Origin of the sequence: Cobetia amphilecti, assembly GCF_032923285.1 — a bacterium.
GTDB classification, from domain to species: domain Bacteria; phylum Pseudomonadota; class Gammaproteobacteria; order Pseudomonadales; family Halomonadaceae; genus Cobetia; species Cobetia amphilecti.
In genome coordinates, this window is record NZ_CP136695.1 from 3,341,587 (window position 1) to 3,399,257 (window position 57,671).

At 62.3% G+C, this 57,671-nt stretch carries 44 protein-coding genes and 5 tRNA genes (2 of these 49 only partly in view); 21 read left to right on the forward strand and 28 right to left on the reverse strand.

Going from position 1 to position 57,671, the window contains the following annotated elements; translation table 11 throughout:
• From R1T44_RS14245 to R1T44_RS14255, 3 genes are all read right to left on the reverse strand, one after another.
• Positions 1-1,144 carry the 5' portion of a TRAP transporter large permease gene (locus R1T44_RS14245; RefSeq protein WP_197738683.1) on the reverse strand. 200 nt of this gene lie to the left of the window's left edge, so only the first 1,144 of its 1,344 coding nucleotides appear in the window; its start codon is at positions 1,142-1,144; the stop codon falls past the left edge of the window.
• Positions 1,141-1,749: a TRAP transporter small permease gene (locus tag R1T44_RS14250; protein WP_284726582.1), complete on the reverse strand. Its 609-nt coding sequence runs from the start codon at positions 1,747-1,749 to the stop codon at positions 1,141-1,143. The genes R1T44_RS14245 and R1T44_RS14250 overlap by 4 nt, the downstream gene beginning before the upstream one ends.
• 161 nt (positions 1,750-1,910) lie before the next feature.
• Positions 1,911-3,002, reverse strand: a complete 1,092-nt coding sequence (locus R1T44_RS14255) for a TRAP transporter substrate-binding protein (RefSeq protein WP_284726583.1) — start codon at positions 3,000-3,002, stop codon at positions 1,911-1,913.
• Positions 3,003-3,489: 487 nt separating this feature from the next.
• Between R1T44_RS14255 and pdxR the strand changes: the two genes are divergently transcribed.
• Positions 3,490-5,109 carry a MocR-like pyridoxine biosynthesis transcription factor PdxR gene (pdxR, locus tag R1T44_RS14260; protein WP_284726584.1) on the forward strand — a complete coding sequence of 540 codons (1,620 nt, stop codon included), beginning with the start codon at positions 3,490-3,492 and terminating at the stop codon, positions 5,107-5,109.
• A 192-nt stretch (positions 5,110-5,301) separates the two neighbouring features.
• Here pdxR and R1T44_RS14265 read toward each other — a convergent pair whose 3' ends face one another.
• From R1T44_RS14265 to thiO, 3 genes are all read right to left on the reverse strand, one after another.
• On the reverse strand, positions 5,302-6,765 hold the full coding sequence (locus R1T44_RS14265; RefSeq protein ID WP_284726585.1) for an NAD(P)/FAD-dependent oxidoreductase: 1,464 nt from the start codon (positions 6,763-6,765) through the stop codon (positions 5,302-5,304).
• A 116-nt stretch (positions 6,766-6,881) separates the two neighbouring features.
• Complete coding sequence (locus R1T44_RS14270; RefSeq protein WP_054555520.1) at positions 6,882-7,268, reverse strand: nuclear transport factor 2 family protein; 387 nt, start codon at positions 7,266-7,268, stop codon at positions 6,882-6,884.
• Between the two features lie 228 nt (positions 7,269-7,496).
• Positions 7,497-8,636, reverse strand: coding sequence for a glycine oxidase ThiO (thiO, locus tag R1T44_RS14275; RefSeq protein ID WP_284726586.1), 1,140 nt, complete (start codon positions 8,634-8,636; stop codon positions 7,497-7,499).
• Between the two features lie 171 nt (positions 8,637-8,807).
• Here thiO and R1T44_RS14280 point away from each other — a divergent pair, with 171 nt between their 5' ends.
• Together R1T44_RS14280 and R1T44_RS14285 are read left to right on the forward strand one after the other, a co-directional pair.
• Positions 8,808-9,923, forward strand: a complete 1,116-nt coding sequence (locus tag R1T44_RS14280) for an AAA family ATPase (protein WP_284726587.1) — start codon at positions 8,808-8,810, stop codon at positions 9,921-9,923.
• Entirely contained in the window at positions 9,920-11,668 is a 1,749-nt protein-coding gene (locus tag R1T44_RS14285; protein ID WP_317292252.1) for a cobaltochelatase CobT-related protein, read from the forward strand. The genes R1T44_RS14280 and R1T44_RS14285 overlap by 4 nt, the downstream gene beginning before the upstream one ends.
• 270 nt (positions 11,669-11,938) lie before the next feature.
• Here R1T44_RS14285 and R1T44_RS14290 read toward each other — a convergent pair whose 3' ends face one another.
• The 4 genes from R1T44_RS14290 to xsc form a co-directional block, all read right to left on the reverse strand.
• The gene (locus tag R1T44_RS14290; protein WP_284726589.1) at positions 11,939-12,709 is read right to left on the reverse strand and encodes a restriction endonuclease; all 771 of its coding nucleotides are present in this window, start codon (positions 12,707-12,709) and stop codon (positions 11,939-11,941) included.
• Between the two features lie 44 nt (positions 12,710-12,753).
• Positions 12,754-13,572, reverse strand: a complete 819-nt coding sequence (locus tag R1T44_RS14295) for a DUF6216 family protein (protein WP_284726590.1) — start codon at positions 13,570-13,572, stop codon at positions 12,754-12,756.
• A 193-nt stretch (positions 13,573-13,765) separates the two neighbouring features.
• A complete protein-coding gene (pta, locus tag R1T44_RS14300) occupies positions 13,766-14,776 on the reverse strand; it encodes a phosphate acetyltransferase (protein ID WP_284726591.1) in 1,011 nt (336 codons plus the stop codon).
• A 164-nt stretch (positions 14,777-14,940) separates the two neighbouring features.
• The gene (gene xsc, locus R1T44_RS14305) at positions 14,941-16,761 is read right to left on the reverse strand and encodes a sulfoacetaldehyde acetyltransferase (RefSeq protein ID WP_317292253.1); all 1,821 of its coding nucleotides are present in this window, start codon (positions 16,759-16,761) and stop codon (positions 14,941-14,943) included.
• A gap of 253 nt (positions 16,762-17,014) precedes the next feature.
• Between xsc and R1T44_RS14310 the strand changes: the two genes are divergently transcribed.
• Positions 17,015-17,866 (forward strand): IclR family transcriptional regulator, encoded by an 852-nt coding sequence (locus R1T44_RS14310; protein WP_084589193.1) that lies wholly within the window; start codon positions 17,015-17,017, stop codon positions 17,864-17,866.
• Positions 17,867-17,987: 121 nt separating this feature from the next.
• A complete protein-coding gene (locus tag R1T44_RS14315) occupies positions 17,988-18,872 on the forward strand; it encodes a DMT family transporter (protein WP_284726592.1) in 885 nt (294 codons plus the stop codon).
• Between the two features lie 153 nt (positions 18,873-19,025).
• On the opposite strand, the gene R1T44_RS14320 is transcribed toward R1T44_RS14315, so the two are convergent.
• The 5 genes from R1T44_RS14320 to R1T44_RS14340 all read right to left on the reverse strand — a co-directional run bounded on the left by R1T44_RS14320 (position 19,026) and on the right by R1T44_RS14340 (position 25,551).
• On the reverse strand, positions 19,026-20,915 hold the full coding sequence (locus tag R1T44_RS14320) for a dihydroxyacetone kinase subunit DhaK (RefSeq protein ID WP_284726593.1): 1,890 nt from the start codon (positions 20,913-20,915) through the stop codon (positions 19,026-19,028).
• A 314-nt stretch (positions 20,916-21,229) separates the two neighbouring features.
• On the reverse strand, positions 21,230-22,432 hold the full coding sequence (locus tag R1T44_RS14325) for a sensor domain-containing diguanylate cyclase (RefSeq protein WP_284726594.1): 1,203 nt from the start codon (positions 22,430-22,432) through the stop codon (positions 21,230-21,232).
• A 457-nt stretch (positions 22,433-22,889) separates the two neighbouring features.
• Positions 22,890-23,594: a glutathione S-transferase gene (locus tag R1T44_RS14330; RefSeq protein ID WP_284726595.1), complete on the reverse strand. Its 705-nt coding sequence runs from the start codon at positions 23,592-23,594 to the stop codon at positions 22,890-22,892.
• Between the two features lie 53 nt (positions 23,595-23,647).
• Entirely contained in the window at positions 23,648-23,935 is a 288-nt protein-coding gene (locus R1T44_RS14335; protein WP_306424366.1) for an HlyU family transcriptional regulator, read from the reverse strand.
• A gap of 350 nt (positions 23,936-24,285) precedes the next feature.
• Entirely contained in the window at positions 24,286-25,551 is a 1,266-nt protein-coding gene (locus R1T44_RS14340; protein ID WP_225348161.1) for an argininosuccinate synthase, read from the reverse strand.
• 267 nt (positions 25,552-25,818) lie between these two features.
• Here R1T44_RS14340 and rnt point away from each other — a divergent pair, with 267 nt between their 5' ends.
• Complete coding sequence (gene rnt / locus R1T44_RS14345; protein WP_054555724.1) at positions 25,819-26,514, forward strand: ribonuclease T; 696 nt, start codon at positions 25,819-25,821, stop codon at positions 26,512-26,514.
• Positions 26,515-26,642: 128 nt separating this feature from the next.
• Here the strand turns inward: rnt and grxD are convergent, their stop codons facing one another.
• Complete coding sequence (gene grxD / locus R1T44_RS14350; RefSeq protein WP_043331357.1) at positions 26,643-26,975, reverse strand: Grx4 family monothiol glutaredoxin; 333 nt, start codon at positions 26,973-26,975, stop codon at positions 26,643-26,645.
• 316 nt (positions 26,976-27,291) lie between these two features.
• On the opposite strand from grxD, the gene argF reads away from it, so the two are divergent.
• Entirely contained in the window at positions 27,292-28,209 is a 918-nt protein-coding gene (gene argF, locus R1T44_RS14355) for an ornithine carbamoyltransferase (protein ID WP_043331358.1), read from the forward strand.
• A gap of 146 nt (positions 28,210-28,355) precedes the next feature.
• A complete protein-coding gene (locus R1T44_RS14360; protein WP_284726596.1) occupies positions 28,356-29,435 on the forward strand; it encodes an ABC transporter ATP-binding protein in 1,080 nt (359 codons plus the stop codon).
• Positions 29,436-29,521: 86 nt separating this feature from the next.
• Here R1T44_RS14360 and R1T44_RS14365 read toward each other — a convergent pair whose 3' ends face one another.
• The 3 genes from R1T44_RS14365 to R1T44_RS14375 all read right to left on the reverse strand — a co-directional run bounded on the left by R1T44_RS14365 (position 29,522) and on the right by R1T44_RS14375 (position 30,882).
• On the reverse strand, positions 29,522-30,394 hold the full coding sequence (locus R1T44_RS14365; protein ID WP_284726597.1) for an AraC family transcriptional regulator: 873 nt from the start codon (positions 30,392-30,394) through the stop codon (positions 29,522-29,524).
• 262 nt (positions 30,395-30,656) lie between these two features.
• Positions 30,657-30,732: transfer RNA gene (locus tag R1T44_RS14370), tRNA-Ala, on the reverse strand.
• A 74-nt stretch (positions 30,733-30,806) separates the two neighbouring features.
• Positions 30,807-30,882: transfer RNA gene (locus R1T44_RS14375), tRNA-Ala, on the reverse strand.
• 300 nt (positions 30,883-31,182) lie between these two features.
• On the opposite strand from R1T44_RS14375, the gene uvrY reads away from it, so the two are divergent.
• The 7 genes from uvrY to R1T44_RS14410 all read left to right on the forward strand — a co-directional run bounded on the left by uvrY (position 31,183) and on the right by R1T44_RS14410 (position 36,716).
• Positions 31,183-31,845 carry a UvrY/SirA/GacA family response regulator transcription factor gene (gene uvrY, locus R1T44_RS14380; protein ID WP_043331360.1) on the forward strand — a complete coding sequence of 221 codons (663 nt, stop codon included), beginning with the start codon at positions 31,183-31,185 and terminating at the stop codon, positions 31,843-31,845.
• A gap of 270 nt (positions 31,846-32,115) precedes the next feature.
• Positions 32,116-34,149, forward strand: a complete 2,034-nt coding sequence (gene uvrC, locus R1T44_RS14385; protein ID WP_283248888.1) for an excinuclease ABC subunit UvrC — start codon at positions 32,116-32,118, stop codon at positions 34,147-34,149.
• Positions 34,150-34,398: 249 nt separating this feature from the next.
• Entirely contained in the window at positions 34,399-34,947 is a 549-nt protein-coding gene (gene pgsA / locus R1T44_RS14390; protein WP_043331361.1) for a CDP-diacylglycerol--glycerol-3-phosphate 3-phosphatidyltransferase, read from the forward strand.
• A gap of 156 nt (positions 34,948-35,103) precedes the next feature.
• Positions 35,104-35,178: transfer RNA gene (locus R1T44_RS14395), tRNA-Gly, on the forward strand.
• Positions 35,179-35,290: 112 nt separating this feature from the next.
• Positions 35,291-35,364: transfer RNA gene (locus R1T44_RS14400), tRNA-Cys, on the forward strand.
• 487 nt (positions 35,365-35,851) lie between these two features.
• Positions 35,852-35,936: transfer RNA gene (locus tag R1T44_RS14405), tRNA-Leu, on the forward strand.
• 327 nt (positions 35,937-36,263) lie between these two features.
• Complete coding sequence (locus tag R1T44_RS14410) at positions 36,264-36,716, forward strand: SpoIIAA family protein (protein ID WP_248377090.1); 453 nt, start codon at positions 36,264-36,266, stop codon at positions 36,714-36,716.
• Between the two features lie 44 nt (positions 36,717-36,760).
• Here R1T44_RS14410 and R1T44_RS14415 read toward each other — a convergent pair whose 3' ends face one another.
• Positions 36,761-38,194 carry a Dol-P-Glc:Glc(2)Man(9)GlcNAc(2)-PP-Dol alpha-1,2-glucosyltransferase gene (locus R1T44_RS14415; RefSeq protein WP_317292254.1) on the reverse strand — a complete coding sequence of 478 codons (1,434 nt, stop codon included), beginning with the start codon at positions 38,192-38,194 and terminating at the stop codon, positions 36,761-36,763.
• A 266-nt stretch (positions 38,195-38,460) separates the two neighbouring features.
• Between R1T44_RS14415 and R1T44_RS14420 the strand changes: the two genes are divergently transcribed.
• On the forward strand, positions 38,461-40,191 hold the full coding sequence (locus R1T44_RS14420; RefSeq protein ID WP_284726599.1) for a proline--tRNA ligase: 1,731 nt from the start codon (positions 38,461-38,463) through the stop codon (positions 40,189-40,191).
• 175 nt (positions 40,192-40,366) lie between these two features.
• Positions 40,367-41,209, forward strand: a complete 843-nt coding sequence (locus tag R1T44_RS14425; RefSeq protein ID WP_284726600.1) for a lytic transglycosylase domain-containing protein — start codon at positions 40,367-40,369, stop codon at positions 41,207-41,209.
• Between the two features lie 122 nt (positions 41,210-41,331).
• Here R1T44_RS14425 and R1T44_RS14430 read toward each other — a convergent pair whose 3' ends face one another.
• The 4 genes from R1T44_RS14430 to yrfG all read right to left on the reverse strand — a co-directional run bounded on the left by R1T44_RS14430 (position 41,332) and on the right by yrfG (position 45,369).
• Positions 41,332-42,891 carry a phosphoenolpyruvate carboxykinase gene (locus R1T44_RS14430; protein WP_043331365.1) on the reverse strand — a complete coding sequence of 520 codons (1,560 nt, stop codon included), beginning with the start codon at positions 42,889-42,891 and terminating at the stop codon, positions 41,332-41,334.
• Positions 42,892-43,200: 309 nt separating this feature from the next.
• On the reverse strand, positions 43,201-44,115 hold the full coding sequence (gene hslO / locus R1T44_RS14435) for an Hsp33 family molecular chaperone HslO (protein ID WP_284726602.1): 915 nt from the start codon (positions 44,113-44,115) through the stop codon (positions 43,201-43,203).
• A gap of 154 nt (positions 44,116-44,269) precedes the next feature.
• Complete coding sequence (locus R1T44_RS14440) at positions 44,270-44,662, reverse strand: RNA-binding S4 domain-containing protein (RefSeq protein ID WP_107336226.1); 393 nt, start codon at positions 44,660-44,662, stop codon at positions 44,270-44,272.
• Complete coding sequence (yrfG, locus tag R1T44_RS14445; RefSeq protein ID WP_082388286.1) at positions 44,659-45,369, reverse strand: GMP/IMP nucleotidase; 711 nt, start codon at positions 45,367-45,369, stop codon at positions 44,659-44,661. Before yrfG ends, R1T44_RS14440 begins: the two co-directional genes overlap by 4 nt.
• A 201-nt stretch (positions 45,370-45,570) precedes the next feature.
• On the opposite strand from yrfG, the gene nudE reads away from it, so the two are divergent.
• Complete coding sequence (gene nudE, locus R1T44_RS14450) at positions 45,571-46,167, forward strand: ADP compounds hydrolase NudE (RefSeq protein ID WP_317292952.1); 597 nt, start codon at positions 45,571-45,573, stop codon at positions 46,165-46,167.
• A gap of 237 nt (positions 46,168-46,404) precedes the next feature.
• On the opposite strand, the gene R1T44_RS14455 is transcribed toward nudE, so the two are convergent.
• Positions 46,405-46,764 carry a hypothetical protein gene (locus R1T44_RS14455; RefSeq protein ID WP_054555534.1) on the reverse strand — a complete coding sequence of 120 codons (360 nt, stop codon included), beginning with the start codon at positions 46,762-46,764 and terminating at the stop codon, positions 46,405-46,407.
• A 648-nt stretch (positions 46,765-47,412) separates the two neighbouring features.
• Here R1T44_RS14455 and R1T44_RS14460 point away from each other — a divergent pair.
• Together R1T44_RS14460 and R1T44_RS14465 are read left to right on the forward strand one after the other, a co-directional pair.
• Positions 47,413-48,990, forward strand: a complete 1,578-nt coding sequence (locus R1T44_RS14460) for a helicase HerA-like domain-containing protein (protein ID WP_317292255.1) — start codon at positions 47,413-47,415, stop codon at positions 48,988-48,990.
• Between the two features lie 848 nt (positions 48,991-49,838).
• Positions 49,839-51,452, forward strand: coding sequence for a sensor domain-containing diguanylate cyclase (locus tag R1T44_RS14465; protein ID WP_284726604.1), 1,614 nt, complete (start codon positions 49,839-49,841; stop codon positions 51,450-51,452).
• Between the two features lie 170 nt (positions 51,453-51,622).
• Here the strand turns inward: R1T44_RS14465 and ilvD are convergent, their stop codons facing one another.
• Positions 51,623-53,467, reverse strand: a complete 1,845-nt coding sequence (gene ilvD / locus R1T44_RS14470; RefSeq protein WP_107336223.1) for a dihydroxy-acid dehydratase — start codon at positions 53,465-53,467, stop codon at positions 51,623-51,625.
• 430 nt (positions 53,468-53,897) lie between these two features.
• Here ilvD and R1T44_RS14475 point away from each other — a divergent pair, with 430 nt between their 5' ends.
• Positions 53,898-54,239, forward strand: a complete 342-nt coding sequence (locus R1T44_RS14475; protein ID WP_043331370.1) for a YegP family protein — start codon at positions 53,898-53,900, stop codon at positions 54,237-54,239.
• A gap of 300 nt (positions 54,240-54,539) precedes the next feature.
• Here R1T44_RS14475 and lon read toward each other — a convergent pair whose 3' ends face one another.
• Both lon and R1T44_RS14485 read right to left on the reverse strand, forming a co-directional pair.
• Positions 54,540-56,990 (reverse strand): endopeptidase La, encoded by a 2,451-nt coding sequence (gene lon, locus R1T44_RS14480; protein ID WP_084589197.1) that lies wholly within the window; start codon positions 56,988-56,990, stop codon positions 54,540-54,542.
• 195 nt (positions 56,991-57,185) lie between these two features.
• Positions 57,186-57,671, reverse strand: partial view of a DUF945 family protein gene (locus R1T44_RS14485; RefSeq protein ID WP_043331371.1) — the 3' portion only. It continues 795 nt past the right edge of the window; the window shows 486 of its 1,281 coding nt (coding positions 796-1,281); the start codon falls outside the window, past its right edge; it ends in the stop codon at positions 57,186-57,188.

The following is a 57,671-nucleotide window of genomic DNA, read 5'->3' on the forward strand; positions in this document are numbered from 1 at the left end:
CCACGATGCCGACGTGCACCGGGTCCATCCCCAGCATGTACATGATCGGCAGCAGCACCGGGGTGAGAATCATGATCGCGGCCAATGTCTCCATGAACATGCCGACGAACAGCAGGAAGAAGATGATCATCGCCCAGATCAGGTAGAGGTTGTCGGTCATCGCCAGCATGCCCTCGGCGATATGGGCCGGCACGCGTTGCTCGACCAGCAGCCGCCCGAAGACCGTCGCCGTGAATAGGATCAGCAGCACGCGACCGGTGATCCAGGTGGTGGTCTCCAGGGTGCGCAGCGTCGGCTTCCACTTGAGTTCCTTGTGCAGGAAGATGCCGACGATCAGGGTGTAGACGATGGCGACGATGGCGGATTCGGTCGGCGTGAAGAGGCCGCTGTAGATGCCGCCCAGGATGATGAAGGGTGCCAGCATCGACCAGACACCCTTCTTCAAGGTGGCGCGAATATGTGGCCACGACCAGCTGTTGGTCAGCCCGCGATAGCCGCGTTTCTTCGAGATCACGTAGTTGATCATCAGCAGGAAGCCGGCGATCACCACGCCGGGCATGACGCCGGCGATGAACAGTTTCGGGATCGACAGGGTCTGGAAGTCACCGTGCATGGCCACCGCTTCAGGCGGCGGCTGCAGGCCCATGCCGGAAATCCCGAAGATCACCATCGGGATCGACGGCGGAATCACCACCCCCAGCCCACCGGAAGAGGCCGTGATCGCCGAGGCATAGCCACGGTCGTAGCCGCGCTTGGCCATCGCCGGAATCATCAGCATGCCGACCGCCGCCGTGGTGGCCGGTCCCGAGCCGGAAATCGCACCGAAGAACATGCAGGCAAATACCGTGGCGGCGGCGAGCCCCCCAGTTACCGGTCCGGCGAAGGCCTCGGCGATATCGACCAGCCGTCGCGAGATGCCGGCGGCCTCCATCAGCGCCCCGGCCAGAATGAAGGCCGGCAAGGCCATCAGCGGGAAGGAACCCACCGAGGTAAAGGCGATCTGCACGAACGCCATCGGGTTTTCATCGATGCTCAGATAGGTCGCCAGCGCCGCGACACCCAGCGAGACGGTGATTGGTGCACCCAGTACCAGCAGCAGGAAGAAGACGCCAAACAGGATGTAGATGATGGTGGAATCGATCATGACTTGCCGCCCTCCTGTCTGTCACTGGGCTGTGCGTCGCTGGCCTGTGGATCACTGGCCTGTGGATCAGTGGCCTGGCCGTCACCGCCCTGCTTCAATTCCTCCATTGCCTGGGAATCCGGGTCCACGATGTCTTCCTTGCGCACGAACTTGAGATAATTGGTCTGGATGATGCGCACCGTCATGGCGGTAAAGGCCAGCGGCAGAATCAGATAGAAGTACTTCATCGGCACACCCAGCGTCTGTGACTTCCAGAACAGATTCATCTTGTTGAACACGAAGTCGTAGCTGTAATAGATGAACACCGCATTGAAGGCGATCCAGATGATATCGGTCAGCACACCGCAGAGGGTTTCCACCCAACGCGGCAGGAATCGAAACTGGAAGGTCACGCGGTTATGCGCCGACATGCGTGTGGCGTAGACAGCGCCCAGATAGGCAAACCACACGAAGGCATAGGTCGCCAACTCGTCTCCCCAGGGAATCGAGTAGCTGAAAAGGTTACGCAGCATGATCTGCGTGAAGAGAATGATGACGAACACCACCAGCAGGAACTGGCAGAGATAGTTCTCGATATTATCCAGAAACTTCAACAATACCCGCATGGATACACATCCCCCGACATCGCCAGCGATGACCACTTGACGCCACGTTTCCCCTGCCAGCGATCACATGTCGACGACATGCTCCTGGCATGCTCATGACAGGTGCCGGCAGGCAGGGGAATCCGGGCGGGCCTTGAAAGCCTCAGCCGTTCAGGAGGTCTTCAGGGCGCGGTGGACGGATCACGTCCGAGGGTCTCGAGCACCTCGACCAGCTTGTCGCGGCCGCCGATGCTGTCATAGAAGTCCGGCCAGATGCTGGAGGCCTTGGCGATCCATTCCTGCTCGTCATTGGCGGGCTGGGTGATGGTCATGCCGTGCTCTTCCACCAGTGATTTCTTGATGGAATCCTCGGTGGCCAGCAGATAGTCGTAGCTGTGCGACGTCGCCTCTTCACCGGCGGCCAGCACCAGTTGCTGATTCTCTTCGCTGAGGCTCTGGAAGGTGCCTTCGCCCATGATCAGCGGTTCCATCGAGAACACGTAACAGCTGTCGGTGACGTGGTTCTGCACCTCATAGAACTTCATGGCATCGATGGTGATGTAGGGATTGTCCTGACCATCGACGACGCCCTGTTGCAGGGCGGTGAAGGTCTCGGACCACGCCAGCGGGTTGGGGTTGACGCCCCAGGACTGGTAGGAGGAGATCATGATCTCGTTCTTGGGCACGCGAATGACCATGCCTTCCAGGTCTTCCGGTGAGGCGACCGCCTGCTTGGAATTGGTCAGACGACGACAGCCGGAATAGGCCCAGCCCAGAATACGGATACCGGAATCACGCAGGGTGTTCTCGCGCAGCTCATCGCCGATCTTGCCTTGCGTCAGCGCCTTGGCATCGTCCGGGCCGTGGATGACATACGGCAAGGTCAGCACGCCGACGGTCGGCGAGAATGGCGTCAGGTTGTTGATCGCCACCACGGACAGGTCAACGAGGCCCATGCTGGCGTTGTTGACGGTATCCTGCTCGCTGCCCAGCTGGCCGTTGGGGAACAGGTCCACCTTGATGTCGCCGCCGGATTTCTCTTCCACCAGGCTTGCGAAGGTCTTGCCCAGTTCATACTGGGTGCCGCCGGCGGCATCGCCGAGGGCCATCTTCCAGGTCGCGGCATTGGCGCCAGCGGCCATGCCCAGACTCGCGGCAGTCACCGCGATGGCCAGCGAGGACTTGAAGGCGCTGGCGCGAGATACGCTGGTGCGAGATACGCCAGTGCGAGTCAGCAAGCGGAGGTCTGAAAGGGTCTGTGTCGAGTCGATCATCTTGTCTGTCCCGTCGTTATTGTTGTTGCGGGCTCCTGACGGCTGCGCGTGATAGCGAGCGGGGTACTGCACCTCATATCGTCAATGACTTCGCGTCTGCACCATTATCCTGCAGCGTCTCATGTCATTCACGATTGCCATCACCTGCTCATCTACAGCCCCAGGAAAGGGAGTGTGAAGTCGCGTCGTGCTTGAACTGTGCTTTCGTTGTACCTGCCAGATCACTTTCTCCCCGTGCGCCATTCCTCGATAGAACCAGTCCGTCGGCATCGATGGGGCCAGTCCCGGCTGGCTATTGCTCTCCCGACGGGGGTCTGCCTCAATGAAGCCGTACCGGTGGCTGCCACCTCAGGGCAGGCAGTGTCCCGCGCGCCGCTCACTGACGGCGCACCGCAGGGCAATCAGGTACAGAAAATGCATATAAAACGGGCACTTCCGCTGGAAAGTCCTCGTGACGACACGCTCGCGAAAACAATAGAGAACACGCATGAGCCATCCGCTGTTTCACCTCGATTCCTCGCGCAAGGAAAGCCTGCAATTCCAGATTCGCGAGCAGATTTCCCAGGCGATTCTCGAAGGCCATCTGCCACGTGATGTCGCGCTGCCCTCCAGTCGCAAGCTGGCCCGCGAGCTGAATGTCGCGCGCAATACCGTGATGCTGGCCTATGAGCAGCTGCTGGAAGACGGCTTTCTGATCGCCCGCGAGCGCAGCGGTTACTTCATCAATCCCGAGATTCTCAAGGGTCGCGCCGACACGCCGGTGCGCCTCAATGACATCGAGGCCGACAGCCTCGACTGGGATGAGCGGCTGGCCTTCAAGCCCTCTGAGCAGCGCGCCATCGAGAAGCCCGGCGACTGGCACCAGTACGACTACCCCTTTCTCTATGGCCAGCTGGACCCGGAATTCTTCCCCACCCAGCACTGGCGCGAATGCAGCCGCGACTCGATGAGCGTGCCGTCGATTCGCAGCTGGTCGGTGGACCACCTCAACAATGACGACCCGCTGCTGATCGAGCAGATTCACCAGCGGCTGCTGCCCCGCCGCGGTGTCTGGGCAAGCCCGGAGGAAATCCTGATCACGGTGGGCACGCAGCAGGCGCTGTGGGTCAGCTGCATGCTGCTGCTCAAGCAGGGCCAGCGCTTCGCGATGGAGAACCCCGGCTACGTCGACATGTACAACATCGCCAGCACCTTCACCGATGACATCCAGCTGCTGCCCATCGACGACAAGGGCATGCAGCCGCTGGAATCGCTCAAGGACTGCCGCCTGGTGTATGTCACGCCCAGCCACCAGTCGCCGACAACCATCACCCTGCCGCTGGAGCGCCGCCGCCAGCTGCTGGACATGGCCGAGACCGGCAACTTCCTGATCATCGAGGACGACTACGAGAGCGAGAGCAACTACGCTGACAACCCGACACCCGCGCTCAAGAGCCTCGACCGCCACAAGCGCGTCATCTATGTCGGCAGCCTCTCCAAGACCCTCGCCCCCGGTCTGCGCCTGGGCTACATGGTCGCGCACCCGACCCTGATTCGAGAGGCCCGCGCCCTGCGCCGCCTGATGCTGCGCCATCCGCCGACCAACAATCAGCGTGCGGTGGGGCTGTTCATCGCCCGGGGCTACCACGACAGCCTGATCAATCAGATGCACCAGGTGATGCAGCGTCGCTTCCTGCTGATGCGTGACGCCATCCAGCGCCATCTGCCGATGATGAGCACGCCGGCCACCTACGGCGGCTCCTGCTTCTGGATGCACGGCCCGAAGAGCCTGAATGCCCACCGCCTGGCCGCCCTCGCCCGCGAGCAGAGCATCCTGATCGAGGTCGGTGACCTGCACTTCTTCTGTGATCGCGACAGCCACCGCCACTACTTCCGGCTTGGATTCTCGGCGATTCCGGAATCACGCATCGAGGCCGGCATCCTCAAGCTGGCCGCACTGGTGCCGCTGGCGATGGAGGAGGCGCCGTCGGTTGCTGATGCAGAGACAGAAGCACCGGAGACGGACGCAACGAAGACGGACGCACCGGAAACACAAGCACAGCCGTTACCCCCTCAGCCCGCCCTGCCCACTCCCCACGGCGCATCACGTCGGCAGCGCGCCAGCTAGCCTGACCCTTGCGAGGAGATGAAAGGCGAGACGAGTCGCCGTATCGGCCATGGCGAGGCAAACCCTGCCCCTCCCAAGCAACAACAACCCGCAATGATTATCTTCTGGATAACAAAGATGCTCCCGCACTGATCATGAAATCGATCAATGCGGGAGCATCCGGGTCATCGTGGCGTCAGTGGCGAGTCACACCTACTGCGCCTCATCCTTCATCGCGTACCAGCGATACAGGCAACGCTGGCCGGTGCGGCGGAACGGTGCGAACAGCGGGGATTCGACCTTGTTGAGCACATTGGGATACGGCAGGCGTGACTGGAAGATCGGCAGTACGAGATCCGCCGCGTCCCTGGCGATCCACTGGGCGAGGCGCTTGCCCGCCTGGGCGGAATACATCACGCCGTTGCCGCCATAGCCCATGGCGTAATAGATGCTCTGCTTGGGGTCCGGCTGATGGATGCGCGGCATCATGTCGTGGCTGACATCCACCCAGCCCCACCAGGAGTAATCGACCTCGATGCCGCTCAGCGCGGGGAACTTGCGGTGCATGTCGGCGATCAGCAGCTGCTCGTACTGCGCCTTGGGCGCGTCACGCCCCGAGACGGCACTGCGACTGCCGATCTGCAGGCGGTTGTCCGGCAGCAGGCGATAGTAGTGGCGCAGCATGCGGGTATCGGTGAGCACCTGATGGGTATGGAAGCGGGTCGCCTCGATTTCCTGCGCCGTCAGCGGGCGCGTCACCAGCGAATTGGAGAGCACCGGCATCAGGCGCTTGTCGAGCTCCGGATGCAGCTTGCCGGAGGTGTAGCCGCCAGTCGCCATGCCCACCGAGCGCGCCTTGACCACGCCACCCGGCGTCGTCAGATAGTGCACGCCATCGCGGGTCTCCCAACTCTCCACCGGGCTTGCCGGGTGCACCTTGACGCCCAGGCGGCGCGCCTTGCGCAGATAGCCGAAGGCCAACTTGCCCGGGTGCACGCCGATACCTTCCGGCTCGTGCATCGCGCCGCAGGCCTCTTCATCACCGACCCACTCATTGCGCACCGTGGCGCCATCGATGATGCGGGCATCGTAATTGAAGGTCTCGCGCAACAGGCGCGCTTCCTTCTCCAGCCCCGGCATCATGCGCTCGCGGTGGGCGATATACAGATGGCCGCCCGGCTGCGGATCGCAGTCGATGTCCTTGATCAGTTCCTTGAAATTCTCCATGCCCTCGACGCACTCGCGGTGCAGGCCGTGGGCGGCCTCGAGGCCGTAACGCTCGATCCACTGCGAGCGCTTGAGGCGGCCGGTGGCGCACTGCGCCTGACCGCCATTGCGGGTCGAACAGCCCCAGCTGACCCGATTGGCCTCCAGCACGGTGGCCTTGATGCCGTACTTCTCGGCCAGCACGATGGCGGCGGTCAGCCCCGTGAAGCCGGAGCCGACGATCACCACGTCGGCGTCGATATCGCCCATCACCGGGCCATCGTCTGCCGGCGGCTCACCGGCGGTGGCGACCCAGTAGGTCGGCGCGTAGTCGCGCCCTTCGCCAGGGGTGGCGCTCACCAGCGGGTCGTAGGCCGGGTCATAGGGCCGCGAGGCCTGAGTGGCCGGGCGCTGCTCTGATTCGTTGCCCATGTCCGACGGCCGGGCGCCGTGCTGCACGATAGTTTCCATCTCGAACACCTCCTCTCACCCACGGGACGCACGCCACGACCTGACGCCATGACGTGCCGCCCCCGAGGCAAAGACAGCTTCAGAAACCTCTTCCCTGATCGGTGCGCCGCTGGCGCTCAGACGTTGACGGGCGGACGGTTCTTGCGGAAGGCATTCTTGATCGCGATCTTGCCATCACGCAGCGTGAAGGCGTCGATCATGCGCGCTTCGCTGCGCGCGCCATCGGCGGTGGTGCCGGTGTAGGTGCTGATGACGAAGCCACGCTCGCCATCGGCGAAGATTTCCGCGTCGATCCACTGGGCATCCGGCGCGTTCTGCCAGGCGGCGGAGAGGCCCGCACGCACGGCGTCCTGACCGGCGAAGGTCTTGCCTTCGAGTTCCGGCCCGGCGATGGCGAGGAATTCGCAGTCATCGGTCATCATCGACAGGCAGTCGTCGATGTCGTGACGGTTGAGGGCGTCGCAGAAGGCGGTCAGCAGTTCGATGGTGGCTTGGTGAGTCATGGGTCGGGCTCCGCAGTCTTGTTGTTGGGCTTGTTGTTGAGCTGATGAGCGGCAGCAAGCGCTGCGCCATGACCCGAGACTACGCCGACACTTGCACCGCCCTTTAGCACCAGTTGGCTGCCACCGATTGGGCCAGTTGGCACCAAGGGGGCTGCCCTGGTGCCAACTGGTCCCATCGCGCCGCGCTGATGCTGTACCAAGGCCGACCAAGCGCCGCCCTGGGGAGAGTCAGCCTGCGAGGGCCGTGGGCGCTGCCACACCCGGTGGCATGAAGGCCTCCGCTGACATGAAGCTCTCGCGCCCGAGCAGGATGTCGCTGAGCAGGCGCGTGGCGGCGGGCGCCAGCACCAGGCCATTGCGATAGTGACCGGCATTCACGTAGAGGCCATCAAGCCCCGGCACCGCGCCGATGAAGGGCGTACCATCCGGCGTGCCCGGACGCAGGCCGGCCCAGTGATGCTCCGGCGCCAGCTCACCCAGCGCCGGCAGAATGCTCGCGGCGCTGGCATGCAGCGACTCGCGCGCCTGCGCGGTGGTGGACTTGTCGAAGTCCTGATGCTCCAGGGTCGAGCCGATCAGAATCCGCCCATCGGCGCGCGGAATCACGTAGCGGCCATCGCACAGCACCACCCGCGACAGCAGCGGCGCATCCACACTGCAAAGCCCCGCCGCCACCGGATTGAACACCATCATCTGGCCCTTCACCGGCCGCACCGGCAGTAGCACACCGGCGGCGGCGAGCAACTTGCCACTCCAGGCGCCGCCACACACCACGACGTTGTCTGCGCTGAGGGTCTCATCAACAAGCCGGACGCCCGTGACACGCGATGGCGTGGCAAGCACCAGCTGCGTGACCTCGCACTCTTCACGCACCCGGATACGCGGATGCGCCAGCAGACGCGCACGCAGCGCCTGACCGAGGCGCGGATTGCGGATGCTGCCGAGCGTCGGCATCCATAGCGCCTGCTGATGGCCACTGGCCAGATGCGGCTCGCGCGCGTAGAGCGCCTCACGCTCGATCACCTCCAGCGGCTTGTGCTGGGTGCGCGCCCAGTCCAGCGCCAGCGCCTCATCCTCGACCCGCAGATAGATCAGGCCCTTCTGGCGGTATTCGGGGTCGATGCCGGTGGCGTCCTTGAGCGCCTCGGCAAGCCTGGGGTATTCGCCTTCTGACCAGCGTGACAGTGATGAGATGGCACTCGAATAGCGCCACGGATACAGCGGCGAGACGATGCCGCCACCGGCCCACGATGCCTCGCGTCCGCACTGACCGCGCTCCAGCAGCGTGACCGTCTGGCCGGCCTCGGCCAGCTGCCACGCCATCATCATGCCCATCACGCCGCCACCAATGATCAGGGTATCGCTCATCTGCCTTGCTCCTGCGGGGAATGAATAATCACAAATCTCATATTTCGATACGATTTGCATTATTTTTAGAAACAAAGCTATATTCACAGCATTGCCGCCGCCCGGTTTGCCTGTCTCCCCGCGACAGGTCTGCCGGGCAGCCACCAACAAGAATGACGAGGGAGACACCCCGTGAGCGACGCCACCTTGACGCCTTCCAGCAGTGATGAAAGCTCTGCCAATGATGCAAGCCCTGCCAGCGATGCAGGCCCCGCCGCCTCTGCCGAGCAACCGCTGCCCGCCGGCCAGTTGCAGCCCACTGAGCTGCGCGGCGTGCGCGAGCTGTTCGGCATCGACAGTGACCTCAAGGTGCCGGTATTTGTGGAGCGCGACGCCCACGTGCCGGAAATCGACCACGCCTATCGCTTCAATCCCGACGTCACCCTCGCCATCCTCGCCGGCTTCACCAACAACCGCCGCGTGATGGTTCAGGGCCTGCACGGCACCGGCAAATCGACCCATATCGAGCAGATCGCCGCGCGTCTCAACTGGCCGTGCCTGCGCGTCAATCTCGACGGCCATGTCAGCCGGCTGGATCTGGTCGGCAAGGACGCCATCGTGATTCGCGACGGCGTGCAGGTCACCGAATTCCAGGAAGGCATCGTGCCCTGGTCGCTGACCCGCCCCATCGCGCTGATCTTCGATGAGTACGATGCCGGCCGCCCGGACGTGATGTTCGTCATCCAGCGCATTCTGGAGCGTGACGGCCACTTCACGCTGCTCGATCAGAACCGCGTGATTCGCCCGCATCCGCAATTCCGGCTGTTCGCTACCGCCAATACCGTCGGGCTTGGCAATCAGGATGGGCTCTATCACGGCACCCAGCTGCTCAACCATGCGCAGATCGACCGCTGGAACATCGTCGCCAAGCTGGATTACCTGCCGCGTGAGGAAGAGGTGAAGATCGTGCTGGCGCGTGTGCCCGCCAAGGACAACGAGCGTGGCCGCGCCCTGATTCGCGCGATGGTCGCGGTGGCCGACCTCACCCGCAAGGGCTTCGCCAATGGCGACCTGTCGAGCCTGATGTCGCCGCGCACCGTGATCACCTGGGCGGAGAACTGCGAGATCTTCCGCAACCCGGCGCTGGCCTTCCGTCTCTCCTACCTCAACAAGTGCGATGAGCATGAGCGCCCGCTGGTCGCCGAGTTCTATCAGCGCTGTTTCGTCAAGGAACTGGAGGAATCCGCGGCGCTGATGGAGAGCGACCTGATGGATGAACAGGACAGCGACAAGGGAGCCCGGGCATGAGTGCGGCCCAGCAGGTACGCCGTCGTCAGCAGTATCTCGAGGAGCTTTCTGCGGCGAGTCTCGGGGCACTCAGCGGTCAGGCCGGCTGGGCCTATCGGGGGCGGCGCCTGAGTCGGCATGCTCAGGCGTTGCCATTGCGCACGCCGCATCTGCGCCTTGAGGAAGATGACTGCACGCTCGACAACTATCGCGCGGTCAGCGATGCCATCGCGCTGCGCCTGGTCCACACCGACGAGGCGCTGCATCTGGCGGCGCGTCCGGCGCTGCCGGAAACCCGCCTGATCTATGACCTGCTGGAGCAGCTGCGCGTCGAGGCGCTGGTCGACCCTGACATGCCCGGCGTGAAGGAGAATCTGGCGCGGCGCTTCACCGACTGGTGCCTGGCCTTCTATCACGCGGGCCTGACCGAGACGAGCAGCGGCATCCTCATCTACAGCGTCATCCAGTCGTGCTGGTCGCGCCTGATGGCCTGTGCGGTGATCCACGAGACGGAGGATTACATCGAGACGACGCGCGCCTCCTTCTATCAGGCGCTGGGCGCTGACATGGCGGGGCTGAGACGCACGCGTTTCGATCAGGCGGCCTATCAGCAGCATGCGCTGAACATCAGCCTGTGGTTGGAGCAGGAACTGGCCGCATCACTGGAGGAGCAGGACGGCGAGGAGGATGACGAGTCAGAAGCCAGCCAACGCTTCGCGCTGTTTCTGGAAAACGAGGATGAGGAAGCGAGTCTGCTCGAGGAGCAGGCGGCGTCGCAGCTGCCGAGCCATCGGCGTGGCGCGCCGGAGGAATTGCTGCCCTATCAGGTGTTCACCACGGCCTATGACCGCGAGCTGGAACCGGCCAGGCGCATGCGCGCGGCCCTGCTCGATGAGTATCGTCAGGCGCTGGATACGCGTCTGGCGGAGCAGAAGATCAACGTGCGGCGCCTGGCACGTCAGCTGGCGCGCCATTTCAGCTCGCCGCAGCGTGAGGGCTGGCACTTCGGGGAGGAGGAAGGAATCATCGATGGGCGGCGGCTGAGTCAGGTGATCTCCTCACCGGCCGAGCGGCGGGTCTTCCAGCGCGAGCGCTGGGTGCCCGAGGCCAGTGCGCAGGTCAGTTTCCTGATCGACTGCTCCGGTTCGATGAAGGTGCATGGCGAGGCGGTGGCGATGCTGATCGAGATACTCGCCCGCGCGCTCGACATGGCCGGTGTGCCCACCGAGGTGCTCGGCTTCACCACTGGCGCCTGGAATGGCGGCCGCGCCCTGAAGGACTGGCGACGCGCCGGCAAGCCCGCGCGTCCGGGCCGCCTGAATGAAGTGCAGTATCTGGTCTTCAAGCCCGCCTCACTGGCGTGGCGACGTGCGCGCCGCAACTTCGGCGCCCTGCTCAAGGCCGATCTCTACCGCGAAGGCGTGGATGGCGAAGCCGTGCAATGGGCCTGCTCACGTCTGGCCGATAACACTCCTGCCGACGAAGGCGCGCGCCGTCTGCTGGTCGTCATCTCCGATGGCAGCCCCTGTGACAGCGCCACCAACATGGCCAATGACGAGCACTACCTCGACAGCCACCTCAAGCAGGTTGTCGCGCAACAGACCCGCTCCGGCCGCCAGGCCATCCTCGGCCTCGGCGTCGGGCTGGACCTCAGTGCCTACTACCCCAACCAGCTGATCATCGATCTTGAACGCACCCTCGACAACGCCCTAGCCGATGAAATCGTCTATCACATGGCGCTGGCGTGTCGGCATCAGGGGATGTGAGCTGCTGCGAGCACACGGTGCTCTACCAGCAACGACATCTCACTCCTCAACCACCCGCGTGATCCGGTGATTGCCCAACTGCCCCGCTCTCGCCGCCAGGCCATTCTCGGCCTCGGGCTGGTTCTCTGCGCCGACTACCCTGCCCAGTGGATCATTAACCTCGAAACGCCCCCCCCCCGCGACAATGCCCTCGCCGATGAAATCGTGTATCACATGGCGCTAGGGTTTCGACATCAGGGAATGTGATTGAAATGTAATATTAGCCTAATATTAATCACACATGTAACCTCCAAAAATTTCATTAAATTCATTCTCAGCATCAGTAATAAATTCAAGCAACTTCGCGTGCAAGTCGCGAAAGTTACTGCAATTGATATCCACATAGGGTGAAACAATTAAGTTCATCTTTTCTTTTTGTTCCGATAATGACTTAGGCACTTCCAAAAAACTTGGATAATCATTAGTAAAAAAATCTCTTTTCATCGAAAACACCATAAGAAAACTTATTATCGCTGAATATTTTCCTCGCAGTTTTTGAAATTTAATTTTCTCCTCTAATGATAAGATTTCATACGCATGCCAGCATCTAGTATTTTGTGGCTCAGTATACAAGTGAACTCGATATGCAGCATCACCAACCGTAGGACAAAAATATCTATCCCACCAAGCAGAAAAATACTTTTTCTGAAATTCCTCATACGTCAAACCATGTATATTCGTATTTTTGATATAGCTCTCAGCCCCAGACTGCAGGCCTCTCTTAGTAATCAAGCACCCTATATTAGCTCCTGTTTCGTGCATAACAGTAGTAAAAGCATGCACAATAGCTTGAGGTATTTTGGTGTTCCAATTTTTACATTCGACCACATAGCTAATATTATCAAGACTATCCATATCTATAGCATAAACATCGACCTCAACGGAGCCTCTCGGTGTTCCAATGTTAACCTCAGTGTTAGCTATAAGTCCGACGTCTTGTAATAGCCTACAAACAGAATTTTGTAAATCATGCCAATCAGTAAATTCTTCTCTATCGATCATACCAATACCTTTTTAGCTTCTATTATAATATAAAATATTGTGTTTCATGTATTTTTCATCACGTAGGTCCTTGCTTCTTTCACCTTGATCAACCTAAAAAGCTTATTGATAAAGCCCAAAAAAAGCACAGACGATATCATTGATAAAAATATAAATTTACTTTGATCATCTTTAATTGAATTTATCCTTTTTATTTCAGCGCCATTAGTAAAAGAACCACATACAAAATCAACTTCATATCTATTTAGTTTAGAGTTTATTACCTGTTGCGAGTGCATATAATCATCAAGCTTACAAACTTTCTCACTTATTACCCATTCAGAAGCATTGAAAGAAAATGGGTTAACTCTTATACTCTTTGCTTCATTTTTATTTAACCCGAACCATTTTTGATCATCTGTAAACCTAACTATTGCATAATCTGTAACACCAATGCCAAAAGACAAACAAGAGAAAGCAAGAAAAAACAAAACAGCACTAAAACTCAATATCAATTTAGTAGGCTTCACCTTTCTTATTCTCATATTTTGGAAATCAAAATATCCACTTGTACTACTAACTCTATTTATTTCTAAATTATGCGTTTCAATCCAAGCTTTAAACTTTTTAGCATCATCAATAGATTTTGCACCAATATTAAACAAAGCATTAAATCTTTCGACATCCTGCCTAGTTTTCCAAAAGTTTTGTAGAGAGGTGTCATAAAAGTCATTTCCTCCTGTAATCAATGTATAAAAACGACTTAACAGTCCATAAGACGACCCAGACCTCGTATGAAAATATACGACTGAACAGATCATTAAAAACAATAATGCAGCACTAAAACTGGGCAGCTCCCATAAATTAGAGTAAATCGTTTCCACCTTAACCTCCCCTCACCAGAAATATTAGAAAAACTATAAACATGAATCATTCTAGAATAAAATCAAAAAAAGGGGAATGTGACAGTAAAAAATACTGAAAACAGTATCATACAAAATAGAACGGGTAGAATTCGGCTACCCGACCTATTAATTGCTGATTTGAATTTAGAAAATAAGCTAGGGATCAAACTTACTAGGTACGCTGCTGTGCCTGGACGACAGTGACCGCAATGACATTGAGGATGTCGGCGGTGGAGCAGCCGCGCGAGAGGTCGTTGGCGGGTTTGGCGAGGCCCTGGAGCAGCGGGCCGATGGCTTCAGCACCGCCGATGCGTTCGGCGAGCTTGTAGCCGATATTGCCGGCTTCCAGATTGGGGAACACCAGCACGTTGGAGGTGCCTTTGACACGGGAGGTGGGCAGCTTGCGCTCGGCGATTTCCGCTACGATGGCGGCGTCGAGCTGCACGTCTTCATCGATGGCGATATCCGGGCGTTGCTCGCGTACCCGATGCGCGGCCTGCACCACCTTGTCCACTGAGGCGTGATGCGCGCTGCCATTGGTGGAGAACGACAGCATCGCCACGCGCGGGTCTTCCCCGAGCAGAGCCTGGGCGCTGTCGGCGGCGGCCAGCGCGATCTGCGACAGCTCCTCGGCATCGGGGTCGATCACCAGCCCGCAGTCCGAGAAGATCATCCCGCCCTTCAGGTTGTGGAACGGCTTGCACAGCATCATCAGAAAGAAGCTGGAGACCAGCTTGCTGCCCGGCGCCAGCCCCAGCAGTTGAATGGCGGTGCGCACCACATCGGCAGTGGTGAGCACGGCACCGGCCACCGAGCCATCCGCCAGCCCTTCGCGCACCATCATGTTGGCGAACGTCAGCGGATCATGAATCTTCTCGGCGGCCTGCTCCGCCGTCATGCCCTTGGCCGCGCGATGCGCGTGCAGCGCCTCGGCAAGCCTGGCGGTATGCTCGGAGGTGACGGGGTCGATCAGCTCGAGCCGTGCCAGCGCCTGATCCTCAAGCCCGGCTTCTCTGGCGGTGGCGGCGATGACGATGGGGTCGCCGACCACCATCACCTGCGCCAGGCCCTGCTCCGCCGCGCTCACCGCCGCCTGCACCACCCGCATGTCCTGCCCTTCGCAGAGCACGATGCGACGCGGGTCTGCCTTGGCCCGCGCCAGAATGTTGTTGAGTGCCTTCATGTCTGTCTCCTCGCTGCCCTTGCAGGCAGCCGACACATCCAAAAAGCCCCGGACATCTGAAATGGCCGGGGCAAGGGAGAGTTCCAGTCCTGCTTGCGCGTCGCGCTACACCCGCTTCATCGCGCTGCCATCCATGACCTGCACAGCGCGATCAGCGATGGGCGTTACACGTAATCCTGATACTTCTCGAGCAGACGCACCGGCTTCTTGAGGGCGTCGCGGCGGAACGGGTCGCCCAGTTCGCGAGTACACATCACCTCGATGACGCAGGTCTTGCCTTCGTTCATCTGCATGTCGATGGCCTTCTTGAGGGCCGGGCCCACGTCTTCCAGACGGTCGACGGTGATGCCTTCGGCACCCATGGAGCGCGCGATCTCGGCGAAGCTTTCGTTGTCCAGCTCACCGGCGACGAAGCGACGGTTGTAGAACTCGACCTGGTTCTTCTTCTCGGCGCCCCACTGACGGTTGTGGAAGACGACGGCGGTGACCGGAATGTCGTGACGCACGGCGGTCATGATTTCCATCAGGCTCATGCCCCAGGCGCCGTCACCGGCGTAGGCGATGGCCGGACGTTCCGGCGCGGCAGTCTTGGCACCCATGATGGTCGGCAGCGCATAGCCGCAGTTGCCGAAGCTCATCGGGGCGAAGAAGCTGCGCGGACGATCGAAGCGCAGATAGCTGTGGGCCACGGAATTGATGTTGCCGATGTCGGTGGACACCATGACATCTTCCGGCATGGCCTTTTCCAGCTCGCGCAGTACCTGACGCGGGTGCAGGTATTCGCCGCCGGAGAACGGCTTCTCGTCCTTGGCTTCTTCGATGGCGTCGAGGCTGAAGGCGTCCTTCTCGTGGGTCCAGGTATCCAGCTCGGCTTCCCAGGCGGCCTTCTCTTCACGAATCTGGGTCAGACGCGAATCCTTGGAGGCATCGCATTCCAGATTGCGGCCGGACAGGCGCTCGGTCAGGGCGATGGCTGCTTCACGCGCATCGCCGCAGATGCCGACGGAGATCTTCTTCACCAGGCCCAGCATCTTGTGGTCGGCGTCGATCTGGATGATCTTCGCGTCCTTCGGCCAGTAGTCCATGCCGTGCTGCGGCAGGGTACCGAACGGCCCGAGGCGTGTGCCCAGCGCGATGACGACATCGGCCTGGGAGATCAGCTTCATGCCCGCCTTGGAGCCCTGATAACCGAGCGGACCACACCACAGCGGGTGGCTGGCCGGGAAGGAATCGTTGTGCTGGTAGCTGTTGACCACCGGCGCGCCGAGACGCTCTGCCAGTGCCTTGCACTCCTCGACGCCATCGGCCATCACCACACCGCCACCGGAAACGATGACCGGGAACTTGGCGCTGGCCAGCAGCTCGGCTGCCTCATCCAGGCTCTTGCTGCCACCCGGGCCGCGGTCGACACGTGCCGGCAGCGGAATCTCGCATTCGATCTCGCCGTAGAAGTAGTCACGCGGAATGTTGAGCTGGGTCGGGCCCATCTCGGACATGGCGCGGTCGAAGCAGCGACCGGTGTATTCCGCCATGCGCGACGGGTGCGTCACGTGGCCCTGGTACTTGGTGAATTCCTGGAACATCGGCAGCTGCTTGCATTCCTGGAAGCCGCCCAGGCCGATGCCGGTGGTGCCGGCTTCCGGCGTGACGATGACCACCGGGCTGTGCGCCCAGTAAGCCGCCGCGATGCCGGTGACGCAGTTGGAGATGCCCGGGCCGTTCTGGCCGATGACCATGCCGTGACGGCCGGAGACGCGAGCATAGCCGTCGGCCATGTGGGCAGCGCCCTGCTCGTGCACCACCGGAATGAGGCGAATGCCGGCCGGGGCGAAGATGTCCATCGCATCCATGAAGGCGGAGCCCATGATGCCGAACATGTCGGTGACGCCATTGGCGACCATGGTTTCCACGAAGGCCTCGGAAGGGGTCATCTTCTGCTTGCCCTGCACGACCTTGCGATTGTCTGCGCTGTCTTGAGTGCTCATGGCGTCTCCAACTCTAAATTTTATGTTTATTGATACATTTAGTTCCGATTACCGAAACATGTGACCAAAATTAGCCCTCGCCGCGCGGTCCGTCAAGCCCGATTTCGGAAAATGATCAAAAACACTCCTTTTTTAGAAACTTCTTTCGATGAATGGAGTACTGTTAAAGTAGGCACAGCAACGCAAGGCACTGACGGGCCGAGCGTTTCGGCGCCACACTGCCCCGCGCACGGATTGAAGGAGGGAATAGCCCATGAACAGTGCCACCCAGCCCCAGGCGAGCCTGCCGCGTGACCGCAAGGACGCAGACAGGGACACCGGAAAGGAAGGCAGCAAGATAGAAGGCGATACGCCCGCCCAGCGCCTGCTGGCGCTGCTGGAAGTGATCGCCGCCAAGGACCAGTTCTTCACCCTGCAGGGACTGGTGGAAGAGACCGGTCTGCCCAAGCCGACGCTGCACCGCATGCTGCAACAGCTGGAAGGCAGCGGCATGCTGCAGCGCGAGGCGGACAACCGCCATTACAGCAAGGGCAGCCGCCTGCGCCGTCTGGCGGAGAACCTGCTGCTCAACGACACCGTGCAGGGCGCCCGCCACGGCGTGCTCAACCGGCTGATGGAAGAGGTCGGCGAGAGCTGCAACATCACGGCGCTGTCCGGCAGCGAGGTGCTGTATCTGGACCGCGTCGAGACCCAGGCCCCGCTGCGCTTCTATCTGCACCCCGGTTCCCGGGTGCCGGTGCATTGCTCCGCCAGCGGCAAGCTGTTTCTGGCCCAGATGCCGCCCGCCCAGCGCCGCCGCCTGCTGACCGGCACGCCGCTGAACGCGATGACGCGCAACACCCTGACCGACATCGAGTCCGTCGAGGCCGAGATCGAGCAGGTCCGTCAGCAGGGCTTCGCGCTGGATGACGAGGAATTCCTGCCCGGTCTGGTGTGCATCGCGGTGCTGGCACCCAATCCCGATGGGCCTTCTAACATCGGCGTGGCGATCCAGGCGCCGGTGATGCGCCAGTCGCGCGAGGACATGCTCAAGCATCTGCCGGCACTCGAGCGCGCCGCCCGCGATATCGCCGCCATCCAGCGCGGCGCGATACCCTCCGCCTGAGGCCAGCGGGCTAGATCTGGGGCTGGGAAAGAAGAGCGACAGGTACAAGGTCGTGCTTCCCGTGACGCGCATGAGGGGCTAGCCTAGCGGACTGCCTTTCACACGCCACGTCGAGAACACCATGTCCGCCAGCGATGCCTTGCGTCTTGTCCTGCTGTCCACCCTGTGGGGCATGTCTTTCATCTTCATGCGCGTGGCCGCGCCGGAATTCGGCCCGACCACGCTGATACTGCTGCGCATGGGCATCGGTGCGCTGGTACTCGCCCCGCTGCTGCTGGGCGCGGGACGCCTCAGGATGCTGTGGGAGCACAAGGGCCCGCTTGCGGTGCTGGGGCTGACCAGTCAGGCGCTGCCCTTCTGCCTGCTGGCGCTGGCCACCACCCAGCTGGAGGCCGGTTTCACCTCGCTGATCAATGCCACCACGCCGCTGTTCACCGCGCTGCTGGGCATGGCGCTGTTCGCCACGCCGATCCAGAAGCAGCAGTATCTCGGCCTGGCCATAGCCTTCAGCGGTGTCTATGTGCTGTCGAGTGATCGCCTCGACTTCCAGCTCGGCGGCGACGGCTGGTTCATTCTCGCCTCCCTCGGCGCGACCTTCTGCTACGGCTTCGCCTCCAACTTCTCGCGCCAGCGCCTGAATCACCTGCCGGCGCCGGTACTGGCCGCGGGCAGCTCGCTGATGTCGTCCCTGCTGTTGCTGATTCCGGGCCTGTGGATGTGGCCGACGACCAGCGTCAGCCTGGAAGCCTGGGGCAGCGCCATCGCGCTGGCGGCACTCAGCACCAGCCTCGCCTTCCTGATCTTCTTCCGCCTGCTGGCCAGCGCCGGCGCCACCGCGACCACCTCGGTGACCTTCCTGGTACCGGTCAGCGCGCTGCTGTGGGGCAACATGCTGCTCGATGAGGTGATCGATGCGCGCATCCTCACCGGCATGGGCATCACTCTGCTGGGCACCGCCATCGCCACCCGCCTGATTCGCCTCCCGACACGTCAGAAAGTCGCCTGACCACTTGCCGCATGATGCAAAAAGGCCCGCCCCTGAACACGAGGTTCATGGGGCGGGCCTTTTGCTTTATGGGGCTTTGGTTTTAGAGCTTTTTGGGGCTGGAGAGCTCAGACATCAGTCATTCGGGTCAACCAGCTCAGCCGGTCAATCACATCAGCCCGCCGCTTCCTCGGCAGCATCGGCCAGCGCTTCGAAGACACGCGCCACGGCTTCCGCACCCGGGTCGCTGTTGCCGACCAGATGAGCGGAAGGCACGTAGGCGGAGCGTCCGGCACGTGCCTTGGCCATCTCGGCGGTGGCATCCGCACCCTGACGGGCGGCACGCGCCATCGCGGCCCAGTCGACACGCCCGACACGCCTCTCCTGCTTGCTCTCGACCGGCGAGGCTGACTGATCACCCTGCACCGATGCCTGCAGTGCCTCCAATGCCGGCAGCAGTGCATCCAGCAGGCTGCGATCGCCGCGTGAGGCGCCACCGTAGTGCTGCATGCGGGCGACGCCGTGACTCAGGGCGTCGTGCCAGCGCTGGCCCAGCGGTGCCTGACCATTCGCGTCCGACTGCTCCTTCCAGCGGGTGGCGGCGGCGGTGAACAGCGTCGAGAGCAGCACACCACTGGAGCCGCCCATGCCGTGGGCCAGCTGCTTGCCGATGGTGGTCATCAGCTCACCGGAATCGCCACACGCCAGCTCACAGTCTTCCAGCGCCTCGATCACCGCGCGCGCACCGCTGGCGAAGGTGCTGCCGGTATCGCCATCACCGCTGATGGCATCGAGACGGTCAAGATCCGCCTCACTGGCGAGCAGGATTTCCAGCGCCGCGCGCAGGCGTTGCTCGACCTGCGGATCGCCCGGCAGGCCGGCACGCGATTTCACGCCACGGGCGGCACGCTCCTGGCAGTCGGCCTTGGCCTGGGCACGTCTCGCATCCGAGGCTTCGTCGCTGGCGGTTCTGACGGCGTCCTGACTCGGCGTGAAGTGCGTCAGTGGCGTCACCGGCTGCACGCCCGGCCAGGCCACCGGCGCGCAGCTGGAGCTCAGCGCCTCTTCCAGCAGGCTATCCAGCGGCAGCAGCGTCAGCGAGAAACCGTGCATGTCCAGCGAGGTCATCAGCGGTTGCGGGCCGACCACGGCATGGATGCCCAGCGCCTGCAGCGACGGATGGGTCAGCGCTTCTTCCAGCAGCAGACTGCGCTCCAGCGCCGAGCAACCGCCCAGATCATTGACCAACAGCAGATGCCCGCTGGCCGGCAGGTCGCCGCCGACATCCTTGCGCGAATGACCCTGCACCAGCGCCGTGACCACGGTATCCATGATCGCATGCACGCCGTGGGTGTCCGAGTCGCTGCCGAGCTCGAGCGCCATGGCGCCCGGCTCGCCGTGAATGCCCAGCCCCAGTTCCGGTGCGCGCTGCTCACGCGGCTTGCCGGGATGGCGGCCGACATTGAAGGCCACGCCCAGGGTCGAGCAGCTGTCGGCGACGCGCCGTGCGACGGCGGTGATTTCCTTGAGGCCCGCCCCGCGGGCCGCCAGCGCACCGGTGACCTTGTGCACCAGCAGCGTGCCGGCCAGCCCGCGCGGCTGCGGGTTGTCGGGCAGCGCCACATCATCGGCGACGATGACCATCTCGACCTTGAAGCCTTCCTGACGCGCCCGCTCGGCCGCCAGCCCGAAGTTGAGGCGATCGCCGGTGTAGTTCTTGACGATCAGCAAGGCCCCGGCCTCACCGGTCACTTCGCGGATCGCCGCCAGCACGGCGTCCACCGTCGGCGAGGCGAACAGCTCACCACACACGGCAGCCGTCAGCATGCCCGCGCCGACGAAGCCTGCATGCGCGGGTTCATGCCCCGAGCCGCCACCGGAAATCAGCGCGACCTGATCACGCGCCCAGTCATCGCGTACCACCAGGCGCATGCCACTGGCGGGGTCTGACAGCCGCACGCCACTGCCATCCGGGTGGCGCAGTCGTGCGCAGCCTTCCAGCGCCTCGCCGACGACCTGGCGTGGCTGATTGATGAACTGTCGGCCAGACTCGCTGCTACTCATCCTTCTCTCCTTGAGGACACTCGCCCTGCTGATAAAGGCGGCACTTGAGGCCGCCGTTCATGCCTGTCTCGTGCCACGACGCTTCCATGACGCTCGGGGGCCTCGACTCATCCTGCCTTGCCGTTCCCCCCAGCGTCGTTCGCGACTTTGCCGGATGCAATAGTCATATCAGAAAATGATGGCATTCGCGCTGCAGCGTTGTGCCACGCCCGTCAGTCGAGCGGCCTGAAAGACCAAATCCCCCCGACGCCTGCGCGTGCGGGGGGCTTGGAATGTCGGCAGCCAGCGGGAAGCGGGCTTGCTTGTCATGCGAGTCACCTTTCCTCCTTGGCCCTGGCCTCGGCAGACTCGGAATCAGCAGACACGCTATCGCCACGCTCGGTATCGGCAGGCTTGGTATCGACAGGATCGGTATCGGCAGAATCTGCCTGCTGTGATACCGGCGCGGGTCCCGAGTGCAACCAGGAAGGCAGGCGACTGGCGGGGACTTCCAGATTCGAGGCCTGGAAATCGCAGGCCTGGTATGCGCTGGCAGAGCACTCCACCGGCGTGTGCACCCTGAAATCGTGCTTGCCGTGGTGCTTGACCCGGTACATCGCCTGATCGGCCCGTTCAAGCGCCAGCCCGAAGCGATTGTCGGCATCGCACCCGAAGCAGATGCCGATGCTCAGACCGATACGGCCGAGGCCACCGCTGATCTCGAGGGGATGCGCGAAGCGCTCCAGCCAGCGACGGGCGACATGTTCGACACGCGGCAGTGACATGCGGGGCAGCTGAAAGAGGAATTCGTCGCCGCCGAAACGCGCCGAGAGATGATGGTGGATGCCCAGCCGGTGCAGCTCATCGTTCAGACCATGCGCGACCAGCACCAGCACTTCGTCGCCGGCACGATGGCCGAACTGGTCGTTGACCTGCTTGAAGCCGTCGAGGTCGATGAAGATCAAGGCACTGTCGTCGGCCAGCGGTCGCTGATGCCAGCTGTTGATGGCCTGACGATTGGCAAGCCCCGTCAGCGCATCGGTGCTGGCCAGCGCATTGAGGCGCGATTCGTAGTCCTTCTCATGACTGATGTCGGTATGCGTGCCCAGCAGGCGCAGGGCATTGCCGTGCTCATCGCGTTCGACCACCCGCCCGCGATCGGCGACCCAGGTGATGCTGCCGTCGCGGGCCAGCATGCGATGCACGACCTGATAGACCTCGGTGCGCCCCTCAAGGTGATCATTGAGATTGGCGAGCACTTCGTCGCGGTCTTCCGGGTGCAGGTGCTCACGCCAGACATCGAAATGGGCGTTCAGCTCGCCGGGCTGATAGCCCAGCATGCGCCCCCAGCGATAGTTGAAGATGGTGAGCTTGCCGCTGGGCACTTCGAGTTGCCAGAGGCGCAGGCCGGTACCGTCGAGCGTCGTCGACAGTTTCTCTTCCAGCCCCGCTAGTCGGCGTTCAAGGCGAGCCTTGTCGCGTTCCATCTGCTGGAGTGCTTGTTCCAGTGATTGTTCACGCAGACTCTTGCGTGCCATGCCAGGCCCCCGGTCGACTCCTTGTCCTGCATCCTGTTTATCCATCGGCACCACGGCGGACTCCCCACTCGCTTGCCGATGCATCGCTCACGGTCTTCTGTTCTGTCTTGTTGTTATGCCATGCCGCTCTGTCTTGACGTTCAGTCTTGACGCTCTGGCTTGCGGTGCTTTTCCGCCTGTCGTGCCTGGCGTCCTTGGCGCTTCGCTGCCCAGCCCGGTGACTGGGCGGCTGTCACCCGCGCGAGGTAAATAAGCACTAACTGTAGCTTAGATACCTAAAACAGAACCTATCGATATAACGTCCAGATGTGACAGCCCGAATGCCGAAAGAATCCCGACGAAAGTCTCAATCACATCAATAGCGCAAAAATGCGCAAGCCATATGATGTTTGCGCATCGCGCCCGGGCATCAGTTCATCAGGGCGTCAGGTCATCAGAGCGCAAAAGCATCAGCGCGTCAGAGCGCCAGCTCGCCACCCTTGGCCACGGCACGCTGAAAGGCCTCGCGCTGACGGATGCGGGCCAGCCATTCCTGGATATTCGGGTGATTCTTGAGCCCCTGGCGCGCATCGAGCGCCTGGATCGGGAAGCTCATCTGGATATCGGCACCGGTCAGCGAGTCCCCGGCAAGCCACTGGCGATGCTCGAGACAGGTATCCATGTAGGCGAGATGCGCCTTGATCTCCGGACTGATGAAGCTGTCGTTCACCCCCTTGGCCAGCTTGCGCGCGATCGGGCGCACCAGCCACGGCACCGGCGGCTTGTCGAGACGCGAGAACACCAGTCTGAGCATCAGCGGCAACATCGCCGAGCCTTCGGCGAAGTGCAGCCAGAAGCGGTAGTCACGCTCGGCCTGGCTGCCGGCGGGCGGGCGCAGATGGGCAGTGCTGCCGCTGCCCTGGCCGGCGTACAGATCGATCAGGTATTCGATGATCGCACCGGACTCGGCGACCACCACCGGCTCGGCATTCTCTCCCGCCAGCGTGGTGTCGGTGATGATCGGCGCCTTGCCCAGCGGGTGAATCTCCTTCAGCGCCTTGGGCGCACGCATGCTGTTGCTGTCGCGGGCATAGATCTGCAGGCGATATTCAAGATTCAACTCTTCCAGCAGCCACAGGATGCGCTGCGAGCGCGAGTTTTCCAGATGGTGAACCGTGATCATGGGCGTGCTCCTGAAGGTGGGGGCAAGTGCGCAGCGGTCAGCTCCGGGGGCGATCAGCGTTCGAAGATGCTGTCACCCAGGTCATCGATGGTGCGCTTCGCCTTGAGCAGGGTCAGCTCCACGGCGCCCTCTTCGCCCGGCACGGTGTCGGAGCGCTCGAAACGGTGCTCCAGCATCTCGCCGCCTTCCACCGGCTTGCGGATCACGCCCGACACCCGGTATTGACCATCGTGCTTCTGCGGCATCGCCACGATCAGATAGCCCTTGTATTCGGTGGCTTCCGGTTCCTTGACCGGCGCAGGCTCGCCTGCGGCAAACAGTTTCTTCAGCATACCCAGCATGAGACATCTTCCTTGGCCGGCCGCCATGACGGTCGCCGGCTATCTACGTGCAGAAATGACAATGAAAAGGGGCTTCTGTCAGCATCGCATGCACCCACGGGGGAGAAAAGCGCTCAGCAACGCCCCTGAGCGCCATGCGTGCCCTGGATGAGCAGCACCTCATCAGACGCAAGCGCGCCCGGCTCTGGTAGCCGACAGCGCGACTGACTCTGGCCGCCTAAAGCGCGATACGACAGCCGGATAACGTGGCACTGACAGCCGGATAGCACGACGCCGACCCCTATGGCAGCGAATGGCTGCAGCAGGGGCCGGCGTCATGGTGTTCCGAGATCAGGCTATCGGATCAGAGATTACTCGATGCCACGTCCCTTGCTGGCCGCGATACGCAGGCGCAGGGAGTTCAGCTTGATGAAGCCGGCAGCATCTTTCTGGTCGTAGGCACCCGCATCGTCTTCGAAGGTCGCGATGGACGCATCGAACAGCGAGTCTTCGGACTGACGGCCGACGACGATCACGTTGCCCTTGTAGAGCTTGAGACGCACGACGCCGTTGACGACCTTCTGGGACTCATCGATGGCCGCCTGCAGCATGCGACGCTCCGGGCTCCACCAGTAGCCGTTGTACACCAGCTCGGCGTACTTGGGCATCATCTCGTCCTTCAGGTGGGCCGCTTCGCGGTCCAGAGTGATGGATTCGATGGCACGGTGAGCACGCATCATGATGGTGCCGCCCGGTGTTTCGTAGCAGCCACGCGACTTCATGCCGACGTAACGGTTCTCGACGATGTCGAGACGGCCGATGCCGTTGGCGCCGCCGACCTTGTTCAGGTACTCGAGCACTTCGTGAGCGGCCATTTCCTTGCCGTCGATGGCAGTGATGTCGCCCTTGGTGTAGGTCAGATCGATGTAGGTCGCGTCATTCGGCGCCTGCTCCGGGCTGACGCTCCAGCGCCACATCTCTTCTTCGCACTCGGTCCACGGGTCTTCCAGCACGCCACCTTCATAGGAGATGTGCAGAAGGTTCGCGTCCATGGAGTACGGAGACTTCTTCTTGTTCTTGGCGTAGTCGACTTCGATACCGTGCTGCTCGCAGTATTCCATCAACTTCTCGCGGGAGTTCAGGTCCCACTCACGCCACGGCGCGATGACCTGGATGCCCGGCTTCAGCGCGTAGGCGCCCAGCTCGAAACGCACCTGGTCGTTGCCCTTGCCGGTCGCACCGTGAGAGATGGCGTCGGCGCCGGTCTCGTTGGCGATCTCGACCAGACGACGCGCGATCAGCGGACGTGCGATGGAGGTGCCCAGCAGGTACTCGCCTTCATAGATGGCGTTGGCACGGAACATCGGGAAGACGTAGTCGCGGACGAAGGTCTCGCGCAGGTCTTCGATGTAGATCTCCTTCACGCCGAGGGCTTCCGCCTTGGCACGCGCCGGCTCGACTTCCTCGCCCTGACCGAGGTCAGCTGTGAAAGTCACGACTTCACAGTTGTAGGTTTCCTGCAGCCACTTGACGATGACTGAAGTGTCCAGGCCGCCGGAGTAGGCGAGAACGACCTTTTGCACGTCGGACATGCTTGACTCCTGAGTTGATGCTTGTAGTTCCCGCGTACCACTGATGAACGCCGTGGCCGCAGGTGGGGTTGGATCGCCCGGTCCAGACGAGCGAAGGCCGCGCAAGCGCAGCCGCTCATCTACCCGAATCACGATGTGACGCCGATTATAGCGAGGCTGGCACCTCACCGATACTGCCAGGAGGGCCAGAGACACCCCGGCACGCGGCCAGCGCCGCGACGCGCCCTTTTCGCCCTGCTACAATTGGCCACCTTGAGCGTCGGCAATACGCACGACGCAGCACGAGATGCTATGACGGGATTGGAGATCTTGATGACCCAGGCGAGCGAGCGCACGCAGATGGCACAGCGCTTCCGTGGCTTTCTGCCAGTGGTGGTCGACCTCGAGACGGGTGGTTTCAATGCCGCCGGTGATGCACTGCTCGAGATCGCTGCCGTCACGCTGACCATGGACGACGATGGCAACATGGTGCCGGATGCGACCTATGCCTTCCACGTGGCCCCCTTCGAGGGCGCCAACATCGAACAGTCGGCACTGGACTTCACCGGTATCGATCTCGACAACCCGGTGCGCAAGCAGGTCGCGGTGGCCGAGAATCAGGCGCTGGGCGAGATCTTCAGCCCGGTGCGCAAGGCCATCAAGGCGCACGGCTGCACGCGTGCGGTGCTGGTCGGCCACAATGCGGCCTTCGATCAGGGCTTCCTGAACGCGGCGGTCGAGCGTTGCGGTATCAAGCGCAATCCGTTCCACCCGTTCTCGTGCTTCGATACCGCTTCGCTTGCGGGTCTGGTCTATGGCCAGACGGTACTGGCCCGCGCCTGCCGCGCCGCCGGCATCGAGTTCGACAACGCCTCCGCCCACTCGGCGCGTTATGACACCGAACGCACCGCGGAGCTGTTCTGCGCGATGGTCAACCGCTTCAAGGACCTGGGCGGCTGGGACCTGGCGATGAAGGAACAGGGCATGAATGACGAGGTGCCGGCCTCGCTCGACGCGCCCGCGCCCTGACTGGCAGAGCTTCTGACGGTCAGATATGAAAACGCCCCCGCAGCCTGGCTGCGGGGGCGTTTTTTCTGCTCGGCACTGCTCGGGTCAGAGCGAGCCCGATCAGAGCGACTCCTATCAGAAGATGCCGATCACTCGGCAGACGCTTCCTGAGCGGCCTGCTTGATCAGCGGCTCCAGTTCGCCGCTCTGGTACATCTCGACTACGATGTCGCAACCGCCGACCAGCTCGCCGTTGACCCACAGCTGCGGGAAGGTCGGCCAGTTGGCGTATTTCGGCAGCTCGGCGCGGATGTCCGGGTTGTCGAGAATGTTGACGAAGGCGAAACGCTCGCCGCAGGACATGACGGCCTGCACGGTCTGCGCAGAGAAACCACACTGCGGCAGCTGCGGGGTGCCCTTCATGTACAGGAGGATCGGGTTCTCGCCAATCTGCTTTTCGATCGATTCGATGGTAGTGCTCATGTGCAATCCTCGGACGGTGGGCGCAAGGCCCGTGAGTGTCATTCCCTCATTCTACTGGGGGTAAGCCATGAATTCAGCCCCCGATAGTGCCCGAGTTGTGGATTGCTGTCTGCAGCAGCGCGCATCGGCCCTGCAGCGCGCGTCATGGCCGCCCTGATAACGGCGTGAGCGTTGCACGCTCGAGCCGAGCTGGCTAGGATGGCTCTTTTGACAGGCAGCGCCATCCGGGCGCCGTGATCGTCGGCGACTTCCTTCCCTCCGACGCATGGCGCCCTTTTCGATGGTGCTGCCCGAGACCCTGACAGGAGCCCGCTCGATGGCCACCCGGCACTTTCTGACCCTGCTTGACCTTTCTCCGGAAGAACTCGACTACCTCATCCAGCGCGCCATCACCATCAAGGATGGGCTGAAGAAGGAAGGTCCGGTCTATACGCCGTTCGCCAACCGCACCCTGGCGATGATCTTCGAGAAGTCCTCCACGCGTACCCGCGTGTCCTTCGAGACGGCCATGGCGCAATTCGGTGGCCATGCACTGTTCCTGTCGCCGCGCGACACCCAGCTGGGCCGTGGCGAGCCGATCGGCGACACCGCACGCGTGCTGTCCGAGATGGTCGATGGCGTGATGATCCGCACCTTCGCCCACTCCGACATCGAAGCCTTCGCCGACGCCTCCAGCGTGCCGGTCATCAATGCGCTGACCGACGACTATCATCCGTGCCAGCTGCTGGCCGACGTGATGACCTGGACCGAATGCCGTGGCTCCGTGAAGGGCAAGACAGCGGTCTGGATCGGCGATGGCAACAACATGTGCCATTCCTGGATCAACGCCGCGCGTCAGTTCGATTTCAATCTGCGCATCTGCTGCCCCGAAGGCTACGAGCCGGACAGCGAGATCGTCGCGGCAGCTGGCCAGCGCGTCAGCATCCATCGTGACCCGCAGCAAGCCGTGCAGGGCGCGGACCTGGTGACCACCGATGTCTGGGCCTCCATGGGCCAGGAAGAAGAGCAACTCAAGCGTGAAGCCGACTTCGCCGGTTTCCAGGTCGATGAAGCCATGCTCGACAAGGCCGCCGACGATGTCATCTTCCTGCACTGCCTGCCGGCACACCGCGGCGAAGAGATCAGCATGGGTCTGCTGGATGACCCGCGCGCCGTCGTCTGGCAGGAAGCGGGCAATCGCCTGCACGCCCAGAAGGCACTGCTCGAGTTCCTGATGCTGGGTCGCCAGGACTGAGCCTCAAGGCTTAGCCGCCGCTCAGCAAGCCGAAGGGGTGCCCTGCCGCCGCCTGCATCCACGCAGGCGGCGCTCGCGTATGCTCAAGCGAGACGGACACTCCCCTGCTCCGCTGCCTTCATCGCCATCCGGACTGACCTGCCATCATGCAACCGCTCCTTCAGATCGATTCGCTGGAATGTCGCTACGACACCACCGTCGTGACTCGCGACATCAATTTCTCCCTCAACAAGGGTGACATTGCCTGCCTGCTCGGCCCCTCCGGCTGCGGCAAGACCACGCTGCTGCGCGCGATTGCCGGCTTCGAACCGGTAGCGATGGGCGAGATTCGTCTCGAAGGCGAGGTGCTGTCCAGCGCGACTCATCTGACCGCGCCGGAGCAGCGCCATGTCGGCATGGTCTTTCAGGATTACGCGCTGTTCCCCCATCTGAGCGTGGCGGACAACGTGGCCTTCGGCGTGCGCCGCATGACCCGTGAAGCGCGCAATGACAAGGTGATGGAGCTGCTGACGCTGGTCGGCCTGGCCCATCTCGGCGAGCGCTTCCCGCATGAGCTGTCCGGTGGCCAGCAGCAGCGCGTGGCCCTGGCCCGCGCGCTGGCACCGGAGCCGCGCATCCTGCTGCTCGATGAGCCGTTCTCGAATCTGGACGTGGAGCTGCGGCGTCAGCTGAGTCAGGAGGTGCGGCGGATTCTCAAGCACCTCGGCATCAGCGCGGTGCTGGTCACGCATGATCAGAATGAGGCCTTCGCGATGGCCGACCAGATCGGCGTGATCCACGGCGGCCATCTGCAGCAGTGGGACACGCCGTTCAATCTGTATCACGAACCCGCCACGCGCTTCGTCGCCAACTTCATCGGCCAGGGCTATTTCATCCCCGGCACGCTGAAGGACAACGAATGCGTGAGCACGGAGCTGGGCGTGATTCGCGGCAACCGTGCCTATCCGTATGCACCCGGCACGCCGGTGGATGTACTGCTGCGCCCGGATGACCTGGTGCTGGCCGAAGGGGATTCGGAAGCCACCGACCTCAAGGCGCGCGTGCTCAGCGCGACCTTCGCCGGCACCAGCACCCTCTATAGGCTGGCGCTGCCTTCCGGGCGGGAAGTCGAGGCGGCCTTCAACAGTCATCACGACTACCAGCCCGGTGAGCAGGTCATGCTGCGTATCCAGGCCGATCACCTGATCCTCTTCGAGCGTGTCGAGGAGAGTGAAGCGGTGCTCTAGCGCCTACGCGCAGGATGATCGCCAGCCAAGAAAAAACGGCCTCCTTTCGGATGGCCGTTTTTTCTTGCCCCGCTGGTGGCGTGTCGCTATTTGAACTGACTCCATTGCTTGGGCGACTGCCCGTACAGACGCTTGAATTCGCGACTGAATTGCGAGGAGCTGACATAGCCCACGGCCATGGCCGCCTCGCTGACGGTCTTGCCATTGGCGATCTGCATGGCGGCGGTGTTGAGGCGCATGGACTTCACGAACTGGATCGGCGACATCGTGGTCGCCTGCTTGAACTTGCGGTGGAAGACGGCGCGACTCATGCCGACCCGCCCGGCCATGTCTTCAATGCTGACCGGCTCATCCAGTCGGCTGGAGAGGTAATCGATTGTCCGCGCGATCTCGTTGCCCACACCGAAGGCGCGTCGCGCCGACTCACCGGCCTCGCCCTTCAGGACGGCGTAGTAAAGCTCCCGCAGCCGCCCTTCTCCCAATATCGCCGCATCCGCGGGGCTCTGTGCCACCTGCAGCAGTCGCAACAAGGCATCGCTGAAGGCGGCGTCCCAATGCGCCATGGCAAGCCCGGGCGGCAGCGGGCCGCGGGCCGGCTTGCGCACGAGACCCGCGGCGCTTTCCATCTCGATGGCAAGCTCCGTCATTACCCGCGTATCCAGCGAGAGGTAGACGCCCAGCAGCGGTGCCTCTGGCGAGGCCTTGGGGGCGCCCGCCTCGACCGGCATCGAGATGGGACAGCACAGATACTGGCGGCTGTCGTAGACATGCCGCTCGCCGTCCAGTATCGCCTCCTTGGCACCGCTGACGATCACCACCACGGCGGGTTCATAGATGGCCGGCGCGCAACGCACGGGCTCCGTCATGCGAAAGAGCTGCACGCCCTTCACTGCGGTCTCTCGAATGCCTTCCTCGTGGGCGAGGCTCGCCACGAGTCGTGTGATCTCTTGTCTGCTCATGTCGCCAATCTAGCGCCATGCCTGCCTCTCATCAACAACTTGAGACGATCAGGCAACGATTGATGGCAATTTCAGCCGACCTCGAGCCTGAGTGAGATTTATCGTCCATTCCTCTCAGTATTGGCAGACCCGGGCACCGGCGGCTATATATGTGAAGCAGACAGGGGCGAGCTGCAGACAGGAGCATGCTGACAGGGCCGAGCTGAAAGCCGGGCACAAAAAAAGCGGCCACCCCGCAGGATGACCGCTTTTTCAAGAATTCTGGTGGAGCCTAGCGGGATCGAACCGCTGACCTCAACACTGCCAGTGTTGCGCTCTCCCAGCTGAGCTAAGGCCCCGAATCAGACTGTCATTTCGTGTGTCACTTGCAGGCAAGAGGCACGTGAAACCTGGACAGGCTTGTCGTGAATCATGGTGGAGCCTAGCGGGATCGAACCGCTGACCTCAACACTGCCAGTGTTGCGCTCTCCCAGCTGAGCTAAGGCCCCGTCTTCACGATGGAGCGCATGTTACAGAGCGACGAATACGTCGTCAACCTCTTATTTTTGCTGCGCTTTGTGGAGTGCGCGAAGTCTGCGGATCGCATCGCGGAGCACGGTTTCCCGCAGGGGCTCGCTCACGGACCCACGGCCGACGACAAGGAGCAGGAATCACGCTAGCACTATATCAGTAGTGGTTATCCTGAACGCGACGCACTGGATGACAGGGCATCGACAAGCCCTTGTCCAATGGGTACATTGGATCCCGCATTCACTTCACTGCTTATTGACATCTTTACTGGAGCCGCCTTGATCAAGGTTCTTGTCGCTGACGACCACCACCTGGTGCGTACCAGCATCGTCCGTACCATTGAGCTAGAGGATGGGCTCAAGGTGATTGCAGAAGCCTCGGATGGCGAAACCGCGATCAAACTCTGCCGTGAGCACAGCCCGGATATCGTGCTCATGGACATTCGCATGCCCGGCGTCGATGGCCTGGAAGCCACGCAGAAGATCGTGCGCAGTCTGCCCGACGTCAGAGTCATCGTGCTGACCGCCTATCTGGAAGAGTCCTTCGCTAAACGCCTGCTGGAAGCGGGAGCCTTCGGCTTCATCTCCAAGGGCACGCCCTTTGACGAGATGATTCGCGCCATCCATCAGGTGGCCGCTGGCGAACGCTATCTGTCCCCGGAAATCGCCCAGCGCCTGGTGTTCTCGGGCATGGACACCCAGCGCAGCAATCCCTTCGATCAGCTGTCGAGCCGAGAACTGCAGGTGGCGACGATGATCGTCAATTGCCATCGCGTCAGCGAGATCTCGGACCGCCTGCACCTGAGCCCGAAGACGGTCAACACCTACCGTTACCGCATCTTCGACAAGCTTGGCGTGACCAGCGACGTGGAGATGACGCATCTGGCCATGCGTCACCAGTTGCTGGATGACTACGTGCTGGACCGTCCTGACGAGGCCTGAACAAGCACACCTTGCCAGCCCGTCACACACTGCAGGCCCGCGCTGCTCGTGACACTCCCGAGCAGCGCCGACAACGCCTCATGCAACAACGCCACCTTCCCCGGGTGGCGTTGTTGCATGAGGCGTTTCTGTCTGAGACGTTCGTGAATGGCACGTCCTGACAGGCGCCGGTCATGACAGCAGGCATTGCAGCATGGCCCTGTTGCCCCCATGCCTGCGAGCAATCGCCCTTGTTTGATAGACTCGAGGCATCTCTGGACGAGGAACCTCATGGCCAAGCAGCACACTGATCCCACGATGACGGACACCACTTCTCAGTCGCCCGAGAATGAGGAGCCGGCAGACACCGCCAGCCAGCCTGATGCCCAGCAAGCCTCCTCAGCGAGTGCGCAGGCTGACAGCCGCGCACGCAGTGACGCCGCGCGTGTCTCCAGCCGCCTGATCACCAGCGACGCGAGCAGTGATCTGCTGCAGGGCAGCGAGGCGACCGGCTTCGACGCCCGCCATTTCCTCAAGCATGTCAGCGACGCGCCCGGCATCTATCGCATGCTGGATAGCGCCGGTGACGTGCTGTACGTGGGCAAGGCCAAGCGCCTCAAGGCGCGCCTCTCCAGCTATTTTCGCAACACCGGCCTCAATGCCAAGACCCAGGCGCTGGTCGGGCGCATCGCCGATGTGCAGGTCACCATCACGCGCAGCGAGACCGAGGCCCTGCTGCTGGAGCAGACCCTGATCAAGGAGCTGCGCCCGCCCTACAATATCCTGCTGCGTGACGACAAATCCTACCCTTACGTCTTCATCAGCCAGCATCACGACTATCCGGCGCTGGAGTTCAAGCGCGTGCGCCACAAGCGCAATGACGGACGCTACTTCGGCCCCTACCCGAGCAGCGTTGCGGTGCGCGAATCACTGACCCTGATGCAGAAGATCTTCCGGCTGCGCAATTGCGAGGATTCGGTGTTCGCCCACCGCGAACGCCCGTGCCTGCAATATCAGATCAACCGCTGCACCGCGCCGTGTGTCGACTACATCAGCAAGCAGGATTATCGCCGCGACATGGAACATGCGGTGATGTGCCTGAACGGCCAGAGCGACAAGGTCACCGACGAGCTCAGCCAGGCGATGGAAGACGCGGCCATGCGGCTGGAATTCGAGGAAGCGGCTCGCCTGCGTGATCAGGTCGCCCAGCTGCGCCGCATGCAGGAGAAGCAATACGTCGACACCGGCACCGGCAACGCCGACATCCTGGCGCTGGCCGAGCGCCCCGGCGGGCTCTGCATCAGCGTGGTCTCGGTCCGTCAGGGTCGCATGCTCGGTGCGCGCCACTTCTCGCCCGGCAATGGCCTGGACCTGACCAGTAGCGAGCTGCTGACCAGCTTCGTCAGCCAGTACTATCTCGGCCAGGACAGGGAGATGCCCGATGAGGTGCTGACCTCGCTGGCCCTCGATGACGCCAACCTGCTGGAAGGCGCCTTGAGCGAGAAGGCCGAACGTCGGGTACGGGTCGCGCATCAGGTGCGCGGCCATCGCGCCCAGTGGCTGACACTGGCACAGACCAACGCCGAGCAACATCTGGCCACCCAGCTGGCCAGCCGCCAGCAGCTGTCCAACCGCTTCCTGTCGCTGCGCGACGCGCTGGGCCTCGATGAGGTGCCCAAGCGCCTGGAATGCTTCGATATTTCCCACAGTCATGGCGAGGCGACCGTGGCCAGCTGCGTGGTCTTCGATCATGACGGGCCGATCAAGTCGGATTACCGGCGCTTCAATATCGAAGGCGTGACGGCCGGCGATGACTACGCCGCCATGCAACAGGCACTGACGCGGCGCTTCAAGCGCCTGCAGGAAGGCGAAGGCAAGCGCCCGGACATCCTGCTGGTCGATGGCGGCAAGGGGCAGCTCAACATGGCGCGCGGGGTGTTCGAGTCACTCGGCGTGACCGACATCATCCTGCTCGGGGTGGCCAAGGGCACCACGCGCAAGGCAGGGCTCGAGACGCTGTTCATCGAGACGGTGCATGACACCCTCGACCTCGACAGCCACTCGCCGGCGCTGCACTTGATCCAGCATGTGCGCGATGAATCGCACCGCTTCGCCATCGCCGGTCACCGCGCCAAGCGTGACAAGGCGCGGCGCACCTCAAGCCTGGAGGGCATCGCGGGAGTCGGCCCCAAGCGGCGCCGCGAGCTGCTCAAGTTCTTCGGCGGCCTGCAGGGGGTGAAACAGGCCTCCAAGCCGGAACTGGCGCGCGTGCCCGGCATCAGCGAATCGCTCGCCGAGCTGATCCACCAGGCGCTGCATGGCTGATCCACCAGACGCTGCATGGCTGCCCCCGTGCACGACATGACTGCCTCTGGCACCATCGACTCAACGCTCAAGGAAGAGTGACAGAGCGTTGGCTTGAATAACCTGCCGTTTGGCATGGCTGAATGCGCCGCCGGCAGGCTAGAATAGACGACTTGTGCGGCGCCAATCGATCGGCTTTCTTCAGGGTCTCGACTCGCCCTCGATTGCGCCCAGCCACCTACGCTTCATGCAAGGACTCGTGCCGTCACGATGAGCATCCCCAATATCCTGACTCTGATCCGCATCCTGTTCATTCCGCTGCTGGTGGTATGTTTCTATCTGCCTTATGCATGGAGCCTGCCGCTGACGGCGCTGCTCTTCGCACTGGCCGCCATCACCGACTGGTTCGATGGCTATCTGGCCCGCCTGTGGAATCAGACCACGCCCTTCGGCGCCTTCCTGGACCCCGTCGCCGACAAGCTGATGGTCGCGGTGGCACTGGGCCTGCTGATCGAACGCTACGACAGCCTGTGGATGACCATCCCGAGCCTGGTCATCATCGGTCGCGAGATCGTCATCTCGGCGCTGCGTGAGTGGATGGCCGAGATCGGCAAGCGCGGCAGCGTCGCGGTGTCCTGGGTCGGCAAGCTGAAGACGGCCGCCCAGATGCTGGCCCTGTTCATGTTGCTGTTCTTCGCTCCGGGCAGTGTCGGGGGGGATGCCGGCCTGGCCCTGCTGTATATCTCGGCAGCGCTGACGCTGTGGTCGATGATCAGCTACCTGCGTGCCGCCTGGCCGGAACTGGTGCGCTCGGTCTGACCCCCGTTCAGCCACGAGATGCTGCGAATGCCTCAACGCCCACCGCCCCTATGGCCGGTGGGCGTTTTCGTTTCCAGTGACCTGACTCGCGAGACAATTTTTTCATTAACTGTTTGACAGCATGGGAATTATCCGTATAATTCGACCTCGAGTTCAGCGGGAATAGCTCAGTGGTAGAGCACAACCTTGCCAAGGTTGGGGTCGCGAGTTCGAATCTCGTTTCCCGCTCCAGTAACACAGGTAGCGCAACATTCACCTGATTTACTGACTCATGTATCTGAAGCAGCATCAGTGGATACTCCTCGGATCAGACATCAGTTTCGACTGACATCTTGATCATTGAGGCTGGATGGCAGAGTGGTCATGCAGCGGACTGCAACTCCGTGTACGCCGGTTCGATTCCGACTCCAGCCTCCATTTCAGATACCGAAACATCCCCTGTTTCCCTCTGGAATGGATATGACACCCACCCCCTTCGGGTCGTCACACTTCCCTTGCTTGTTTCGATTTACATTGCTGCAACCCTGACGCTTTTTCGCTTGGTTATCGTCTGATCTACGCCTTGCCAAGCCATTGCCTTGCTACATCATTTCTCTGTTTTCATCTGTCCGTGATTCTGACAGTGTTCCGGCACCCGTCAGTGACTTCCCCTGTGCGCCTTCGCGCTTGGTACTGACTATCTGTTTCCCCGCCCCTCTCCACCGCGCGCCTTTTCGCGTCGCTTGCCGCGATCATGCCGGGTGAAAAGCGCTCTGCTTTCCCTCCTCAATGTCACCGCTCACGATAACCACAGACCGTCTCAATTTCATTGCATAACAGTCAGTTAAATCACGCATTCAGTAGAGTGTCATCGCCATTAAAGTTGACCTTGATCTGAAATATGATAAGTTATGCGACAGTCTGCGCGGCCATGGTGGAATCGGTAGACACCGGAGACTTAAAATCTCCTGCCTTCGGGCGTGCCGGTTCGAGTCCGGCTGGCCGTACCAGATCAAGCAAGCACCATACTGAATTCAAGAGCGCCGCTCCTCTCACGAGGGGCGGCGCTTTTTCGTGCCTGATACTTTTCATGGCTGATATTTTTCAAGCCTGTCACTTTTCAAACCTGAACACTGCTCCGCTCGTCATGCCTCGCGCGGCCAGACGTCGAGAGAGGTAACCGTTGCTGGCAGCTCCTCGACACGAACAGTACCGACAATCGCCTGGCCAGACGCCAGCAAGCTGCTTACATGCGACTACACTGAAGAGGTAGCGACGCCAGCGCTGGCTTCCAGCACGGCTCGCCCAGCCAACATGCATCAGTGCAGGAGCCAAACATGCTGACACTGCTCAAGAGTCCCGCCGATCACGTTGTCGCCCTGCATCTCGCAGGACATATCGATCAGGCCTCGCTCGCCCCCATCATCAAGGAATGCGACGAACGCCTGGCGCGCCATGAGCGAATCTCGTTGCTGGTGGAGATTGAACGCTTTGGCCTGATCACACCCGCCGCCCTGCTCAATGACATCGGCTATGCCCTGCGCCACTTGGGAGACTTCGAGCGCGAAGCCATCATCAGCAAGGCCGACTGGCTGCGCCATGTCACCGAGTTCAGCAAGCATCTGGTCCGCTCCATCGAGGTGCGCCACTTCTCGCCCGACGAGCGCGAGGCTGCCTATGCCTGGGTCGCCGAGCCACCGCGTGGTGGCTCTGGCATCGGTGCTGGCGCCAATAAAGCCCCCACCGGCCATGATGCCCAGACCCCGGCGGCGAAACGCCATCAGGCCTGAAGCACCCGCCATCGAGTGAGCCTCCAAAGCGCCCTGCCACCGCCTCATGGCAGGGTGCGCGTCAGCACCAATCCCGCCAGCAGAAGCGCCCCCATCGCTATCGCCCAGAGCGTCATTGCGCGCTCCACTTCCGCTCGCTCTGCACAGCGCAGCAGCTGGAAGACCGTGATCAAGGGCAGCATGTAGCGCGTCTCGATCAGCTCCCGCGTGCAGATCATCAAGGCGAGCATCACCAGCAGCAGACCACCATGCCCCAGCCGCAGCGGTGCCCTCAGCCACCAGAGCGCCATGCTGGTGGTCAGCAGCATGGTCACCCACAGCCCCACCGGGTACTCATTGAGCCATAACAGCCAGCTATTGCGGATCGTCCAGCGCTGGAAATTGTAGTCATGCGTCACCTCAAGGCTCATCACCAGCATGACCCACACACCCGCCAGCGCCCCCAGCAGCAGAATGCCCCGCCATGGCCAGGTACCCCGGGTGCACAGACGCCACAGCAGATGCCACTGACGCGGCAGGTCGGCCAGCCACAACGGCAGAAACACCACGCCGATCACGCCCAGGTAATAGCCGAGATTGCCGGTGTGCCAACCGGCCTGATGGCGGGTGGTATCGCCCATGGCAATGCCGTCGTTCCAGACGACAAACCCGATGAAGGCGGCCACCGGAATCACGGCCACCCACCACCAGCGCACGATCAGCCCCCACCAGACGGAAAGCTGGGATAGCGGTGAGCGCAGCGGTGGCGCCATGCCGACAGCCTGCGACCGAGCCCCTGCCTGCGCATGCGTCATGAACAGCAACAGACCGCCCCACAACCCGAGCAGCACGATGCTGTCCTGTCGCAAGCCGAGACCAGCCAGGATCAACACCAGCAACAGCAGACGCCGCTCACGCACCAGCGCGACGAGCTGCAGCGCGACCAGCACGATGATCCACGGGTCGGTATACACCAGCGCCAGATAGGGGAAGATGATCGGCAGCCATAGCCACTGCCAGCTCTGACGGTTCGCCTGTTGCTGGGCGCCGCTCTCATCGAGCATGGGGTCCAGGCGCCGATAGACGCTCGGCAGCGCCCGCCAGACCATGCACGCCATGACACCGAAGCCGAGCAGCGACAGGCCCCGCACCCAGTTCACCGAGGGCATTTCAGGCCAGCGCCCGGCCATGGCGTCAGCCGCCAGGGGAAGATTGAGCCACTCCCCCAACGTCTGGAGTGCCATCAGCGTCACCGCCATGGTGGCGTGATACAGGGTCAGGGTGGTCAGCTTGGGATGCTGACTCCAGTCGCCGGCGAGAAACTGGCGAATCTGCGCGAAATGCACTCCCTCATCGACGAAAGGGATCGGCAGGCAAAGACTCACCAGCCACAGGGAAACGCTCAGGCACGCCCCCAGTGCGAGCAACACAAGCCCCACCTTCAAGGGCCAGCGATGTCTGGCGCGCGCGTATCCCATGCGCTGATCGAGTGACGACATATCCTTGTCTCCTTGTCAGACCTCCCCTGAGAAAGCCGTTCACGGCCCTCTCCAAAGGGAAATCCCGTGTCACCAGTATCGGCAGGCCGGCGCGGATTTTTCCAGTCTGGCCATGCACTTTGCCCCTCCAAGGCTCGCGGCAGTACAATGCGCTCAGTCTGCTTCGCTGATACGCCTGTAAAAGGCGTGCCGAAGACCTGCCTGTTCATGCTTCGCGACTGCGAAGCGTACCGATCAAAGCGACAAGTCGAGGGATCGCTGAGCCCATGCGTGCCAGTCAACTGCTGATTTCCACTCTCAAGGAAACCCCGTCCGACGCCGAAGTCGTCAGCCACCAGCTGATGCTGCGGGCCGGTTTCATCCGTCGCCTGACCTCCGGCCTCTACACCTGGATGCCACTGGGCCTGCGCACGCTGCGCAAGGTCGAGCGCATCGTGCGTGAAGAGATGGACCGCTCCGGTGCCCAGGAACTGCTGATGCCAGCCGTGCAGCCAGCCGAGCTGTGGCAGGAATCCGGTCGCTGGGAGCAGTACGGCCCCGAGCTGCTGCGCGTGGTTGACCGTCACCAGCGCGACTACTGTGTCGGCCCGACCCACGAGGAAGTCATCACCGACCTCGCGCGTCGTGAGCTGAACAGCTACAAGCAGCTGCCGGCCAACTTCTATCAGGTCCAGACCAAGTTCCGCGACGAGATTCGTCCGCGCTTCGGTGTGATGCGCTCACGCGAGTTCGTGATGAAGGATGGTTACTCCTTCCACCTGGGCGAAGAATCCCTGAAAGAGACCTATCAGGTGATGTACGACACCTACGTGCGCATCTTCACGCGCCTGGGCCTCGACTTCCGCCCCGTCATCGCCGACAACGGCTCCATCGGTGGCACCGGCTCCCACGAATTCCACGTGCTGGCCGCCTCCGGTGAAGACGCCATCGCCTTCTCCACCGGCTCCGATTTCGCCGCCAACATCGAGAAGTGTGAAGCGCTGCCGGCACCGCTGGGCGAGACGCCTGAGCGCGCGGCACCGACCCAGGAGATGCAGCTGGTCGACACGCCGAACGCCAGGACCATCGCCGCACTGGTCGAGCAGCACGGTCTGGACATCAAGAAGACCGTCAAGACGCTGATCGTCAAGGCGGCCGAAGGCGTCGAAGGTGGTCTGATCGCGCTGATGGTGCGTGGCGACCACGAGCTGAACGAGATCAAGGCCGAGCACCTGCCGCAGGTCGCCGAGCCGCTGACCATGGCCAGCGACGAGGAAGTGCGCGCCGCCGTCGGCGCTGGTTTCGGCTCCCTCGGTCCGGTCGGCCTCGAGATGCCGATCATCATCGATCGCAGCGTCGCGCTGATGAGCGATTTCGGTGCCGGTGCCAATATCGAAGGCAAGCACCACTTCGGCCTCAACTGGGAGCGCGATCTGCCGCTGCCGGAGATCGCCGATATCCGCAACGTCGTCGCCGGTGATCCGTCACCGGACGGCCAGGGCGTGATCGACATCGCACGCGGTATCGAGGTGGGTCACATCTTCCAGCTCGGCACCAAGTACTCCGAAGCCATGAACGCCACCGTGCTCGACGAGAACGGCAAGGCGCAGCCGCTGTCCATGGGCTGCTACGGCATCGGCGTGACCCGCGTGGTCGCCGCTGCCATCGAGCAGGGCAACGACAAGGGCGGCATCGTGCTGCCGGAAGCCATCGCGCCCTTCCAGGTCGCCATCGTGCCGATGAACGCCCACAAGTCCGTGCGTGTCAGCGAGACAGCCGAGCGCGTCTATCAGGAGCTGACCGCCGCCGGTTACGACGTGCTGCTGGATGATCGTGATCTGCGCCCGGGCAACAAGTTCGCCGACGGCGAGCTGCTGGGCATTCCGCATCGTCTGGTGATCGGTGATCGCGGTCTCGACAATGGCGAGTACGAGTACAAGGGTCGCACCGATGCCGAAGCGACCATGATCGCCATCGACAGCCTGCTGGACTTCCTGGCCGAGCGCAGCGCGAGCTGAACTCGAGCAGCCTGAGCCACTCGCTCACAGCTGACGCTATCGCAGTACCCAAGACAGCCCGCTCCTCTTCTCGAGGGGCGGGCTGTCTCGTTATCTGCCTTCCTTGAACATCCCATTACCGTCAACGCCGCGGTAACGGCATAATGGCGCCATGACTGATACGCAGGGACTGCGCATGACCATCTCATCGATTTCCCCTTCAGCGCCGCCCGTAAATGGCGCTGCAGGTGGCACCTCACACCGCCGCCTGCGCCCGTGGCTGGCCGCTGTCCTGCTGACGCTGAGCGCCGCGTCTACCGGACTGACAAGCCCCTCGGTGCAGGCCGCCGCCGCTATCCCCGAGCATGGGCTGTCGCCGGGGCTACGTGACAGCCTGCGCGAGGCCTTGGCCGAACCCGAGGCCTTCGAGGACCCCATCGATGCCCTGCATTGGGTATTGAGCATGCAGCAGCGTCTGGAGCGCTACATGCCCGACCGCGCCGCGCGCATCGACCTGCTGCGCAAGGTACGCCGCGAAGCGACGCGCACAGGCCTGGCACCGGAGCTGATCCTGTCCGTCATCCAGGTCGAGAGCGCCTTCAAACCCACCGCGGTCTCCCACGCCGGTGCTCGCGGCCTGATGCAGGTCATGCCGTTCTGGAAGCGTGAGATCGGCGAGCCCGACGACAACCTGCTCGATCAGGACACCAGCCTGCGCTACGGCGCCACCATCCTTGCCCACTATCTCAAGCGCGAGAAAGGCGATATCACCGATGCGCTGGCACGCTACAACGGCAGCCTCGGCAAGACCTGGTACCCGGAGCGGGTGATGCGCGCCTGGACCACCCGCTGGTGGTATCAGGCGCCGGCACCCTTCGTCGCCGAACGCACGCCCGAAGGCCTAGTCGACACCGCCGACGAAGACGCGTCACGACACGCCGAGACCAGCAGCACTGAGTCAGGCCAGGAACCGCTCGCCGCCGAGGATACTTTCGACGGCCCTGCCAACCGCTCGCTGGCCGCCGGCGGCAGTCCCTGACACGCCCGACAGCAGGTGATGACAGCAGCTGTCGACGAGAAAAGCAGCAGACACGAAAAAGCCTCGCCCGGAACACCGGGCGAGGCTTTTTGCTAACCGCTTGCGATCAATCCCGCTGATCGTCAGACCAGGGTCGGGCCTGCCGCGATGATCGCCTCATCCACGCCGGCGAACTTCTTGAAGTTCTCGACGAACTTGGCTGACAGGTCACGCGCCTTGCTGTCGTAGGCGGCGCGGTCTTCCCAGGTCTCACGCGGGTCGAGCAGGCTTGAGTCGACGCCCGGCACGCGCACCGGCACATCCAGGTTGAGCACGTCGATGTGACGCGTCTCGATGTCCGCCAGCGCACCGTTCTGGATCGCGCTGATGATGCCGCGCGTGGTCGGAATGGAGAAGCGTGAGCCGCCCTCACCGTAGGAGCCACCGGTCCAGCCGGTGTTGACCAGGTAGACGCGTGAGCCAAAGGCATCGATGCGCTTGATCAGCAGGTCGGCGTATTCACGTGCCGGACGCGGGAAGAACGGCGCGCCGAAGCAGGTGGAGAAGGTGGCTTCGAGACCGGCGGTGGAGCCCATCTCGGTGGAGCCGACCTTGGCGGTGTAGCCGGACAGGAAGTGGTAGGCAGCGGCCTGCTTGCTGAGCACGGACACCGGCGGCAGCACGCCGGACATGTCGCAGGTCAGGAAGACGATGGCATTCGGCTCGCCGGCACGGTTTTCCGGCACGCGCTTCTCGATGTGCTCCAGCGGGTAGGCGGCACGCGAGTTCTGGCTCAGACGGTCATCGCCGTAATCCGCGCCACGACGGTCATCCAGCACCACGTTTTCCAGCACGGCACCGAACTTGATCGCGTTCCAGATCACCGGCTCGTTCTTCTGGGACAGGTCGATGCACTTGGCGTAGCAGCCGCCTTCGATGTTGAAGACGGTGCCTTCGCCCCAGCCATGCTCGTCATCACCGATCAGGTAACGCGCCGGGTCGGCGGACAGGGTGGTCTTGCCGGTGCCGGACAGGCCGAAGAACAGCGTGGTCTCGCCGTCGTCACCGACGTTGGCGGAGCAGTGCATCGGCAGCACGTCCTTTTCCGGCAGCAGGAAGTTCTGCACCGAGAACATGGCCTTCTTCATCTCACCGGCGTAACGCATGCCCGCCAGCAGGACGCGACGACGCGCGAAGTTGATCAGCACGACGCCGTCGGAGTTGGTGCCATCACGCTGTGGCTCGCAGGTGAAGTGCGGCGCGTTGAGGATGGTCCACTCGCTCTTGTCCTTGGCATTGAAGCTGTCCGGACGCACGAACATGGTACGCGCGAACAGGTTGTGCCAGGCCGTCTCGGTGGTCACGCGGATCGGCAGGTAGTGCTCGAGGTCAGCGCCGACATGCAGCTCGGAGACGAAGCTGTCGCGCTCGCCGAGGTAGTCCTCGACGCGCTCCCACAGGGCGTCGAAACGCTCCGGGCTGAACGGGCGATTGACGCTGCCCCAGTCGATGGCGTCCGAGGTGGACGGCTCGTCGACGATGAAGCGGTCGTTCGGGGAGCGTCCGCTACGGGCGCCCGTCTCCACGACCAGCGCGCCGTTGTCGGCCAGACGTCCTTCGCCGCGAGCCACTGCCAGCTCGATCAGCTCTGCGCTGCTGAGATTGGTGTGAGTGGTCACCGCACTGTCTTGATGCTTGCTCATTCGCGTCTCCGCGGCTCAGGGCCGCCCTCTCTCTTGATGGCTGAAGCCAGATGCCCGAGGTACATGCCACAGGCTTATTTTGTGATCGATCGTTGCTGCCCGATCGCGCATGACGGCATGCCATGACACCGTCGATACCACCAGCACAGGGCATCCGGCCCTGTGCTGGCAAGGCATTATGGCAAAAAGGGTGTCGGGCGGAAACGCCCATTGTTGCAACACTTTGGCGCAGTCGCCGTCGCCTGACGGACGACGATATGTCAGACAATCATCATCCCCGTGGCCAGCCGCCGGCGCGTCGGGAAATGCTCAATGCACGATGGGGCTTTCGGCGTCAGGATCTTCGATGATCGCTTCCACTTCCGCGGCACTGAAGGAATAGCGGGTATGGCAGAAGTGACACTGGGTGGCCAGCTCGCCCTGCTCGGCGACGATCTGACGCAGCTCGTCGGCGGCGATGCTGTGCAGGGCAGCGCCCAGACGCTCGCGCGAACAGGTGCAGCCGAAACGCAGCGCCTTCGGCTCATAGATGCGCACGGTTTCTTCGTGATAGAGACGATGCAGCACATCCTGCTGCTCCAGCGTCAGCAGCTCCTCGGCCTTGAGGGTCTCGGCCAGATGCACAACGCGCTCCCAGGCATCCGGGTCCTTGTTGGCGTCATCGTTGGGCAGCTGCTGCAGCATCACGCCGCCGGTGCGCTTGCCATCGGCCATCAGCCACAGGCGGGTCGGCAGCTGCTCTGACTGGCTGAAGTAGCTCTCCAGGCAGCCGGCGAGGCTGTCCTGATCGATGGCCACGATGCCCTGATAGCGTTTGCCTTCACGCGGGTCGAGGGTGATCACGATCTGACCCTGGCCGACCAGCTCCTGCAGGCTGGACTCTTCCGTCGGCAACACCGCCTCATCGCTGAGACGTGCGATGGCGCGCAGCTCGCCGCCGGGGTTCGACTCGGCCATCAGCTGGCGCACGATACCGGTACCGCGCACTTCCAGCGTCATGGTGCCATCGAGCTTGATGGTCTCGGTCAGCAGCGCCACGGCCGCCAGCATCTCGCCCAGCTGGCGCGAGATGGCCTGCGGGTAGGAGTGACGATCGAGCACCTCGGCGTAGGCCTTGTCGAGTGTGACGATCTCGCCACGCACGTTGGTGGCATCGAACAGGAAGCGCTGGATCTGATCGAAGCTCGGCGCGGCCGCATCGTCAGTGGAATGGGAATCTTGCATGTCGTGTTCGCTCATTGAGGGACCTCAAGGCAGGCGTGAAGGGAGAGCGCACAAGCGCCCCCATGTCAGGCCGCCAACAACGATGTGCTGACACACATCGGTATGGAAATTGTGCCGGTCGGTGCCAAGGCACCCGGCGGTGACTCGCGCTGGCTCAGCTATCGGCATCCTGGCGCTGGAAGCGATGGATGTTGCGACGCTGTTTCTTGTCAGGTCGGCCGGGAGGCGGCGTCATGCCCTGATTGCCGAGGCGACGCGTCTCGGCGTCACGCTCACGGCGCTCGCGGGACTCCTGCGTCTCCTGATAGAGCTTCTGGGCCTCGGGCGCGCCACGGCGCTGGTCGCTGAGAGCCAGCACCTCGACGACGAGGCGATCCCAGCCCTGCGGCACCTCGATCACGGCGCCGACCTCGACGGTCTTGGAGGTTTTCACCTTGCCGCCGTTGTACTGGATCTTGCCGCCTTCGATGGCCTTCTTGGCCATGCCACGCGTCTTGAAGAAGCGCGCTGCCCACAACCACTTGTCGATACGTACCTGATCGCTCATGACGCCTCCTTGCCCTCCCCGTCGCTCGAGACTCCGGCATTGGCCACCTCAGGGCCCGCACCCTCGGTCAGCACTGCAAAGCCGTCCAGGCCGTGCACACGCTCGAAATCACGCGCAGGGCGCTTCGAGTCCGGCTGACGCACACCCAGCAGATGGGCAATGCCATAGGTGTGGGCACTTTCCAGCACCTGGGGATTGTCATCGATGAACAGGGTACGCGCCGGATCGAAGGGCTCGATCTCGTTGAGCTTGTGCCAGAAGGCCTGCTCTTCCTTGGCGTGGCCCAGATCCGCGGACGACACCACGGCGTCGAAGTAGTCGCCCATGCCGGTCAGCGCGAACTTGAGATCGATGCCATGACGGTCGGCGTTGGTCGCCAGCACCACGCGTTGCGGCTGATCGCGCAGCCAGGCGAGGAAGTCCTCGGCCTCATGGCGATAGCCGATCAGATGCTGCACTTCACGCTTCAGGGCGACGACGTCGAGCTCGAGCTCACGGCTCCAGTAATCGAGGCTGTACCAGTTGAGCGTGCCGGACTCGCTGATGATGCGCGCCTTGAGATCGGCCTGCAGCGCCTCATCGAGGCGATGCAGCTCGCAGTAGCGCCTGGGCAGGTGTTCGAGCCAGAAGTGGCTGTCGAAGTGAAGGTCAAGCAGAGTGCCGTCCATGTCCAACAGCACGGTGTCGATAGTGTTCCAGTCAAGCATCGGATTCTGTCAGCCAGAGGGAAATTTGGCCTCATAGTGTAAAGCATGGCCCACGGGCGCGCATGTGCAACGAGGGATGATGGCGGCTTGTGATTGCCCCGCTCGCGGTGGCCTGCCACGATGAGCGACAGTGTTCTCTCTTCTCATACTGCCTCGCGAGGACTTGCGATGGATGATGCGCCAGATACCGTTCACCCGACCATGAGTCATTCAGACGCCAGCCACGCGCTGACGCCGCCGCGGATCGACTCACGCCGCGAGGTCGCACGCTCGCGCCTGTTCGCCGTCGAAGCGCTGGAGTTGACCTTCTCCAATGGTGCCACCCGCAGCTTCGAGCGCCTCAAGAGCGGCGGTCACGGCGCGGTGATGATCGTTGCCATGCCCGACCCCGACCACGTGCTGCTGATCCGTGAATATGCCGCTGGCCCTGAGCAATATGTGCTGACGCTGCCCAAGGGCCTGATCGACCCGGGCGAGGACCCGGTGACCGCCGCCAATCGCGAATTGATGGAAGAATGCGGTTATGGCGCGCACAACATCGAGCCACTGGCCGAACTGAGCCTGGCACCCAACTACATGGATCACCGCATGAACGTGATGCTGGCGCGCGATCTGTTCGAAAAGCGCCTGCCGGGCGATGAACCGGAACCGCTGGTCGTCGAGCGCCACCGTCTCGATGAGCTACCGGCGCTGCTGGCGCGTGAGGACTTCCACGAGGCGCGCGCGATCGCGGCGCTGTTCATGGCCCGCGAACGCCTGCTGGCCGGAGAAGATACCTACAGCCCTCGCTGGTGGTAGGGGCTTGATGACAGGCATTGGTGGCAAGCACCGATGACAAGCACCTGAGGGCCCAGCCCCCTCTTTCCTGCTCCTCACACCCTGCCTTGCATGCTCCCATACGACGACAAGCCCCCGCCAATGGCGGGGGCTTGTCGTTTCACTCGCGATGCGCTCAAGCGGGTCGTGCTGGCGACTCGTTCAGGCACCGCAAGATCCATTGCGGGTCTGGCCTGAGACCAGACCGTCAAGACACGCTTATTCGGTCTTCATGCTGCCATCAGCGGTGTTGGACGAACCGGATTCCGGGCTGACGCCCATGTGGTCTTCGCCCTTATCCATGACCTTGCCGTGCTTGGCGGACTCGGACTGAGCCGTGCCACCTTCCACCATCATGGAATCCTTCTTGGTGTTGGCAGAACCACTCTCGGTGTTGCGTTCGGCGTCGTCATGCACCTTGCCATCTTCATGACCCGCAGCAGTACCGCCCTCTACCTTGGTGGAGTGGGCGCCAGTGTTGGCGGAACCGGTGTTGCTGGATTCGTGGTGCTCGGCAAAGGCAGCGGTGGTCGGCAGTGCCAGGGCAGTCGCGAAAAGTGCAGCAGTCAGCTTCTTCATGATCCATCCTCCAGTAGCGGTCTGTTGCAAGAGACGAGCAGATGATTCGCTCGGCCGTTGCCGGTAAGCCTTCAGAAATCCCGAGACTGGATGTCTCGAGTTCCAGGCTCCACAAGACGCTCCAACCTATCTCAACAACGTCTTGTGGTACTGCGTCAATTCTTTGCGGCGCATGTCTCGAACACCCTCTTATAGCGTCGGCTGCTTGTCGGAGCAGTCTTCAAAAAACGTCACCAGAGTTGTACCCGAACCTGCTGGTGTCATTCTTGACGAAAGCGCCAATCTGCCGAGGCGTGTTGCGTCACATGCGCCTTGATGCCTAAAGATATGGAACTACAGGGCCAGACTTTCAAGCAGAGAAGGGAAAGAAAAATATCTTTCTTCCAGATTTCCTATACAAGAGTGAGATATCGGCTCGCGTTTAATTAGCGCCCATATGGGCTGCTGGCCGCTCATCAGGCGGCTTGTCGCGCATCGATTGCCTGACGCCATGCGTCAAGTGGCGCAAGATGGCTTGCAGTATTTTACTCAACGAAACATTTTGTAACCCTATGACTCCACGACATCGCCCATCTCTGCGGTCATCGGCAGTGGTCGCCACACCTCCCTCTGCAAGCACCGCCATCACCTGAATGACAGGAGACTCACATGCCAGACGTGCTGATCGGGGGACTCGCAGGACAGGGACCCAAGGGCCACATCACGCTAGCCGGGGCACTGGCCAATCGTCACGGCCTGGTCGCCGGTGCGACAGGTACCGGCAAGACCGTCACGTTGCAGGTGCTGGCAGAAGAGTTTTCGCGCATGGGAGTGCCGGTGTTCACCGCCGACGTCAAGGGTGACCTCTCCGGCATCGCCGCGGCGGGTGCCCCGCATCCACGCGTCGATGAACGCCTCGCCAGCCTCGGCATCAATGACTGGCAGCCCCAGGCCGCGCCCGTCAGGCTGTGGGATCTGTTCGGCAAGAGCGGACATGCGGTGCGCGCCAGCGTGGCTTCCATGGGGCCTGAGCTGATGTCGACCCTGCTGGAATTGAACGACACCCAGAGTGGCCTGATGCACCTGGCCTTCGATCATGCCGAGCGTGAAGGGCTGGAGCTGATCGACCTCAAGGACCTGATCAGCCTGCTCAAGCATATCGAGCGTGAACGCGAAGGCTTCGAGGAGCGCTATGGCAGTGTCAGCCCCCAGAGCCTCGGCGCCATGCTGCGCCGGGTGCATGTGCTGGCCACCCAGGGCGGCGAGCGCTTCTTCGCCGAACCGGCGCTCGACATCAATGACATGCTGGCGACCACGGGCGAGGGAGACCAGACACGCGGCTTCATCAATCTGCTCGATGGGCGTGAGTTGATGCAGAGTCCACGCCTCTATACCACCTTCCTGCTGTGGTTCCTGTCGACGCTCTTTCGCACCCTCCCCGAACGCGGCGATGCCGACCGCCCGGTGCTGGTGTTCTTCTTCGACGAGGCCCACCTGCTGTTCGATGCCGCTCCCAAGGCATTGCTTGAGCGCCTCGAGCAGACAGTGCGCCTGATTCGCTCCAAGGGGGTCGGCGTCTACTTCGTGACCCAATCCCCCGCCGACATCCCCGATGACGTGCTCGGCCAGCTGGGCAACCGGATCCAGCATGCCCTGCGCGCCTTCACTCCACGCGACCAGAAGGCCGTCAAGACCGCTGCCGAGACCTTCCGCCCCAACCCGGCCCTCGATACGGCTCAGGTGATCACGGAGCTGGGCGTGGGCGAGGCACTGGTCTCGGTGCTCGACAGCAAGGGCACGCCCACCCAGGTGGAGCGCACCTTGATCGCGCCGCCGCGTGGACGGATCGGCCCGTTGAGTGACAGCGAGCGCACAGCGCTGCTGGCAAGCTCATCACTGGCCGGTCGCTATGATGAGGTGATAGATCGTGAATCGGCTCACGAGCGTCTCGAGGCGCAACTGACGAGCTCGGCGACGGCCCAGGTTCGACCGGAGGAGACACCAGCGGCAACGCCTGACACCCCGCCGTCTACCGCAGAACATGATAGAAGCGCTCAAGCCGCTGCCAGCGCTGCCCCCCGCGACACCGAGCACACAAGTCCGGTGGCCGAAAGCGCCCCACGCTCAGGCGGCAGACAGCGTCAGGGCGTCATGGAGACCCTGCTCAAGTCCGTGATGCGCGCCTTGGGGTCGCAGCTGGGACGGACCCTGATTCGCAGTCTGCTGCGCTCCTTCACTCGCCGTTGAGGCTCGCTCCTTTCAGCCTGACATAACGCCAACAGCGTGACGCCACGCCAACAGCCTGACGCCTCGCCAACAGCCTGAAGCGCTCCTTGGCAAGGAAAGGCTTTTCCCGGCAAGCAAGCTCTCGAGACTGAGAGACTCATCCTTCACGAAAAGCAGGACATCACCCATGGTCATTTGACCATGGGTGATGTCCTGCTTTCGCTATCCAAGGCTGCTGACATCATATCGTCGCGCAAACTTCATTCGCTCTCGGCAAGGAGACGCCATACTGATGATTGCTGCTTACCGGCAGCACACCATGACACACACGCGCTTGCCACTACTCTCGGGGAGACTTGACGATGTGCATGAGCAATGAAGCATTGGAATTGTGGCTGAACGACAACTGGTTCTCGATCGAACTGGCGTTGGAAGCCATCGATATGGAAGCGACAGCGGAACCTCAGCTGGCAGAAGCCGCCTGAGCCAACAACGATACGCATGACAACAGCGGGATCCTGCCTGCCCACCGGTGACACCAGGTGTGAAACGGCACAGGACACGGATGACAGGACAAGCGGCACACAGACTCTGCCACGCATGACGACGCATCATGGTGGGCAGAGAAAGAACTTGTCGGGGAGGCCGTCGATCAGCCATCGACCGGCCTCCCCGTTTCTTTTGTACCACCACCAGAGTCACGGCCTGGCGCGTCTCCAATCCAGTCGCACCTAGAAAGGCCCCATCAGTCTTACGTATATGAACAGTTGATTTTCTGCCCCGGCAAAGCGCCCGTTCATCGCTCCGAGCCACCATACTTGTTGTCTGGCCATTCCCTCTCCCCGCAACATGCAAGATAAGGATGTCACATGCTGCCTACTCCGCCCGCGCGACCACCCTCCTCGGGGCACTCGAGTCCCGTTGATACCTCAGAGCTCTCACCACAAGCCGCCGCCGCGACTGTCTTCCTCAATGAGAATCTCGGACCCGCCCAGCTGCAAGCGCTGTTTGCCCTGACACTCGCGCCTGCGGGAACCTTCAGCGAACAGCTCAGAGAGTACCTGGTGACCGCTTGCCGCCTGCTGGGGATGACCACCGGCATCCTCGGCCACGCTGAGGCCAATCGCTATGAAATCATGGCAGCGGTCAATCCGCCGCCAGGCAAGGTCGAGGGCGCGATCGCACCGCTGAACGAGACCTACTGCAATGAAGTCGTTGAGCAGGCAGGCTGCATCGCCTACGCCAATATCGCGAGCACGCCAGCACTCGAGGCTCATCCGGCCCTCAAGTCGATGCCCTTCCAGAGCTACATCGCCGCCCCGGTATGGACCGAAGGCCGTCTGACCGGCACCGTCTGCTTCGGCGACAACTCACCGCGCGCGGCAGATTTCAGCGCCAGCGATCGTGCACTGGTCGAGACACTGGCCAGCCTGCTGGGAGGCTTGATCGATCGCGAGAATGCGCGCAAGCGGCTGACCAGTGAACTGGGCAACCTGCGCCTCGCCTACCAGGAGATGGAGCTGCTGTTCTCGCGCTGCCAGCTCCCGATGGCGATCATGGACTTCCATGGCCATTGGACACGTCTCAATCCGGCGCTGGCCCAACTGCTGGGGACGGAGAGGAGTGAACTGCAGCGTGGCGCGCTGGAGGATGTCTCCCACCCTGCTGACATGCAGGCCTGTCAGGAGGCGCTTCTGGCCATGCAGGCCGGCGAGATCACCCACTTCGAGCAGCCGCATCGCTATCTGGGCAGACAGGGGCAGATCATCGAAGTCATGCTGCATCTGGATGTGATCGACAGCCACTCCGGCGTCATTCTCAGCCAGCACCAGGACCTCAGCGAGCGACGCTCCCACGAGGAGAGCCTGGCCCGCATGCGGCACAAGCTGGCCAGCATGGCGCCCCCGGGCCCGGCCGTGCCGTCGGTGCTGGACAAGCTGTTGCCCACGGAAATCTTCGAGCAACAGCTGGATGGCGAGATCGCGCGCAGTGCACGCCACGGGCAGCCACTGTCGATCCTGCTGCTCAACGTGGATGCCTTTACCGACTTCAATCGCCAGTACGGCCGCGCCGCAGGAGACCGCGCACTGCAGCAGGTCTCCACCATTCTGCGCAACGCGACACGCAAGAGCGACCTGCTCAGTCAGCGCGACGATGGCTCGCTGATTGCGGTGCTGGGCCAGACAGATTCCAGCGGCGCCATCATCCTCGCCGAGCGCGTCCGCCATGCCACGGCAGAACTGCATGGTCTCGATGGGCCGGTCACCTGCAGCATCGGGCTGACCTGCTATCACCCGGCGCCCGATACGCTCACGCTGGCCAACCGTTTCGAGCTCTGCGAGCGCGCCCAGCACGCACTCAAGAAGGCCAAACGCCAGGGACGCAATCGCGTGCGCTTCCTGGAGCTTGAGCCGGTCATCCCGACGGACACCTTCGCAAGCCCCCAGGCCCCGAGCGGCTTCCCCTCACCCGATCTGCCCTGAGTGCGGCCCTTCGTGTGCGCGACCTGCCGCGGATGCCCTTCAGACACATCCCCATCAACGACAACGGCCACCCCGAAGGGTGGCCGTTGTCGTTTGACTCACACAGGCTTGCGCAGTGTCTCAGCGCAGAGGCCTGCTCAGAGACCGGGTCAGATATCTGAAGCCGATTCTCAGTCCAGCTTGCTCAGGTCGCGCACGGCGCCCTTGTCAGCGGAAGTCGCCAGCAAGGCATAGGCCTTGAGCGCGGCGGAGACACGACGGTTGCGCTGGATGCTCGGCTTCCAGGCATCCTTGCCACGGGCATCCATCGCTTCACGGCGCTCATGCAGCTCGCTGTCGCTCAGCTTGACGTTGATGGTGCGGTTCGGGATGTCGATCAGGATGGTGTCGCCATGCTCGACCAGGCCGATGGCGCCGCCCGCCGCCGCTTCCGGAGACGCGTGGCCGATGGACAGGCCCGAGGTACCGCCGGAGAAACGACCGTCGGTGAGCAGCGCACACGCCTTGCCCAGCCCCTTGGACTTGAGATAGGACGTCGGGTAGAGCATTTCCTGCATGCCCGGACCGCCCTTCGGCCCTTCGTAGCGAATGATCACGACGTCGCCTTCCTTGACCTTGTCGGCCAGGATGTCTTCCACCGCCTGATCCTGGGACTCACAGACGTAGGCACGGCCTTCGAAGACCAGGATGGAGTCATCGACGCCAGCGGTCTTCACCACGCAACCATCCAGTGCGATGTTGCCGTACAGCACGGCCAGGCCGCCCTGGGTGGAGAAACAATGGTCGTAATCGCGGATACAGCCCTGGGCGCGATCACCATCCAGGCTCGGCCAGCGCGCGCTCTGCGAGAAGGCGGTCTGGGTCGGAATACCGCCCGGGCCGGCGCGATAGAACTCGACGACTTCATCAGTGGGCGAACGCATGATGTCCCACTCTTCCAGCGCCGCAGACAGCGAGTCGCCATAGACGGTCGGCACGGAGGTATCCAGCACACCGGCACGATCCAGCTCGCCCAGAATCCCCATGATGCCGCCGGCACGATGGACATCCTCGATGTGATATTTCTGGGTATTCGGCGCCACCTTGCACATCTGCGGCACGCTATGGGACAGCTTGTCGATGTCAGACATGGTGAAGTCGACACCGGCTTCCTGAGCGGCGGCCAGCAGGTGCAGGATGGTGTTGGTCGAGCCACCCATGGCGATATCCAGCGTCATCGCGTTGGCGAAGGCGGCGCGGGAGCCGATGGCACGCGGCAACAGATGCTCTTCGTTGCCTTCGTAGTAACGGCGCGCCAGCTCGACGATGCGATGCCCGGCGTTCTCGAACAGACGACGACGATCGGAGTGCGTGGCCAGTACGGTGCCGTTGCCCGGTAATGCCAGACCCAGCGCTTCCATCAGGCAGTTCATGGAGTTGGCCGTGAACATGCCCGAGCAGCTGCCACAGGTCGGGCAGGCGCTGCGCTCGATCTCGGCGACCGTCTCGTCGTCGACGCTGTCATCGGCGGCGATGACCATGGCATCGACCAGATCGAGGCCATGATCCAGCAGCTTGGTCTTGCCGGCTTCCATCGGGCCGCCGGAGACGAAGATGACCGGGATGTTGAGGCGCATGGCGGCCATCAACATCCCCGGGGTGATCTTGTCACAGTTGGAGATGCACACCAGCGCATCCGCACAGTGGGCATTCACCATGTATTCGACGCTGTCGGCGATCAGGTCACGCGACGGCAGCGAATACAGCATGCCGTCGTGGCCCATGGCGATGCCATCATCGACCGCGATGGTGTTGAATTCCTTGGCGACGCCGCCGGCCTTCTCGATCTCGCGCGCGACCAGCTGACCCATGTCCTTGAGGTGGACGTGGCCCGGCACGAACTGGGTAAAGGAGTTGGCAACGGCGATGATCGGCTTCTGGAAGTCGCCATCTTTCATGCCGGTGGCGCGCCACAGGGCGCGAGCGCCGGCCATGTTACGACCTGCAGTGGTCGTACGGGAACGATACTCTGGCATGGTAAACCTCATTCAATGCTTGGCCGCTCTCCTGTGCGAAGAGGGACTGATTCATGGAATTGCGCCTGGCAGGGTCAGGAAATTGACGCCGCCCTTCTGCGCAATCCGCTGCAGAATCACTCCGTACGGGAGCGGCTTCTGTTTTGGTCAGGCGGCGCCCCGCTCGGGGTACGCACACCTGGTGTCCAGAGGAGACGCGTGCCTCTTGGGTCAACGCTGTCTGCCTAGGGTCAATTCTGTCATGTACCGGCCCCGCTTGCCTACCAGATAGCACCGCCCACGCCACCAGCAGCCCCGAAAGATGCCGACAAGCGCCGAAAGCGTTGAATGAAGCGGCCTCTAGCGTGGGCCTGCGGCGGGAGGCGCTGATTACACTGAAGGACGACACATCAGGCAATGCCAGACACCCCACAAGGAACAGGAGTCACCCATGGCCGGAAAATTCGTCATCACTCGGGGCAAGGACAGCAAGTTCTACTTTGCGCTGAAGGCAGGCAACGGCGAGAAGATCCTGCAGAGTCAGGGCTATGCCGACAAGCGCGGCTGCCTGAACGGCGTGGAGTCCGTGCGCAAGAATGCCGTCGAGGAAAAACGCTTCACCCGGGAAGTCGCCAAGGACGGACGTTTCTATTTCACCTTGCTGGCCGCCAACAGCCAGCAGATCGGTCGCAGTCAGATGTACAAGTCGGAATCCGGCCGCGACAACGGCATCGCCAGCGTCGGGCGCAATGCCGCCGAGGCGGCCGTCCTCGAGCAACTCGACACCGCCTGAGCATGAACCAGGCTGACCAGCCCCTTTCACGATCACCCTCCCGATCGCTCTTCCAATCGCTCTCCCAGACTTTCCCGGAATCGCCAGACCCAAGCAGAGGAAGAAGAAAGCACAGCAATAAGAAAGCACAGCAATACGAAAGCACAGCAACGACAGAGGCCCCGCCAATTGGCGGGGCCTCTGTCGTCTTGCGGCTGACTTCGGCGCTGGTTGAGCTCAACATCTGGCGCTCAGCATCTGGCGCTCAGGGCCTGGCAATCAGCGCTTGTCACTCACGCCTCGCCGCTGATCACATACCACTCAATGACGCTGGGCGCTGTCACTGTCGAAGACCACACGCGAGACATCCGCGTAGCGCGCCGCGAAGTGCACGATCATGCCTTCCTTCAGGTATTCCGGCAGCTCATCGTAATCGCGCTGGTTGGCCTGCGGCAGGATCAGCTCGTAGATATCACTGCGCCGCGCGGCTATCACCTTCTCGCGGATACCGCCCACCGGCAGTACCTGACCGGTCAAGGTCAGCTCACCTGTCATCGCCAGCCCCTTGCGCGGCGCCTGATGCTTGGCCAATGACATCAACGCCGTGGTCATGGTCACGCCGGCACTGGGGCCGTCCTTGGGCGTCGCACCTTCAGGCACGTGCAGGTGAATGAAGGACTCATTGAAGAAGTCCGCCTCGGCATCGTAGGCCTCGAGATTGGCCAGCGTGTAGGAGTAGGCAATGTTGGCCGACTCCTGCATCACGTCGCCCAGCTTGCCGGTCAGCTTCAAGCCACGTGTCAGGCCATGCACCCGGGTGGCTTCGATGGGCAGGGTCGCACCGCCCATGCTGGTCCAGGCAAGCCCGGTGACCACGCCTTCACCGGCCAGGACCTTCTCGCGACGGAAGATCGGCGCACCGAGGAATTCCTCGAGGTTCTTGACCGAGACCTTCACGGTCGGCAGCTCCTCTTCCAGCAACTTCACCGCCGCCTTGCGCACGATGCGGTGCAGCTGTTTCTCCAGCTGGCGCACGCCGGCCTCACGCGCATAGCCCTCGATGACCTGACGCAGCGCGGCATCACTCAGATTGATGCGCTTCTTGGGGATGTTGTCGCGGGTCAGCAGCTTCGGCCACAGGTGGTGCTTGGCGATCGCCATCTTCTCCTCGGCGATGTAGCCGGAGAGACGAATCTGCTCCATGCGGTCCAGCAGCGGGCCGGGAATGCTGTCCAGCGTATTGGCGGTACACACGAACAACACCTTGGAGAGATCGAGGCGCACATCGAGGTAATGATCGAGGAAGTCGACGTTCTGCTCCGGGTCCAGCACCTCGAGCAGCGCCGAGGCCGGGTCGCCCTGGAAGGACTGCCCCAGCTTGTCGATCTCATCGAGCATGATCACCGGATTCTCGACCTTGACCTCCTTGAGCGCCTGCACCAGCTTGCCGGGCATGGCGCCCACGTAGGTGCGGCGATGACCCTTGATCTCGGACTCATCGCGCATGCCGCCGATGGAGAAGCGATAGAACTCGCGTCCCAGCGCCTGGGCGATGGAGCGCCCGATGGAGGTCTTGCCCACGCCGGGCGGGCCGACCAGCAACAGGATCGAGCCGCCGACATCGCCCTTGAAGGTACCCTCGGCCAGAAACTCGACGATACGTGACTTCACATCATCCAGCCCATCGTGATCGCGATTGAGCACGGTACGCGCATGGGCCAGATTGAGCTGATCGGTGGAGGTGATGCCCCACGGCAGCGAGGTCAGCCAGTCAAGATAGTTGCGTGTGGTGCCGTATTCCGGCGAGCCGGTCTCCAGCACCGACAGCTTGTCGAGCTCATCATCGATGCGCGACTGAACCCGCTCCGGCACCTTGAGCTCGTCGAGACGGCCGCGGAAGGTATCGACGTCGTTCTCGCGATCATCCTTGGAGATGCCCAGTTCACGCTGGATGACCTTGAGCTGCTCGCGCAGGAAGAATTCGCGCTGATGCTTCTCCATCTGCGCATTGACCTGCTGGGAGATCTCGGTCTGCAGCTGTGCGACCTCGATTTCCTTGCGCAGCAGGGGCAGCACCTTCTGCATGCGCTCCATCACCGGCAGCGACTCCAGCACCTCCTGCAGCTCAGCGCCCTTGGCCGAGGTGATGGCGGCGGCGAAATCGGTCAGCGGGCCGGGCTCATGCGGGCTGAAGCGGTTGAGGTACTGCTTGAGTTCCTCGCCGTACAGCGGGTTGATCGGCAGCAATTCCTTGATGCCGTTGATCATCGCCATCGCGTAGGCGCGCGCCTCATCGCTCTCGGCATCGACCGGCTCGCGCGGATAGGTGACCTCGACCAGATAGGGAGGCTTGCGCGACAGCCAGCGCGTGATGCGGAAGCGGCGCAGTCCCTGGGCGATGAACTGTACCTGGTCATCGCCGTCTTCAGGCTTGTGGACGCGCACGGCAGAGCCGATCTCGGGGAAGTGCTCGACCCCCAGCTCATCGACCTCAACATCGCCGACGAAGGCCAGACCGACAGCATGATGCGGCGTATTGCCGACCAGCTGCATGGTCTCGGCCCAACGCTGCTTGTTGATCACCAGCGGCTGGACCTGTGCCGGGAAGAACGGGCGATTGTGAATCGGCAGCAGGTAGATGCGCTCCGGCAGCTGGTCGCCACTCGGCACCAGCCCACCCGAGGCGGAAGAAGAAGGCTCTTGTGACTGGCTGTCATCCTCGAAGCCGGCAAGAATATCGTCGTTATCGGAAATCTCTTCGTGACGTGGCATGCAACCCTCATGAAACCAGGCCTCGGTTGAGGCGATCATCTCCCCCAATGCGGCCAGTGAGCCACTTTATCAAGGCAGGCTTGCCGCACCGGGGGCGCAACACTGCGTGTTCAGGGTGGCACCTGATGCGCCCCCTGGAAACGACAATGCCCGCCATGAGGCGGGCATTGTCGTTTCCAGCATACTGCGCGGCGCTCAGTAGATCGGGGTGCCGTTGATCTTCACGCTGTCACCATCGATCTCGACCACGAGATTGCGGTCGGCGGCCTGCGGAGAGACACCCGCCATCATGGCCATCATCGGCGGCACGTTGCGGAACTCGAAGCGCCCGCTCAGACGATTCAGGAAGGCCTGCTGACCCGGTACGGTCTGCAGCTCCTGGATGGTCAGGTCGGTGATGTCGGCACCATCGAGAATCATCTGGCCATCACCCTGCATGTCGACACCGAAGGCATCGCTCTTGGCATTCAGCGATTCCAGCGTCATGCGCGGAGAGGTGCTCAGCATGGTGAACAGCGGCGCTTCGACCTTCTCGAGGATGGCGACCTGCTGCTCTTCGCTCAGCTCCTCGAACGGCTTGCCCGCTTCTTCCAGCAAGCCCTGCAGCTGGGTGATGAAGTCATAGACGGCCGCACCCTGCAGACGATCGATCGAGATGGACACGTCGCCGCTGGCCATCTG

Bases quoted from the DNA above. Each gene is read 5' to 3' on its own strand.
- R1T44_RS14310 (WP_084589193.1), top strand. From the start codon at position 17,015: ATGAACAGTGCCACCCAGCCCCAGGCGAGCCTGCCGCGTGACCGCAAG.
- R1T44_RS14455 (WP_054555534.1), bottom strand. From the start codon at position 46,764: ATGAAGAAGCTGACTGCTGCACTTTTCGCGACTGCCCTGGCACTGCCG.
- R1T44_RS14420 (WP_284726599.1), top strand. From the start codon at position 38,461: ATGCGTGCCAGTCAACTGCTGATTTCCACTCTCAAGGAAACCCCGTCC.
- pdxR (WP_284726584.1), top strand. From the start codon at position 3,490: ATGAGCCATCCGCTGTTTCACCTCGATTCCTCGCGCAAGGAAAGCCTG.
- lon (WP_084589197.1), bottom strand. From the start codon at position 56,990: ATGCCACGTCACGAAGAGATTTCCGATAACGACGATATTCTTGCCGGC.
- R1T44_RS14465 (WP_284726604.1), top strand. From the start codon at position 49,839: ATGCTGCCTACTCCGCCCGCGCGACCACCCTCCTCGGGGCACTCGAGT.
- rnt (WP_054555724.1), top strand. From the start codon at position 25,819: ATGACCCAGGCGAGCGAGCGCACGCAGATGGCACAGCGCTTCCGTGGC.
- hslO (WP_284726602.1), bottom strand. From the start codon at position 44,115: ATGCAAGATTCCCATTCCACTGACGATGCGGCCGCGCCGAGCTTCGAT.
- R1T44_RS14250 (WP_284726582.1), bottom strand. From the start codon at position 1,749: ATGCGGGTATTGTTGAAGTTTCTGGATAATATCGAGAACTATCTCTGC.
- R1T44_RS14265 (WP_284726585.1), bottom strand. From the start codon at position 6,765: ATGGAAACTATCGTGCAGCACGGCGCCCGGCCGTCGGACATGGGCAAC.
- R1T44_RS14410 (WP_248377090.1), top strand. From the start codon at position 36,264: ATGCTGACACTGCTCAAGAGTCCCGCCGATCACGTTGTCGCCCTGCAT.
- R1T44_RS14255 (WP_284726583.1), bottom strand. From the start codon at position 3,002: ATGATCGACTCGACACAGACCCTTTCAGACCTCCGCTTGCTGACTCGC.
- xsc (WP_317292253.1), bottom strand. From the start codon at position 16,761: ATGAGCACTCAAGACAGCGCAGACAATCGCAAGGTCGTGCAGGGCAAG.
- R1T44_RS14315 (WP_284726592.1), top strand. From the start codon at position 17,988: ATGTCCGCCAGCGATGCCTTGCGTCTTGTCCTGCTGTCCACCCTGTGG.
- uvrC (WP_283248888.1), top strand. From the start codon at position 32,116: ATGGCCAAGCAGCACACTGATCCCACGATGACGGACACCACTTCTCAG.
- argF (WP_043331358.1), top strand. From the start codon at position 27,292: ATGGCCACCCGGCACTTTCTGACCCTGCTTGACCTTTCTCCGGAAGAA.
- R1T44_RS14360 (WP_284726596.1), top strand. From the start codon at position 28,356: ATGCAACCGCTCCTTCAGATCGATTCGCTGGAATGTCGCTACGACACC.
- R1T44_RS14290 (WP_284726589.1), bottom strand. From the start codon at position 12,709: ATGATCGATAGAGAAGAATTTACTGATTGGCATGATTTACAAAATTCT.
- R1T44_RS14460 (WP_317292255.1), top strand. From the start codon at position 47,413: ATGCCAGACGTGCTGATCGGGGGACTCGCAGGACAGGGACCCAAGGGC.
- grxD (WP_043331357.1), bottom strand. From the start codon at position 26,975: ATGAGCACTACCATCGAATCGATCGAAAAGCAGATTGGCGAGAACCCG.
- R1T44_RS14335 (WP_306424366.1), bottom strand. From the start codon at position 23,935: ATGCTGGGTATGCTGAAGAAACTGTTTGCCGCAGGCGAGCCTGCGCCG.
- R1T44_RS14425 (WP_284726600.1), top strand. From the start codon at position 40,367: ATGACCATCTCATCGATTTCCCCTTCAGCGCCGCCCGTAAATGGCGCT.
- R1T44_RS14365 (WP_284726597.1), bottom strand. From the start codon at position 30,394: ATGAGCAGACAAGAGATCACACGACTCGTGGCGAGCCTCGCCCACGAG.
- R1T44_RS14440 (WP_107336226.1), bottom strand. From the start codon at position 44,662: ATGAGCGATCAGGTACGTATCGACAAGTGGTTGTGGGCAGCGCGCTTC.
- R1T44_RS14320 (WP_284726593.1), bottom strand. From the start codon at position 20,915: ATGAGTAGCAGCGAGTCTGGCCGACAGTTCATCAATCAGCCACGCCAG.
- R1T44_RS14475 (WP_043331370.1), top strand. From the start codon at position 53,898: ATGGCCGGAAAATTCGTCATCACTCGGGGCAAGGACAGCAAGTTCTAC.
- thiO (WP_284726586.1), bottom strand. From the start codon at position 8,636: ATGAGCGATACCCTGATCATTGGTGGCGGCGTGATGGGCATGATGATG.
- pgsA (WP_043331361.1), top strand. From the start codon at position 34,399: ATGAGCATCCCCAATATCCTGACTCTGATCCGCATCCTGTTCATTCCG.
- R1T44_RS14330 (WP_284726595.1), bottom strand. From the start codon at position 23,594: ATGATCACGGTTCACCATCTGGAAAACTCGCGCTCGCAGCGCATCCTG.
- R1T44_RS14415 (WP_317292254.1), bottom strand. From the start codon at position 38,194: ATGTCGTCACTCGATCAGCGCATGGGATACGCGCGCGCCAGACATCGC.
- R1T44_RS14430 (WP_043331365.1), bottom strand. From the start codon at position 42,891: ATGAGCAAGCATCAAGACAGTGCGGTGACCACTCACACCAATCTCAGC.
- pta (WP_284726591.1), bottom strand. From the start codon at position 14,776: ATGAAGGCACTCAACAACATTCTGGCGCGGGCCAAGGCAGACCCGCGT.
- yrfG (WP_082388286.1), bottom strand. From the start codon at position 45,369: ATGCTTGACTGGAACACTATCGACACCGTGCTGTTGGACATGGACGGC.
- R1T44_RS14285 (WP_317292252.1), top strand. From the start codon at position 9,920: ATGAGTGCGGCCCAGCAGGTACGCCGTCGTCAGCAGTATCTCGAGGAG.
- R1T44_RS14270 (WP_054555520.1), bottom strand. From the start codon at position 7,268: ATGACTCACCAAGCCACCATCGAACTGCTGACCGCCTTCTGCGACGCC.
- nudE (WP_317292952.1), top strand. From the start codon at position 45,571: ATGAGTCATTCAGACGCCAGCCACGCGCTGACGCCGCCGCGGATCGAC.
- R1T44_RS14325 (WP_284726594.1), bottom strand. From the start codon at position 22,432: ATGGCACGCAAGAGTCTGCGTGAACAATCACTGGAACAAGCACTCCAG.
- ilvD (WP_107336223.1), bottom strand. From the start codon at position 53,467: ATGCCAGAGTATCGTTCCCGTACGACCACTGCAGGTCGTAACATGGCC.